We start from the raw sequence: 56,620 nt of genomic DNA, 5'->3' as shown, positions 1-56,620 counted from the left end.
TGCTGGATGTAGTCGGTGGTGCTCAGGTACATCACATCGGGCCGGCGGGTCTGCATCAGCTTCACGCCGGCCGCGAAGACAAACTCCGACAACTCGGCGCTGTAGACACTGGGCACCGGCATGCCCACCATGGCCAGCACGTCGGTGATGCCGTTGTCGGCGGCGGTCACCGCATCGGCCTTCTCCGACGAGAAGCAGATGCCCCGCATGCCGTGTCCCAGCAGCCGGCGCAGCTTGTCCTTGGCGGTGACCACGGCGCAGCGCTTGCCGGCATCGGACAGCGCCGCCAGGATGGTGGGCGCGCGCAGCCACTTCGGGTCGTTCATCATCACCTCGGTGCCCGAGGCGGTGTCGTAGAGGTAGTTGCCGCAGATGCCGTGCACGCTGGGCGGCGCGCCGGTGACGATGCTCAGGTTGTTGGGGTTGGTGAAGCTGGGCACCACGCAGTCGGCCACCAGGGCGGTGCCGCGCTCCAACGTGCGGGCCATCCACGGCATGCTGCCGGCAGCCACCCCTTGGGCGATGTACTCCGGCTCGCAGCCGTCGACGCACACCACCACGGTGGGGGCCTTGGGCAGTTGGTAGGTGCGTCCGTTGACGTCAAGCATGGCGGGCCTTTCGGGGGGCGGTGGCCGGCGCGGCTGGCATGTCGGCCGCCGGCGGGGTGTGGTTCTTCAACGTGCGCTCCTTGCTTTCCAGCACATGGGCGCGCAGCGCGCGGGCGGCACCGTCGGCATCACCGGCGGCAATGGCCTTGAGGATGGCGCGGTGCTCCTGCACCGACACGGGGATCTGCTGGCCATCGGCCAGGTTGGCGCGGCGGAACAGCGACAGTTCCTTCACCAGCCGGCGGTACAGGTCGATCAGCTTGCGGTTGCCGACGAAGTCAATGATGCAGTCATGGAAGGCCAGGTTCAGTGCATGGTAGTCGTCGCTGGCGCTGGTGTTGTGGCCGCCCTTCACCAGCCGCTCCATCTGCTCGACCATGGTGCGCAACTGCTTCAGCTGGTCGGGCGTGATGCGCTCGGCCAGTGCACGGCCGGCCGATTCATCGACCATGGCACGCAGGTCGTAGATCTCCATCGCCTCATCGAGCGGGATGCTGCGCACGAAGACACCGCGGTTCTTCTCCAGCCGCACCAGGCCGGCCTCTTCCAGGATGCGGAAGGCCTCGCGGATCGGCCCGCGGGAAACGCCCAGCCGCTCGGCCAGCATGGCCTCGGTGAGTTTGGCGCCGGGTGGCAGATCGCCGGCCAGGATGAGGCGCTCGATCTCGGCCTGCACTGCCGAGGTGAGCGAGTGCGACTGCAGCAGCGCGATGGTGCCGCTGGCCGCAGCCGGTGGCTCGGCCGCGGCTGGCACGGCTTTCGCATCCACCCGGGTGCGCGCTGCAGATGTCGATTGCACGGCAGCCACGGGAGCCAGGGTTTTCATGCCCCACATTGGACGCGCCAGACTGCAGATTGTCAACAATCTACGAAAGACATTGACACCACATCACCGACCGAGTCAAGATGAATCAGCGCGGGCGGCGTGGTCATCGTGGTGTCACGCTGGCCGGCACAAGCTCAGCGGTTTGTGTCCTTCCCCCTGACCACTGGAGAACCATCCATGCCCCTGCCGCGTCGCCTCGCCCTTGCCAGTGCTGCCCTGCTGGCCGTCCTGGCCGCCCCTGCCCTGGCGCAGAAGACCCAGCTGCTGGTCTACACCGCGCTGGAGACCGACCAGCTCAAGGCCTACCAGGAAGGCTTCAACAAGGTCCACCCCGACATCGACATCAAGTGGGTGCGCGACAGCACCGGCGTCATCACCGCCAAGCTGCTGGCCGAGAAGGCCAACCCGCAGGCCGATGCGGTGATGGGCGTGGCCGCCAGCAGCCTGGCGCTGCTGGACAAGAACAGCATGCTCGAGCCCTACAAGCCGATCAACCTGGACGCCATCATGTCGCAGTACCGCGACAAGAAGAACCCGCCGGCCTGGTTCGGCATGGACGTGTGGGGCGCCACCATCTGCTTCAACACGGTGGAAGCGGCCAAGAAGAACATCCCCAAGCCAGAGACCTGGAAGGACCTGCTCAAGCCCGCCTACAAGGGCCAGATCGTGATGCCCAACCCGGCCAGCTCGGGCACCGGCTACTTCGACGTGACCGCCTGGCTGACGCTGTTTGGCGACGACAACGGCAAGGGCGGTGGCTGGAAGTACATGGACGGGCTGCACGAGAACATCGGCCAGTACACCCACAGCGGCAGCAAGCCCTGCAACATGGCGGCCGCCGGCGAGTACGTGGTGGGCATCAGCTTCGAGTACCGCGCCAATGCCAACAAGGCCAAGGGCGCGCCGATCGATCTGGTGTTCCCGAAGGAAGGCCTGGGCTGGGACCTGGAGGCCTTCGCCATCCACAAGGGCACCAAGAAGCTCGACGCCGCGAGGAAGCTGGCCGACTGGGCCAGCAGCAAGGACGCGATGCTGCTGTACGGCAAGAACTTCGCCATCACCGCCCAGCCCGGCGTGGCCGCGCCGCTGGCCAACGTGCCCAAGGACTATGAATCGCGCCTGGTGAAGATGGACTTCTACGTGGCCGCCGAGAACCGCGAGCGGGTGCTGGCCGAGTGGACCAAGCGCTACAACGCGAAGAGCGAACCCAAGAAGTGAGCTGCCGCGCCTGACATGGACGCTCCCTATCTGCAGCTCGACGGCATCACCAAGGCGTTCGGCAGTTTCCAGGCGCTGAAGGGCATCGATCTGCAGATCCCCCAGGGCGAGTTCATCTGCTTCCTGGGGCCGTCGGGCTGCGGCAAGACCACGCTGCTGCGCATCATCGCGGGGCTGGAAGGGCAGACGGCGGGCCGCATCCGCCAGGGCGGGCGCGATGTGTCCACCCTGCCGCCGGCCCAGCGCGACTACGGCATCGTGTTCCAGTCCTACGCGCTGTTCCCCAACCTCAGCGTGGCCGACAACGTGGCCTACGGCCTGGTCAACCGCAAGGCACCCAAGGCCCAGATCCGCGCCCGGGTCAGCGAGTTGGTGGCCCTGGTGGGCCTGCCGGGCAGCGAGGGCAAGTACCCGGCCCAGCTCTCAGGCGGGCAGCAGCAGCGCATTGCGCTGGCGCGGGCGCTGGCCACGTCACCGGGGCTGCTGCTGCTGGACGAGCCGCTGTCGGCACTGGACGCCATCGTGCGGGTGCAGCTGCGCCAGGAGATCAAGCGCCTGCAGCGCCAGCTCGGCGTGACCACCATCATGGTCACCCACGACCAAGAGGAGGCGCTGAGCGTGGCCGACCGCATCGTGGTGATGAACCACGGCGTGATCGAGCAGGTGGGCACGCCGCTGCAGGTCTACCGCGAGCCGGCCAGCGCCTTCGTGGCCGATTTCGTCGGCCGGATCAATGCGTTGCCGGCGCGGGTGGGCGATGGCGGTGCGCTGCAGATCGGCCGGCACACCGTGCCCGGCATGCTGGCCGGCACCGCGGGCCGCGAAGTCACCGTCTACCTGCGGCCCGAGGATGTGCTGGCCCGGCCCATCACGCCCGGCGAGCCGCATGTGTTCAGCGCACAGATCCAGGCCATCGAATTCCTCGGCGCCTACTGCCTGGTGACGGTGCAGGCCGATGCGCTGGGCAGCCATCCACTGCAGGTGGTGCTGTCGCTGAACTTCCTGTCGGAGCAGGCGCTGGCGGTGGGCTCCACCCTGCCGCTGAAGCTGCTGCCCGAGCGGCTGCGGGTGTTTGCTTGAACAGCACCGCGCCCGACGCAGCGGGCGGGCCGAGCGCCGGGCCGCTCCCAAGCCGGCCCGCCATCCCCTCGGGGGATCGGCTGCCGTACCCGGCAGCCGAGGGGCCGACATGCCGCCAGCAGGTCGATCCCAGGTTGCGCGTGGCGCATGCCGGGCTGGCCCTGGTTCTGGTGCTGCTGCTCGCCTTCCTGGCCGCGCCGCTGCTGGCCATCCTGAAGCAGGCACTGGAAGACGCCAGCGGCCGCTTCGTCGGCCTGGCCAACTTCATCGCCTATGCCCGCACGCCGTCGCTGCTGGATTCGCTGACCAACAGCCTGTGGGTGTCGGCCCTGGTCACGGTCATCGTCATCCCGCTGGCCTTCGGTTTCGCCTATGCGCTGCAGCGCAGCCGCATGCGCTTCAAGCCGCTGTTCCGCGGCATCACCCTGCTGCCGCTGCTGGCGCCCAGCCTGCTGTCGGCCATCTCGCTGATCTACTGGTTCGGCAACCAGGGCGTGCTCAAGGGGACGATGCAGCGCCTGGGCATCGACCAGATCTACGGCGCGCCGGGCATCGTGGTGGCCGAGTGCTTCGCGGTGTTTCCGCATGCGCTGATGATCCTGATCACCGCGCTGGGCGCGGCCGACGGCCGGCTCTACGAGGCCGCCGCCGCCATGGGCACCCGGCCCTGGCGGCGCTTCTTCACCATCACCCTGCCGGGCGCCAAGTACGGGCTGATCTCGGCGGCGCTGGTCAGCTTCACCCTGGTGATCACCGACTTCGGCATCCCCAAGGTGATCGGCGGCAACTTCAATGTGCTGGCCACCGATGTGTTCAAGCTGGTGATCGGGCAGCAGGATTTTCAGAAGGGCGCGGTGGTGGCGCTGCTGCTGCTGGCGCCAGCGGTGTTCACCTTTGCGGTCGACCGCTGGGTGGCCGGGCGTCAGACTGCGCTGCTCACCGCCCGCGCCGTGCCCTACCGACCACGCCCGAAGGCCTGGCGCGACGGCCTGGCCACCGTCTACTGCGCACTCATCGCCGCGCTGGTGCTGGCGATGATGGGCATGGCGGTGTTCGCCTCGTTCGCCAGCTTCTGGCCCTACAACCTGGCGCCCACGCTGAACCACTACACCCTGGGGCTGGTGGATGCCGAGGTGGGCACGGCCTTCGTCAACAGCCTGACCATGGCCGCCGGTACCGCCGTGTTCGGCACCGCGCTGGTGTTTGCCGGCGCCTACCTGCTGGAGAAGACGCAAGGCGCCGGCGGCCTGCGCAGCGCCGTGCGCCTGCTGGCCATGCTGCCGATGGCCGTGCCCGGCCTGGTGCTGGGCCTGGGCTGCATCTTCTTCTTCAACGCGCCGGGCAACCCGCTGGGCGGGCTGTACCACACGATGGCGCTGCTCACCATCTGCACCATCGCCCACTTCTACACCACCGGCCACCTGACGGCGGTGACGGCGCTGAAGGCGCTGGACGCCGAGTTCGAGGCCGTGTCCGCCAGCCTGAAGGTGCCGTTCTGGGTGACGCTGCGGCGGGTGACGCTGCCGATCTGCACGCCGGCGCTGATCGACATCGCCCGCTACTTCTTCATCAATGCGATGACCACCATCTCGGCGGTGGTGTTCCTCTACTCGCCCGAGACCAAGGTGGCGGCCATCGCCATCCTGAACCTGGACGAGGCCGGCGAGATGGGCGCTGCCGCGGCCTGCGCGGTGCTGATCACCGTGGCCAGCAGCCTGGCGATGCTGGCGTTCAGCGCGCTGGCCTGGGCCGTCGATCGAAGAAACCAGGCATGGCGTGCCTGAACAAGACAAGGAGACCTGCACCATGGACCGCGACCGCATCCTGCTCACCCCGGGCCCGCTGACCACCACGCTGCGCACCAAGCTGGCAATGCTGCACGACTGGGGTTCATGGGACGCCGACTTCAATGCAGTGACGGCCGGCGTGCGCAGCCGCCTGCTGGACATCGTGCATGGCCACGGCACGCATGTGGTCGTGCCCCTGCAGGGCAGCGGCACCTTCAGCGTGGAGGCGGCGGTCGCCACCGTGGTGCCGCGCGACGGCCATGTGCTGGTGCTGGACAACGGCGCCTACTGCAAGCGCGCCGGCAAGCTCACCCAGATGATGGGCCGGCGCGTCAGCACCGTGGCCTTCGCCGAGGATGCGCCGGTGTCGCCCGCGGTGCTCGACGACCAACTGCGCACCGATGCCAGCATCACCCATGTGGTGCTGATCCACTGCGAGACCGGCGCCGGTGTCGAGAACCCGCTGGCCGACGTGGCGGCGGTGTGTGAACGCCATGGCAAGGGCCTGATCGTCGACGCGATGAGCAGCTTTGCCGCGCTGCCGATCGATGCCCGCACGGTGCGCTTCGACGCGCTGATCGCCGCCAGCGGCAAGTGCCTGGAGGGCGTGCCCGGCATGGGCTTCGTGTTCATCCGCCAGGCGGTGCTGGACGGCTGCGCCGGCAACAGCCAGAGCCTGGCGATGGACCTGCACGACCAGCACCAGTACATGGCCAAGACCGGCCAGTGGCGCTTCACCCCGCCCACCCATGTGGTGGTGGCGCTGGCCGAGGCCATCACCCAGTTCGTCGAGGAAGGCGGCCAGCCCGCACGGCTGGCGCGCTACACCGCCAACTGCGCCACGCTGATCGAGGGCATGGGCCAACTGGGGCTCCAGCCCTTCCTGAAGGCCGAACACCAGGCACCGATCATCGTCACCTTCCATGCGCCGGCGCATCCGGCCTATGACTTCCAGCGCTTCTACCAGGCGGCCAAGCGGCGCGGCTTCATGCTCTACCCGGGCAAGCTGACCACGGTGGACACCTTCCGCGTGGGCTGCATCGGCGCCATCGGCAGCCTGGAGATGCAGCAGGCCGTCAACGCCGTGGGCGAGGCGCTGCGCGAGATGGGCATTCCCACCGCGCCGGCCTGACACCTGCCTGATCACGCGGCACACTGCAGTCCATGTCCTACCGCGCCCGTCTCGGCAGCGAGACCTTCCACTTCGACAGCCTGGCCATGCTGCTGGCCAAGGCCACGCCTGCGCGCTCGGGCGATGAGCTGGCCGGCGTGGCCGCCGACAGTGCCGCCCAGCGCGTGGCCGCCCGCCTGGCCCTGGCCGATCTGCCGCTGGCCACGTTCCTGCAGGAGGCGGTGGTGCCCTACGAGGCCGACGAGGTCACCCGCCTGGTCATCGACAGCCACAGCGCCACGGCCTTCGCGCCGGTGGCCCACCTCACCGTCGGCGGCTTCCGGGATTGGTTGCTGAGCGACGCCGCCAGCACACCGGTGCTGGCCGCGCTGGCGCCGGGCCTCACGCCCGAGATGGTGGCCGCGGTGAGCAAGCTGATGCGCAACCAGGACCTGATCGCGGTGGCGCGCAAGGTCAACGTGGTCACACGGTTCCGCAACACCATCGGCCTGCCCGGCCACCTGGCAGTGCGGCTGCAACCCAACCACCCGGCCGACAGCCCGGCCGGCATCGCCGCCAGCATCCTCGATGGCCTGATGTACGGCGCCGGTGATGCGGTCATCGGCATCAACCCCGCCGCCGACAGCGTGCCGGCCCTGGTCGACCTGCTGCGCCTGCTGGACGGCCTGATCCACACCCACCAGGTGCCCACCCAGAGCTGCGTGCTGACCCATGTCACCAACACCTTGCAGGCGATGGACCAGGGCGCGCCGGTCGACCTGGTGTTCCAGAGCATCGGCGGCACCGAGGCCACCAACACCAGCTTCGGCCTGAACCTGGCGCTGCTGGACGAGGCCCATGCCGCCGCGCTGGCGCTGCGCCGCGGCCCGCTGGGTGACAACGTGATGTATTTCGAGACCGGCCAGGGCAGCGCGCTGTCGGCCAATGCCCACCACGGCGTCGACCAGCAGACGCTGGAGGCCCGCGCCTATGCGGTGGCCCGGCGCTACCGGCCGCTGCTGGTCAACACCGTGGTCGGCTTCATCGGGCCCGAGTACCTGTACGACGGCAAGCAGATCATCCGCGCCGGCCTGGAAGACCACTTCTGCGGCAAGCTGCTGGGCCTGCCGATGGGCTGCGACATCTGCTACACCAACCATGCCGAGGCCGACAGCGACGACATGGACAACCTGCTGGTGCTGCTGGCCACCGCGGGGCTGAACTTCATGATGGGCGTGCCGGGGGCCGACGACGTGATGCTGAACTACCAGAGCACCTCGTTCCATGATGCGCTGTTCGTGCGGCAGCTGCTGGGCCTGCAGCGGGCGCCCGAGTTCGAGGCCTGGCTGCAGCGCCGGGGCCTGACCGATGCGCAGGGCAGGCTGCTGCCCGCCGCCAGCCGGCCCGCGCTGGCCCAGGGTTTCAGCCCGCTGCTGGAAGCAGGCCGGGCATGAGCGCGCTGCCCACCACGCCGCAGCCGGCGGCCGACCCCTGGGCCGAGCTCCGCCGCCACACGCCAGCCCGCATCGCCCTGGGCCGCACCGGCGCCGCCCTGCCCACGCACGAGGTGCTGCGCTTCGCTGCCGCCCATGCCCAGGCGCGGGATGCGGTGCATGTGGCGCTGGACCTGCCGGCGCTGCAGGCCGACCTGTTGGCCGACGGCTGGACTGCCACGGTGGTGCACAGCCGCGCGGCCAACCGGGATGTCTACCTGCGCCGGCCCGACTTCGGCCGCCGCCTCGCACCCGACAGCGCCGATGCACTGCAGGCCGCGGCCAGCGGTCCGGTCGATCTCGCCATCGTGCTGGGCGACGGCCTGTCGGCGGTGGCGCTGCAGCGCCATGCGCTGCCGCTGCTGCAGGCCCTGCGCACCGCGCTGGACGGCCGGCTCTCGCTGGCGCCGCCGGTCATCGCCACCCAGGCCCGCGTGGCGCTGGGCGACGAGATCGGCGCGCTGCTGCAGGCCCGGCTGGTGCTGGTGCTGCTGGGCGAGCGGCCGGGCCTCAGCTCGCCCGACAGCCTGGGCGCCTACCTCACCCACGCGCCGCGGGTGGGCTGCCACGATGCCCAGCGCAACTGCGTCAGCAACATCCGGCCCGCCGGCCTTCCGCCCGCGGTGGCCGCGCAGCGCCTGGCCTGGCTGGCCACCGAGGCCCTGCGCCGCCGCCTCACCGGCGTGGGCCTGAAGGACGACAGCGCCACGGCATTGCTCGGCACCACCGGGGCGGCGCCATGACCGCCTCGCTCGCCATCTTCGACCTCGACAACACGCTGCTGACCGGCGACAGCGATGTGCTGTGGTGCGAGTTCCTGGTGGCCAACGGCCTGCTGCCGTCGGACCGGCTGGCGCTCAATGCCCGCATGGATGCCGACTACCGCAGCGGCACGGTGTCGCCGCTGGACTTCTCGCAGTTCTATGTCGGCACCCTGGGTGGCCGCACGCCCGCCTTCTGGGCGCCGTGGCGGTTGCGCTTCCTGCAGCAGGTGGTACTGCCGCGCATCCCGGCGGCATCGCGTGCGCTGGTGGCCCGCCACCGCGAGGCCGGCCACACCCTGGTGCTGAGCACCGCCACCAACCGGGTGATCACCGAACTGACGGCCGCTGCGCTGGACATCCCGCACCTGATCGCCACCGAAGCGGCGCTGGCCGATGGCCCGGCGGGACACGAAGGCACCTACACCGGCCGCACCACCGGCATGCTGAACATGCGCGAGGGCAAGGTGCAGCGCCTGCACGACTGGCTGGCCGCGCAGGGGCTGGCTGCCGCCGCCCGCGCCCAGGCCCTGGACAGCGCCCATTTCTACAGCGATTCCGCCAACGATCTGCCGCTGCTGCGGGCCGTCGGCCACCCCACGGTCGTCGACCCCGACGACCGCCTGCTGGCCGAGGCCCAGGCCCGCCGCTGGCCGGTGCTGCGGCTGGACCGCAGCACCTGAGACCCGAGAGATCACCGCCGCATGACCGCCCTGCCCCCGATCGAGTTGCAAGCCCCTGACATCCGCCTATTCGCTGCGGGCAACACCGGCGTGCCCTACGTGCACCGCATCGATTCGGGCCGCCCTGGCCCGGTGGTGATGGTGCAGGCGCTGACCCATGGCAACGAGCTGTGCGGCGCCATCGCGCTGCAATGGCTGTTCCAGCAACCGCTGGCACCGCTGCGCGGCAGCCTGGTGCTGGCCTTTGCCAATGTGGCCGCGTTCGAGCGTTTCGACCCCGCGGCGCCGCATGCGTCGCGCTGCGTCGACGAAGACCTGAACCGGGTGTGGGCCGACGAGGTGCTGTTCGGCCCGCGGGATTCGGTGGAGCTGCGGCGCGCGCGCGAACTGCAGCCCTTCGTCGATGCCGCCGACCTGCTGCTCGACATCCATTCGATGACCGAGCCCTGCCGGCCGCTGATGGTCTGCGGCACGCAGGACAAGCACGCCGCGTACGCGCGCCAATTGGGCACGCCGGCCGATCTGCTGATCGACACCGGCCACCCGGCCGGCCTGCGCATGGTGGAGCGCGGCGGTTTCGGCGACCCGGCCAGCCCGCGCAAGGCGCTGCTGGTGGAATGCGGCCAGCACTGGGAGCGCGCCGCCACCGATGTGGCCATCGACACGCTGGTGCGGTTCCTGCACCTGGCCGGCGTGGTGGATGCGGTGTGGGCCGCTGCCCGCACCCGCCTGCCGCTGCCGGCCGAACAGCGCCTGGTGCGGGTGACCGAGGCGGTGGTGGCGCGCAGCAGCAGCTTCCGCTTCCTGGTGCCCACCGCGGGCCTGGGCGTGGTGCCGCAGGCCGGCACGCCGATCGCCGAAGACAGCGGCCAGGTCTGGCGGAGCCCCTACGACGACTGCGTGCTGGTGATGCCGTCCACCGCCCATGCCAAGCCGGGCAACACCGTGGTGCGGCTGGGCCGGTTCGAATCGACTTAGTCCACCACCCAGCGGCAGCCGCGGAACCGGCTTCGCCGGGCCGCTGGGTGCGCCCCCCCTGGGGGGGTGCGCCGCAGGCGCTTCGGGGGGTTAGACCAGCACCCGCTCGATGCCGCCGGCGTTCGCCCGGCCGACGTAGTCTTCCATCCAGGTCTCACCCAGGATCTTGCGGGCCATCTCCACCACGATGTAGTCGGCCTCCAGCAGGCCGTTCTGCATGTCGTCCTGGTAGCGGCTCAGGCCCTGCAGGCAGCTGGGGCAGCTGGTCAGGATCTTCACGTTGGCATCGGGCTTCACTGATCCGGTGGCCCGCAGTGCCACCTCGTCCTTGCGCAGCTCTTCTTCCTTGCGGAAGCGCACCTGGGTGCTGATGTCGGGCCGGGTCACGCCCAGCGTGCCGCTCTCGCCGCAGCAGCGCTCGCTCTTCAGCACGTTCGGGCCCATCAGCGCCTTGACCGTCTTCATCGGCTCCTGCAGCTTCATCGGCGTGTGGCAGGGGTCGTGGTACAAGTAGCCGGCGCCGGCGGTGGGCAGGGTGATGCCCTTCTCCAGCAGGTACTCGTGGATGTCGATGATGCGGCAGCCGGGGAAGATCTTGTCGAACTGGTAGCCCTGCAGCTGGTCATAGCAGGTGCCGCAGCTGACCACCACCGTCTTGATGTCCAGGTAGTTCAGCGTGTTGGCCACGCGATGGAACAGCACCCGGTTGTCGGTGATGATCTGCTCGGCCTTGTCGAACTGGCCGCTGCCGCGCTGCGGGTAGCCGCAGCACAGGTAGCCCGGCGGCAGCACCGTCTGCACGCCGGCATGCCACAGCATGGCCTGGGTGGCCAGGCCCACCTGGCTGAACAGGCGCTCACTGCCGCAACCGGGGAAATAGAACACCGCCTCGGTCTCGGCCGTGGTGGCCACCGGGTTGCGGATGATGGGCACGTAGTCCCGGTCCTCGATGTCCAGCAGGGCGCGGGCGGTCTTCTTGGGCAGGCCGCCAGGCAGCTTCTTGTTGATGAAGTGGATCACCTGCTGCTTGATCGGCGCCGTGCCCAGCGTGGCAGGCGGCGCGCTGGTCTGCTTGCGGGCAGCAAGCTTGAGCACGTCGTTGGCCAGGCGCTGGGCCTTGAAGCCCACGCCCACCATGGCGCTGCGCACCAGCTTGATGGTCTGTGGGTTGGTCGCATTGAGCATCAGCATCGCCGCCGCATTGCCCGGCCGGAAGCTCTTCTGCCCCATCTTGCGCAGCAGGTTGCGCATGTTCATCGACACGTCGCCGAAGTCGATCTTCACCGGGCAGGGGCTCAGGCACTTGTGGCAGACGGTGCAGTGGTCGGCGACGTCCTCGAACTCTTCCCAGTGCTTGATGCTGACGCCGCGGCGGGTCTGCTCCTCATAGAGGAAGGCCTCCACCAGCAGGCTGGTGGCCAGGATCTTGTTGCGCGGGCTGTACAGCAGATTGGCGCGCGGCACATGGGTGGCGCACACCGGCTTGCACTTGCCGCAGCGCAGGCAGTCCTTGACGCTGTCGGCGATGGCGCCGATGTCGCTCTGCTGCATGATCAGCGACTCATGCCCCATCAGGCCGAAGCTGGGCGTGTAGGCATGGCTCAGGTCGGCGGCGTGCACATCGTCGCCCAGGGCCTTGAGGGCCGCGCCGCGCAGCAGCTTGCCCTTGTTGAAGCGGCCTTCGGGGTCGATGCGGGCCTTGTAGTCGGTGAAGGCCGCCATCTCGGCGTCGCTCAGGAATTCGAGCTTGGTGATGCCGATGCCATGCTCGCCGCTGATCACGCCGCCCAGGCTGCGCGCCAGCGCCATGATGCGGGCCACCGCCTCATGGGCCGTCTGCAGCATGGCGTAGTTGTCGCTGTTGACGGGGATGTTGGTGTGCACATTGCCGTCACCGGCATGCATGTGCAGCGCCACCCACACCCGGCCGCGCAGCACCTCGGCATGGATGCGCTTGAACTCGGCCACGATCGGCGCCAGCGCGGCGCCGGCAAACAGCGCCTCGCAGGGCTTCAGGATCTGCTGCTTCCAGCTGGCGCGCAGACTGTGGTCCTGCAACTGGTCGAAGTGGCTGCGGCCGCCTTCGCCGCCATCGGGCGCCGGCGTCACATCCAGGTTGTGGAGCCAGTGCAGCCACTGCGCGCGCACCTCGTGCAGCATGGCCAGGGCCTGCTGCACCCGGTCTTCCAGCAGCTCGGCGCTGGGGATCTCGCTGGCGTCGTCGGTCTGGCCCAGCGGCAGGCTGCCGGTGGACAGAAAGGCTTCCAGCCGGTCCACCAGCTCCAGCTTGTTGCGCAGGCTCAGCTCGATGTTGATGCGCTCGATGCCCAGGGTGTACTCGCCCATGCGCTCCAGCGGGATCACCACGTCCTCGTTCACCTTGAAGGCGTTGGTGTGGCGGGCGATGGCCGCGGTGCGCTTGCGGTCCAGCCAGAACTTCTTGCGCGCATCGGCGCTGACGGCCACGAAGCCTTCGCCGCTGCGGCTGTTGGCGATGCGCACCACCTCGCTGGTGGCACGGGCCACGGCGTTCTCGTCGTCGCCGACGATGTCGCCCACCAGCACCATCTTGGGCAGGCCACCGCGCTTGCTCTTGGTGGTGTAGCCCACCGCCTTCAGGTAGCGGTCGTCCAGGTGTTCCAGGCCGGCCAGGATGGCGCCGCCGGGCTTCTTCGCTTCCTCGAACAGGTAGTTCTTGATCTCGACGATCGACGGCACCGAGACGATCGGGTTGCCGAAGAATTCGAGGCACACCGTGCGCACATGCGGCGGCATCTTGTGCACCACCCAACGGGCGCTGGTGATCAGGCCGTCGCAGCCTTCCTTCTGGATGCCGGGCAGGCCGGCCAGGAACTTGTCGGTGACGTCCTTGCCCAGGCCTTCCTTGCGGAACACCGCCCCGGGGATGTCCAGCTGCTCGGTCTTCTCCAGCACCTTGCCGGTGGCGTCGAACCAGCGCAGCTCGAAGCTGGCCATCGGCGCATCGTGGATCTTGCCCAGGTTGTGGTTCAGGCGGATCACCTCCAGCCACTTGGCCTGGGGCGTCACCATCTTCCAGCTGGCCAGGTTGTCCAGCGCGGTGCCCCACAGCACGGCTTTCTTGCCGCCGGCATTCATCGCGATGTTGCCGCCGATGCAGCTGGCCTCGGCGCTGGTGGGGTCGACCGCGAACACATGGCCGGCACGCTCGGCCGCGTCGGCCACGCGCTGGGTGACGACGCCGGCGCCGGTCGACACCGTGGCCACCTTGGCGGCCACGCCGGGCAGGTCGATGAACTCGACCTCGGTCATCTGCTCGAGCTTCTCGGTGTTGATCACCGCGCTCTTCCAGGTCAGCGGCACGGCGCCGCCGGTGTAGCCGGTGCCACCCCCACGCGGGATGATGGTCAGCCCCAGCTCCACACAGCCGGCCACCAGGGCCGCCATCTCCGCCTCGGTGTCGGGTGTCAGCACCACGAACGGATACTCGACCCGCCAGTCGGTGGCGTCGGTCACATGCGACACCCGCGACAGGCCGTCGAACTTGATGTTGTCCTTGGCGGTGGCGCGCCCCAGCACCTTGCGGCTGCGCGTGCGCAACTGGGCCACGGTGTCGAAGTGGGCGGCGAAGCGCTGCACCGCGGCGCGGGCCATCTGCAGAAGTTCACCCACATGGCCGTCGCGCACCGCATCGGCGTCGGGCGTGCGGCGCTGGGCCACCTCGTTCAGACGGTGGTTCAGCGCATCGATCAGCAGCTGCCGGCGCTTGGGGTTGTCCAGCAGGTCGTCTTCCAGGTACGGGTTGCGCTGCACCACCCAGATGTCGCCCAGCACCTCGTACAGCATGCGGGCCGAGCGGCCGGTGCGGCGCTCGTCGCGCAGCAGGTCCAGCAGCTCCCAGGCGCGGGAACCCAGCAGCCGCACCACGATCTCCCGGTCGGAGAACGAGGTGTAGTTGTACGGGATCTCGCGCAGGCGCGGCGCCGCGGTGGCGGCATCAGCAGGCTGCTGGGCCAGCTGGGTCAGGTCGATCGGAGCATTCATGGGTGGGCAGGCGCCGGGTTCAGGGTGGACGGAACAGGACGCCCTGGCAGGCACCGTGGAACCCCTGATTATCGCAGCGCAGCATGCCGTGACGGCGGTCGCAGCCTGGCGGCCCGCACAGGTCGGCGGGTTAATCCCGTTGCGATGCGGGGGGCGTCATGACAGAAACGGGACTGTCATGATTTGCCCACACAATGCGGCGCTTTTGTGACCTGACGCCTTCACGGAGATGACATGAATCTGAAACTTCAAGCTGCCGCCTGGGCCGCTGCAGCCGCGCTCTGCGCCCCCGCGCAGGCCCAGACCGAGATCCAGTGGTGGCATTCCATGGGCGGCGCCCTGGGCGAGTGGGTCAACGACCAGGCCAACGACTTCAACGCCAGCCAGAAGAACTACAAGGTGGTGCCCACCTTCAAGGGCAGCTATGACCAGAGCATGACAGCCGCCATCGCCGCCTTCCGGGCCGGCAATGCGCCGCACATCCTGCAGGTGTTCGAGGTGGGCACGGCCACGATGATGGCCAGCAAGAACGCCATCGTGCCGGTGGCCAAGGTGATGGCCGACGCCGGCTACAAGTTCGATCCCAAGGTCTATGTGGGCGCGGTGGCGGGCTACTACACCGCCCCCAACGGCCAGATGCTGAGCTTCCCGTTCAACAGCTCGACGCCGGTCTTCTACTACAACAAGGATGCCTTCAAGGCCGCCGGCCTCGACCCCGAGAAGGCGCCCGGCACCTGGCCCGAGGTGGCGCTCGCCGCCGCCAAGTTGAAGGCCAGCGGCCACAAGTGCCCGTTCACCACCAGCTGGCAGAGCTGGACCCAGCTCGAGAGCTTCTCGGCCTGGCACAACGTGCTGTTCGCCACCAAGAACAACGGCTTCGGTGGCCTGGACACCCGCCTGGCGATCAACACCCCGCTGCATGTGCGCCACATCGAGAACCTGGCCAACATGAGCAAGCAGGGCCTGTTCGTCTACAAGGGCCGGGCCAACGTGCCGGACGCCACCTTCCCCTCGGGTGAGTGCGCGATGTACACCGGCTCGTCGGCGCTGTACTCCAGCGTGTCGAAGAATGCCAAGTTCGCCTACGGCATGAGCACCCTGCCCTACTACCCCGATGTGCCGGGCGCGCCGCAGAACACGGTGATCGGCGGCGCCAGCCTGTGGGTGATGGCCGGCAAGAAGCCCGAGGAGTACAAGGCCGCTGCGGCGTTCTTCAACTTCCTGTCCAGCGCCGAGGTGCAGGCCAAGAGCCACCAGCGCACCGGCTACCTGCCGATCACCACCGCAGCCTTCGAGCTGACCGACAAGAGCGGCTTCTACAAGAAGAACCCCGGCACCGACGTGGCGGTGAACCAGATGATCCGCAAGACCACCGACAAGTCGCGCGGCATCCGCCTGGGCAACATGGTGCAGATCCGCACCGTGATCGACGAGGAGATGGAGCAGGTCTGGTCCGGCAAGAAGGGCGCCAAGGAGGCGCTGGACTCGGCCGTCACCCGTGGCAACGAGTTGCTCGAACGCTTTGAAAAAGCCAACAAGGGCTGATCGGTATCTCGCAGCATGGCAGCTGAAAAGCGCGTTCTCTTCCAGTCGTCCTGGCTGCCCTGGCTGCTGCTGGCGCCGCAGCTGATCGTCATCGCGGTGTTCTTCTTCTGGCCTGCGGGCCAGGCGCTGGTGCAGTCGCTGCAGCAGCAGGACGCCTTCGGCACCAGCGTCGAATGGGTGGGGCTGGAAAACTTCCAGCGGCTGTTTTCCGACCCCACCTACTTCGACAGCTTCAAGACCACGCTGGTGTTCTCGGTGCTGGTGGCGGGGCTGGGCTTGGGCATCAGCCTGCTGCTGGCGGTGATGGCCGACCGCATCGTGCGCGGCAGCACGGTCTACAAGACCCTGCTGATCTGGCCCTATGCGGTGGCACCGGCGGTGGCCGGCGTGCTGTGGCTGTTCATGTTCGCGCCCAGCATCGGCGTGGTGGCCTGGTACCTGCGGGCCCACGGCTTCGAGTGGAACCACCTGCTCAACGGCAACCATGCCATGGGCCTGATCGTGATGGCCGCGGTGTGGAAGCAGCTGAGCTACAACTTCCTGTTCTTCCTGGCCGGGCTGCAGAGCATCCCCAAGAGCCTGATCGAGGCCGCCGCCATCGACGGTGCCCGCCCCTGGCGGCGCTTCTGGACCATCATCTTCCCGCTGCTGTCGCCCACCAGCTTCTTCCTGCTGGTGGTCAACGTGGTCTATGTGTTCCTCGACACCTTCGCCATCGTCGATGCGTCCACCCACGGCGGCCCGGGCAAGGAGACCGAGATCCTGGTCTACAAGCTGTACTACGACGGCTTCAAGGGCATGGACATCGGCTCGTCGGCGGCGCAGTCGGTGGTGCTGATGGTGATCGTGGTGCTGCTGACCATCGTGCAGTTCAAGTACGTGGAACGCCGCGTCAACTATTGATGGAACCGACCCGTGGTTGAACGCCGCCCCTGGCTGAACCTGCTGTCCCACGCCGTGCTGCTGCTGGGCGTGGCGGTGGTGGCCTTTCCGGTCTACCTGACCTTCGTGGCCGCCAGCCACACCACCGAAGCCATCGTGCAGGCGCCGATGCCGCTGCTGCCCGGCGGGCACTTCTGGGACAGCATCGTCAAGGCGCTGACCGGCCAGATCAGCGGCCCCGGCAGCAAGGCGCCAGTGGCGCAGATGATGCAGGTCAGCCTGATCAGCGCGCTGATCATCGCCATCGCCAAGATCGCCATCTCGCTGCTGTCGGCATTCGCGATCGTCTACTTCCGCTTCCCGTTCAAGATGTTCTTCTTCTGGGCCATCTTCGTGACGCTGATGCTGCCGGTGGAAGTGCGCATCTCGCCCACCTACAAGGTGGTGAGTGACCTGGGCATGCTCAACAGCTATGCCGGCCTGACCATTCCGCTGATCGCCAGCGCCACCGCCACCTTCCTGTTCCGCCAGTTCTTCCTGACGGTGCCCGATGAACTGGTGGAGGCCGCCCGCATCGACGGCGCCGGGCCAATGCGCTTCTTCAAGGACGTGCTGGTGCCGCTGTCCTCCACCAGCATCGCCGCGCTGTTCGTGATCCAGTTCATCTACGGCTGGAACCAGTACCTGTGGCCGCTGCTGGTGACCACCGACGAGAAGATGTACCCGATCGTGCTGGGCATCCAGCGCATGATCTCCGGCGGCGATGCCGCCAATGAATGGAACCTGGTGATGGCCACCGCCCTGCTGGCCATGCTGCCACCGGCGCTGGTGGTCATCGGCATGCAGAAGTGGTTCGTCAAGGGCCTCGTGGACAGCGAAAAATAGACCGGACAACACAAGAGAACATGGGCGCCATCCGCATCCACAACGTCGTCAAGCGCTACGGCAAGGGCCCGAAGGCCAACCAGGTGATCCACGGCGTGTCGGCCGACATCACCGACGGCGAATTCATCGTCATCGTCGGCCCCAGCGGCTGCGGCAAGAGCACGCTGCTGCGCATGGTGGCCGGGCTGGAAGAGATCAGCGAGGGCGAGATCAGCATCGGCGGCCGCGTGGTCAACGATGTCGAACCGGCCGACCGCGACATCGCGATGGTCTTCCAGAACTACGCGCTCTACCCGCACATGAGCGTCTACGACAACATGGCCTACGGCCTGAAGATCGCCAAGGTGCCCAAGGCCGAGATCGAGGCCCGGGTGCAGAAGGCGGCCAAGATCCTGGAGATCGGGCCCTTCCTGCAACGCACGCCCAGGCAGCTGTCCGGCGGCCAGCGCCAGCGGGTGGCCATGGGCCGCGCCATCGTGCGCCAGCCGGCTGCCTTCCTGTTCGACGAGCCGCTTTCCAACCTGGACGCCAAGCTGCGCGCCCAGACCCGGCTGGAGATCCAGAAGCTGCACCGCGAGCTGGGCGTCACCAGCCTGTTCGTCACCCATGACCAGGTCGAGGCGATGACGCTGGCCCAGCGCATGATCGTGATGAACGCCGGCCGCATGGAACAGATCGGCACGCCCGAGCAGGTGTACGGCAAGCCGGCCAGCAGCTTCGTGGCCAGCTTCATCGGCTCACCGCCGATGAACCTGCTCACCGGCCAGGCCGACGGCACCCGCTTTGCCGCCGGCAGCGGCGCCGACGCCACCACCCTGCTGCTGCCCGCCGCCGCGCCACGTGCCGGCGCCCTGGTGCTGGGCCTGCGGCCCGAGCATGTGGAAATCGCCGACGACGGCCTCTGGCCGCTGCAGGTCGAGACGCTGGAGATGCTGGGCGCTGAGCGCCTGGTGCATGGCCGCCTGGGCGGTGCGCTGTTCACCGTGCGCATGGACGCCACGCTGGCTCCGCCGCAGGTCGGCCAGGCGGTGCGGCTGCGCCCGGCACCGGGCCGGCTGCACTGGTTCGACGCCGGCACCGGCCTGCGGGTGGGCGACTGATGGCTGCACCGGCTTGGCCTTGCCCGCGCTGGATCGCCCACCGCGGCGCCGGCAAGCTGGCGCCCGAGAACACGCTGGCGGCCTTCCGCCTGGGCGCCGCCCACGGCTACCGGGCCTTTGAATGCGACGTGAAGCTGTCGGCCGACGGCGTGCCCTTCCTGCTGCACGATGCCACGCTCGAGCGCACCACCAGCGGCCAGGGCACTGCGGGTGATCTGTCCTGGAGTGCGCTGTCGCAGCTGGATGCCGGCAGCTGGCACAGCCGCGGCCATGCCGGTGAGCCGCTGCCCACGCTGGCTGCGCTGGCCCGCTTCATCCTGGCCAACCAGCTGCAGTTGAACATCGAGATCAAGCCGACGCCCGGGCAGGAAGTCATCACTGGTCGGGTGGTGGGCGAGCAGACCGCGCGGCTGTGGGCCGGCCAGGCCGTGCCGCCGCTGTTCAGCTCCTTCCGGCCCGAGGCGCTGCAGGGCGCGCGCGAGACCGCACCCCACCTGCCCCGCGCCCTGCTGCTCGACAGCCTGTGGTCGGGCTGCCTGGACGTGGCTGCCGAACTGGGCTGCGTGGCCATCGTCACCCACCACCGGCTGATGGACGCCGCCTTGCTGCAGCAGGCCCGCCAGGCCGGCTGGCTGGCGATGGTCTACACCGTCAACGAGCCCGCCGATGCGCAGCGCCTGCTGGCCCTGGGCGTCGACGGCCTGATCACCGACGCGGTCGACCGCTTCGCGCCGGCGGCGGGCTGAACCGCAGGCCGCTCAGGTCGTCTGCGCCGGCCCGGGGCCGGGTCCAGGCAGCGGCGGCGCGGCATGCAGATCGGCCGGTGAAGGCAGCACCCGCACCGCGGGAATCACCCCGCCGCGCCAGGCCAGCAACGCCAGCAGCACGGCCGCACCGCCGGCTGCGCCCAGCGCCTGCACCAGGCCGAAGCGCTCGCCGATCCAGCCGCCCAGCAGGGCACCGGGAATCGCCGGCAGCAGGATCAGCCAACGCATCGTCGCCGTCATCCGGCCCAGCAGCTGCACGGGCGTCACCGCCTGCCGCATCGCCAGAAAGTTGATGAAGATCAGCACACCGCCGGTGCCGGCGAGCAGCAGCATCGCGACAAAGGCCGCCACGCCGGCTGCGCCCGTCGGCCACAGCCAGGGCAGCAGCCAACCCAACCCGCACAACACGAAGCCCAGCACCAGCGACGGCCCCGGGCCGATGCGGTCGCTCAGCCGGTTGCCGTACAGGCTGGCCGAAATGGTGCCGACGCCCAACGCGGCATAGCACAGGCCGATGGCCTGCTCGGACAAGCCCAGGCCCCGGCTGGCGTGCAGGATCTGCACCACCAGCACCGCGTTGTGGCAGGCCTGCCAGCCGCCCACGGCCAGGGCCAGGGCGACCAGCAGTCGCTGACTGCGCACGAACTGCAGCCCGGCCTGCAGTTCCTGCTGGAAGCCATGGCCGGGTCGGCGCGCCTGCAGCACCTCGGTCACCCGGATGCCTCGCAGGATGGCCGCCGACAGGGCCAGCAGCAGCGCATCCAGCAGCAGGGCAACCGGCGCACCCAGCCACTTGACCAGCACGCCCGCCAGGCCGGGCCCGGCCACTTCGGCACCGGAGCTGGCCAGCGCATTGCGGGCATGGGCCTCCACCAGCCGTTCACGCGGCACCACCTGGGTCAGCACGATCTGCGACGCACTGCCGGCCACCACGTTGACTGAACCGATCGCAAAACCGACCAGGTACAGCCAGTCCATGCCCAACCAGCCCAGCCACCAGGCCACCGGCACGGTGAGCACGGCCAGTGCGATCGTCAGCTCGCCAGCCAGGTACACCGGCAGCTTGCGCACCCGGTCCAGCCACACCCCCGCGGGCAGCGAGAACAGCGCAAACGGCAGCACCTCGGCAGCCACCAGCAGCCCCATCTGCGTGGGCGTGGCCTGCAGCAGCAGCGCTGCGGTCAGCGGCAGCGCGAGCAGCGTGACCTGGTTGCCGACCGCGCTGAGCAGGATCGACAACCACAGCCGGCGGTACACCCTGTCATGCAACAGATCATCGGGGGCCAGGCCCCAACGCCGCGGGGCGCCGACGCCCCGGTCCTCATCCAATCCAGCCAAGCCATCTCCCCGGTGCGGGTTTCCCGTAGGTACCCGTCATGGTGGCCGATTGTCGCCTGCCGGGACGGGCTTGGCCGCGCCGGCGGTCTCAGCTGCGGTAGTCGGCGTTGATGCTGACGTAGTCGTGCGACAGGTCGCAGGTCCACACCGTGGCCTGTGCTGCACCGCGGTGCAGCAGCACCCGCACCGTGATTTCGCTCTGGCGCATCACCCGCTGGCCATCGGCCTCGCTGTAGCCAGGGTGTCGGCCGCCCTGGGTGGCGACATGCACATCGTCGAGGTAGAGGTCGATCAGGCCCTGGTCCAGGTCGTCGATGCCGGCATAGCCCACCGCCGCCAGGATGCGGCCCAGGTTCGGATCGCTGGCGAAGAATGCGGTCTTCACCAGGGGCGAATGGGCAATGGCATAGGCCACCAGCTTGCACTCGGCCTCGGTGCGGCCGCCCTCGACCTGCACGGTGATGAACTTGGTCGCCCCTTCGCCGTCGCGCACGATCGCCTGGGCCAACTGCTGGGCCACTGCGGTGATGGCAGCGCGCAGGGCCTGGCCGTCGGCCGAATCCAGCGCGGTGATCTCCGCATGCCCGGCCTGCCGGGTGGCGATCAGCACGAAGGAGTCGTTGGTCGAGGTGTCGCCGTCGATGGTGATGCGGTTGAAGCTGGCATCGGCCGCCTCGGTCACCAGGGCCTGCAGCAGCGCCGGGGCGATCACCGCGTCGGTGGCCATGAAGCCCAGCATCGTGGCCATGTTCGGCCGGATCATGCCGGCGCCCTTGCTGACGCCGGTGATGGTGACGGTGCGGCCGCCGATCTGAAGCTGGCGGGACGCGGCCTTGGGCAGGGTGTCGGTGGTCATGATGCCTTGGGCGGCAGCCGCCCAGTTGTCCGGCCGCAGGTCGGCCAGCGCGGCGGGCAGGCCGGCCTCGATGCGGTCGACCGGCAGCGTCTCCATGATCACACCCGTGGAGAACGGCAGCACCTGCTGCGGCGCGAGGCCCATCAGCCCCGCCAGCGCGGCACAGGTCTGCTGCGCCCGCGCCAGGCCGTCGGCACCGGTGCCGGCATTGGCGTTGCCGGTGTTGACCAACACCGCCCGGATGCCCTGCCCGGCCGCCAGGTGCGCGCGGCAGACCTGCACCGGTGCGGCGCAGAAGCGGTTCTGGGTGAACACCCCGGCCACGGCGGCGCCATCGTCCAGGGCCAGCACCACCAGATCCGCCCGGTTCGGCTTGCGGATGCCCGCCTTCGCCACGCCCAGGCGCACCCCGGGCACGGCATGCAGGGCAGCAGGATCCAGGGGCGGCAGATTCACGGGCATGGAGAGACCTCGGTCAGCGGTTCGGAGAGCGGCGGATTGTAGGAGCCGGCTGGCGAAGTCCTGCTGCCTGCCGGACCCGCTGTGCAGCCATGCAAAAGGGCGGCCACAGCCGCCCATGAAAAAAGCGGCCGAAGCCGCTTTCGCCTTGCAAACCGGGCGAAGCCCGTCGGCAATCAGCCTTGACGGCGGCGGGCCAGGAAGCCCAGCGCGGCCAGACCGGCCAGCATCATGGCGTAGGTCTCGGGTTCCGGCACCGGCGTCACGTTGACCGACACGCCGTACATGCCGCCGCTGGCCTGGCCCTTGCCGGTCACGACGACGGCGTAGTCACCAGCGCCCAGCGTCAGGGACGCCAGAGAAGCCGGGATGGTGGTCAGGCTGTAGGTGCCAGCCATCAGGTTGTCCATGGAGTCGACGATCGACCAGGCCGAACCCGAGCGGATGCCACCGAAGGAGACCGCCGTCGCGTTCACCACCGACTCCGTCGTCAGCGAGAAGCTGAAGGTGTCAAAGAAGTTGACGTTGCCGCCGACGGCCATCACGCTGAAGCTGTCGGGATCAGCGCCCAGGTTCACATCGGCTGCGTTGGCGGCGAGGCCGCTCAGCGCCAGGGCCACGCCCAAAGTCACTTGTTTCAGTTTCATGCATCACTCCTTGAAGTCTTGGAATCGTTCAAACCAGGCAAGACCAGCGGACTGGCGCTGACCTTGGAGAAACCCTATGCAGGGTATTTCCCCGGACTGTAGCGACTCAACGCGGCCGCCACACCCCCCAAGCAAGGGATCATCCGGGTATCAGTTTGCAACTGGATTTGTCAAGCGGAAGCCGGTGGCGTGACGCGCGACTTCCGCACGTGGACGGCCACTGGCTGCCGTTTCATGCCAGCTGCCCGTGGCAGTTCTTGTATTTCTTGCCACTGCCGCAGGGGCAAGGGTCGTTGCGGCCGACCCGGGGCACCTCGTCGCCTGCGGTGGCGGCTTCGCGTTCCTGGCTGACGCTGCCGTCCTCGTTCGGGTGGGTGTAGGTGACATTACCGACCTGGCTGGCCTGGGCCTCGATCGCCTCGGCGGCCTGCGCCACCTGTTCCTGGCTCTGGATGCGCACCGTCAGCAGCAGGCGCGTCACTTCCATCTTCACCACGTCCAGCAGCTGGCTGAACAGCTCGAAGGCCTCGCGCTTGTATTCCTGCTTCGGGTTCTTCTGGGCGTAGCCGCGCAGGTGGATGCCCTGGCGCAGGTAGTCCAGCGCGGCCAGGTGCTCACGCCAGTGGCTGTCGATGCTCTGCAGCAGCACCATCCGCATGAACGGGTTGAACTGCTCGGAGCCCACCACCGCCAGCTTGCCCTCGAACACCTGGTCGGCCGCTGCCACCACCTTGTCGACGATGTCCTCGTCGGTGATGCTCTCGCTCTTCTCCACGTCGGCTGCCAGCGCCACCGGCAACTGCCATTCCTCGGCCAGCGCCTTCTCCAGCGCCGGGATGTCCCACTGCTCTTCCACGCTTTCGGCCGGCACCCAGGTGCGCACCACATCGGTCATCGCGCTCTTGCGCAGGTTGGTCACCTGCGCCAGCACCGATTCGGAGGCCAGGATCTCGTTGCGCTGCTGGTAGATCACCTTGCGCTGGTCGTTGCTGACGTCGTCGTACTCCAGCAATTGCTTGCGGATGTCGAAGTTGCGCGCCTCCACCTTGCGTTGCGCGCCTTCGATGCTGCGGCTGACGATGCCGGCCTCGATGGCCTCGCCCTCGGGCATCTTCAGCTTGTCCATGATGGCGCGCACCCGGTCGCCGGCGAAGATGCGCATCAGCGGATCTTCCAGGCTCAGGTAGAACCGGCTCTGGCCCGGGTCGCCTTGGCGGCCCGCGCGGCCACGCAGCTGGTTGTCGATGCGGCGGCTCTCATGCCGCTCTGTGGCGATGATGCGCAGGCCGCCAGCGGCCTTGACCTGTTCGTGCAGGCCCTGCCACTCGTCCTTCAGCTGCTGGATGCGGCGGTTGCGCTCGGCATCGGGAATGCCGGCGTCGGCCTCCAGCATCTGCACCTGCTTCTCGACATTGCCGCCCAGCACGATGTCGGTGCCGCGGCCGGCCATGTTGGTCGCGATGGTGATCACGCCGGGCCGGCCGGCCTGGGCCACGATCTCGGCCTCCTTGGCGTGCTGCTTGGCGTTGAGCACCTGGTGCGGCAGTTTCGCCTTGGTCAGGAGCTGGCTGATCAGTTCGCTGTTCTCGATCGACGTGGTGCCCACCAGCACCGGCTGGCCGCGCTGGTGGCAGCTGCGGATGTCCTCGATCACCGCGTTGTACTTCTCGCTGGCGGTCTTGTAGATCAGGTCCAGTTCATCCTTGCGGGCGGTGGGCCGGTTCGGCGGGATCACCACGGTCTCCAGGCCGTAGATCTCCTGGAATTCATAGGCCTCGGTGTCGGCGGTGCCGGTCATGCCGCCGAGCTTGGCATACATGCGGAAGTAGTTCTGGAAGGTGATCGAGGCGAGCGTCTGGTTCTCGCTCTGGATCTGCACGCCTTCCTTGGCCTCCACCGCCTGGTGCAGGCCATCGCTCCAGCGCCGGCCGGTCATCAGACGGCCGGTGAACTCGTCGACGATGATGATCTCGCCGTTCTGGACCACGTAGTGCTGGTCCTTGTGGTAGATGTGGTTGGCCCGCAGCGCCGCGTACACATGGTGCATCAGCGAGATGTTGGCGGCGTCGTACAGACTGGCGCCCTCGGCCAGCAGCCCCGCCTGGGAGAGCAGGCGCTCGGCGTTCTCGTGGCCGTCCTCGGTCAGGAAGACCTGGTGGCTCTTCTCGTCCACCGTGAAGTCGCCCGGCTCGATCACGCCTTCGCCGGTGCGCGGGTCGGCCTCGCCGATCTGCTTCTTCAGCGCCGGGATGACGCTGTTGATGCGCACGTACATCTCGGTGTGGTCTTCGGCCTGGCCGCTGATGATCAGCGGCGTGCGGGCCTCGTCGATCAGGATCGAGTCCACCTCGTCGACGATGGCGAAGTTCAGGCCGCGCTGCACCCGGTCGCGCAGCTCGTAGACCATGTTGTCGCGCAGGTAGTCGAAGCCGAACTCGTTGTTGGTGCCGTAGGTGACGTCGGCGGCGTAGGCGGCCTGCTTCTCCTCGCGCGACATGCCGGGCACGTTGACCCCCACCGTCAGTCCGAGGAAGTTGTAGAGCTGACCCATCCACTCGGCATCGCGCCGGGCCAGGTACTCGTTGACGGTGACCAGGTGCACACCCTTGCCCGACAACGCGTTCAGGTAGACCGGCAAGGTGGCCATCAGCGTCTTGCCTTCGCCGGTGCGCATTTCGGCGATCTTGCCGCTGTGCAGCGTCATGCCGCCGATCAGCTGCACGTCGAAGTGGCGCATCTTCAGGCTGCGCTTGCCAGCCTCGCGCACCGCGGCAAAGGCCTCGGGCAACAGGTCGTCCAGTGTGGCGCCCTGGGCCACGCGCTGGCGGAAGTCGTCGGTCTTGGCCCGCAGCGCGGCGTCGTCCAGCGCCTCGAACTGCGGCTCCAGCGCGTTGATCTTGTCGACCACACGGCGGTTCTGTTTCAGCAGGCGGTCATTGCGACTGCCGAAAATCGAGGTGAGGAGCTTGGGCAACATGCGGCGTCAGGTGGCTGTGCGCCTGGGTCCCGGGTGGACCGGCGCCTGACAGGCCCGCGGAACCACGCACGAAAGGACCCCGGCTGGTGTGTCTGGGGCGCCGGCAAGCCGGCTGGATCGGTGCAGGTGCCCTCCCAGATGGGGCCGCATCGGCGGCCTGCAAGGCGGGCGGAGGTCACCGGCCATTCCTGGGCTGGCGACCACCCGACGTAACCGCGGAGTCTACCATCGGGGTATTCTCGGCCGATGGCTTCTGCTCCCCGCCGCCCCGGCGCTCCGCCCCTTCCCAGCAGCACCCTGGCCATCGGCCAGGCGCTGGCCGGAAGCGAACCGCTGGCCCTGCTGGCCCGCCGCATGCGCGAATCGCAGGACCGGCTGGCCGCCATCACCCCGCTGCTGCCGCCGGCCATGCGCAGTTCGGTGCGCGCGGGACCGATCGACGACACAGGCTGGAGTCTGCTGGCCAGCAGCAATGCGGTGGCTGCCAAGCTGCGGCAGATGCTGCCGGCGCTGGAAGCCCATCTGCGCACCCGTGGCTGGGACGGCCCGCCGCTGCGGGTGAAACTGCTGGGCCCTGGCTGAGTGCGCTGGCGCCCGATCACGGGGCAGACCGGCGGGCAAGGCCGGCTCGGGTCGGTGGTGCCGGCTATCCGAATCGAACGGATGACCTACCGCTTACAAGGCGGTTGCTCTACCAACTGAGCTAAGCCGGCACGGCTTTTTCAAATTCTAGGGCGCGCGGCCGACAGGCAGCCGCAGCCCATCACTTCACCCGCTTGAGCGCCGGCCGGCCACCGCCCGGAGCCGGCGGCTCGGGTGGCGGGCTGTCGTCGGCGGTGGTGACAGCCGTGACAGACGCCGCCGTTTCCACCTCGTCATCGGCCGAGCGGGCCAGCCGCAGGCCTGTCTTGGCGGGATCGGCCGCAGGGCCGCTGGCCGCGGCATCGGTGGGCACCGGGAAGGCCATGCCCTGGCCGTTCTCGCGGGCGTAGATCGCCACCACATGGTCGACCGGCACCACGATCTCGCGCGAGACGCCGCCAAAGCGCGCCTTGAACTCGATGAACTCATTGCCCAGCTGCAGACCGCTGGTGGCCTCGAAGCCGACGTTGAGCACGATCTCGTTGTTCTTGACGTACTCCATCGGCACCTGCACGCCGGCCGTCACATACACCGCCAGGTAGGGGGTGAAACCGTTGTCGGTGCACCAGTCGTGCAGCGCGCGGATCAGGTAGGGCCGGGTGGAACTGCCCTGTTCGTCCGGTGCGGGCGGTTTGGTCATGCGGCCGCCTCTTACTTGCGCATCACCTTCTCGGACGGCGTCAGCGCCTCGATGTAGGCCGGACGCGAGAAGATGCGCTCGGCGTACTTCAGCAGCGGGGCGGCATTCTTCGACAGGTCGATGCCGTAGTAGTCCAGGCGCCACAGCAGCGGTGCGATGGCCACGTCCAGCATGCTGAAGTCGTCACCCAGCATGTACTTGTTCTTCAGGAAGATCGGGGCCAGCTGGGTCAGCCGCTCGCGGATCTGGCTGCGCGCCTTCTCCAGCTGCTTGTCGTTGGCCTTGACGCCGCCGCGCGCTTCCAGCAGGTTGACGTGGGCGAACAGCTCCTTCTCGAAGTTGAAGAGGAACAGGCGCACGCGCGCACGGGCCACCGGATCGCCGGGCATCAGCTGCGGATGCGGGAAACGCTCGTCGATGTACTCGTTGATGATGTGGCTCTCGTACAGGATGAGGTCGCGCTCCACCAGGATGGGCACCTCGTTGTACGGGTTCATCAGCGCGATGTCTTCGGGCTTGGCGAACAGGTCGACGTCGCGGATCTCGAAGTCCATGCCCTTCTCGAACAGCACGAAGCGGCAACGGTGCGAGTAGGGGCAGGTGGTTCCGGAGTAAAGCACCATCATGGCAGCGGGTTCCCAGTGAAGCAGTGGCTCAAAAAACAATGCGCGCAGGGCGCCCGAAGGTCAGCCGCTGCGCGCCAGGCCCGGGCTTGGCAGCCGGGCCCGCAGGACGAGGATTACTTGACGTCTTTCCAGAATGCGGCGTTCAGACGCCAGGCGATCAGGGTGAACACCGCGAGGAACAGCAGCACCCACACACCCATGCGCACGCGCTGGGTCTGTGCCGGCTCGCCCATCCATTGCAGGTAGGCCACCAGGTCGGCCACGGCCAGGTCGTAGTCGGCCTTGCTCATCGTGCCCGGCTTGCTCTGCTCGAAACCCTTGAAGACATGCACCGTCTTGGCGGGATCGTGCGGATCCTTTTCGTCGACGAACTTCGCGCGCTGCTCGCCCTGCATTTCCCACAGCACATGGGGCATGCCCACCGCCGGGAAGTACAGGTTGTTCCAGCCGGTGGGCCGGGTCTCGTCGCGGTAGAAGCCGCGCATGTAGGAATACAGGTAGTCGGCACCCGTGCCCTTGCCCGCAGCCGAGCGCGACCGTGCGATCACCGTCAGATCGGGCGGCTGGGCGCCGAACCAATCCTTGGCATCCTTGGCGCTCAGCGAGACCGTCATCAGATCGCCGACCTTGTCGGTGGTGAACAGCAGGTTCTTCTTGATCTGTTCGTCGGTCAGGCCGATGTCCTTCAGGCGGTTGAAGCGCATGAAGGCGGCGGCATGGCAGTTCAGGCAGTGGTTGACGAACAGCTTGGCGCCGTTCTGCAGCGCGGCCATGTCGGTGACACGCTCCTTCGGGAACTTGTCCCAGGGCGGCGTGTCGCCACCGGCAGCCAGCACGGGCGAGCAGAAGGCCAGGGCGGCCAGCAGGCTTGCGATGAGTCTTTTCATGTTGTGTGTGCTCCTGCCTCAGTGCCCGGCGAAGACGATGCGGTCAGGCACCGGCTTGAAGGTGCCGATGGTGCTCCACCAGGGCATCAGCAGGAAGAAGCCGAAGTAGAACAGCGTGCCGATCTGCGACACCAGCGTGCCGATGTCCGACGGCGGCTGGATGCCCAGGTAGCCGAGCACCACGAAGAACACCAGGAAGACGCCGTACAGGGCCTTGTGCCAGGTGGGACGGTAGCGGATCGACTTGGCCGGCGAGTTGTCCAGCCAGGGCAGGAAGAACAGGATCACGACCGCGCCGCCCATCACCACCACGCCCCAGAACTTGGCGTCGAAGGTCTTGAGCAGGGCGATGCCGATGATCGCGCCCACCGCGATGGCGATGCGCGACTTGCCCTTGACCGACAGCAGTGCCACCACGCCGGCGATGCCGATGATGCCGCACAGCACGTTGACCATCGGGTCGGTGGTCGCACGCAGCATCGAGTAGTACGGCGTGAAGTACCACACCGGGGCGATGTGCGCGGGCGTCTTCAGCGGGTCGGCCGGAATGAAGTTGTTGTACTCCAGGAAGTAGCCGCCCAGCTCGGGGCCGAAGAAGATGATGGCGCAGAACACCATCAGGAACATGCCCACGCCGAACACGTCGTGCACCGTGTAGAACGGGTGGAACGGAATGCCGTCGGCCGGCTTGCCGTTGGCATCCTTCGGCGCCTTCGGGCCCTTGATCTCGACGCCGTCGGGATTGTTGGAGCCCACATCGTGCAGCGCCAGCAGGTGGGCCACCACCAGGCCCAGCAGCACCAGCGGCACGGCGATGACGTGGAAGCTGAAAAAGCGGTTCAGCGTGGCATCGCCCACCACGTAGTCGCCACGGATCAGCAGGGCCAGATCGGGGCCGACAAAGGGCACGGCGGCGAACAGGTTCACGATCACCTGGGCGCCCCAGTAGGACATCTGGCCCCAGGGCAGCAGGTAGCCCATGAAGGCCTCGGCCATCAGGCAGAGGAAGATCGCGCAGCCGAAGATCCACACCAGTTCACGCGGCTTGCGGTAGCTGCCGTAGATCAGCCCGCGCCACATGTGCATGTACACCACCACGAAGAACATCGACGCGCCGGTGGAGTGCATGTAGCGGATCAGCCAGCCCCAGGGCACGTCGCGCATGATGTACTCGACCGAGGCGAACGCCAGGGCCGCATCCGGCTTGTAGTGCATGACCAGGAAGATGCCGGTGACGATCTGGATCACCAGCACCAACAGTGCCAGCGAGCCGAAGAAGTACCACATGTTGAAGTTCTTCGGAGCGTAGTACTCCGACATGTGCACCTTGTAGGCGTCGAACGCGGTCGGGAACCGGTTCTCCAGCCAGTTGGTGACCTTGGCCGCCACCGGTGCATCGGCGGGGATTTCCTTGAAAGTTGCCATCGTCTGCCCTAGTCCAGGAATTCAGTGAGCGTGCGGGCGCTCAGCCCTTCTTGTCCTCGCCGATCAGCAGGCGCGTGTCGGACAGAAACATGTGCGGCGGCACCTCGAGGTTGTCGGGCGCGGGCTTGTTCTTGAACACCCGGCCAGCCATGTCGAAGGTGGAGCCATGGCAGGGGCAGAGGAAACCACCCTGCCAGTCGTCAGGCAGCGAGGGCTGCGCGCCGGTCGCGAACTTGTCCGACGGCGAGCAACCCAGGTGCGAGCAGATGCCCACGGCCACCAGGAACTCGGGCTTGATCGAGCGCGCAGTGTTGCGTGCGTACTCGGGGGTCAGCTCGGCCGGGTTGCGCTTGCTGTCGGGATCGGCCAGCTGCGGGTCGAGCTTCTTCAACGCCGCCACCTGCTCGGGCGTGCGGCGCACGATCCACACCGGCTTGCCGCGCCACTCGACGGTCATCTTCTCGCCGGGGTTCAGCGCGCTGATGTCAGCCTCGACCGCTGCGCCGGCGGCCTTCGCGCGCTCGGACGGGGCGAATGTGCTGACGAAGGGCACGGCAACCGCGGCAGCGCCAACGGCACCGGCACCGGCCGTGATCGCCACCCAGGTGCGGCGACTCTGGTCGACGCGGTCAGTGGGGATGTCGCTCATGGGAATCCTCTTGTGGTTGGCCCGGTGGTTGCCGCAGCGTGCTTGCCGGGTTGTTCAAGCGTGCTGGCACTGAGGTGGGCCGCAATGGTCTCAGGGTCAACCCGGCATTCTAGCGGACCCGCCGCACACGCCCCTCTCGGGTGGGGTGCGATTGACTTCAATGCGTGGACACCGATACTGCCCCGGGCGTCACGGGAGACGCCTTTTTTAGCAGTTGCAGTCAACACGAGGGGTACCCATGAGTTTTACCAGCGAGTTCAAGGAATTTGCCCTGAAGGGCAATGTGATGGACCTGGCGGTCGGCGTGATCATCGGCGGTGCGTTCGGCAAGATCGTCGATTCCATGGTCAAGGACCTGATCATGCCGCTGGTGAACCTGATCACCGGCGGACAGATCGATTTCTCCAACAAGTACGTGGTGCTGTCCGGCACGGTGCCGGCTGGCGCCACCCTGGCCGAGGCGCAGAAGGTCGGCAACGTCTTCGCCTACGGCAGCTTCCTGACGATCGCGATCAACTTCATCATCCTGGCCTTCGTGATCTTCATGATGGTCAAGCAGATGAACCGCATGAAGCGCGCCGAGCCGCCGGCGCCGCCCGCGCCGCCGGCACCCACGCCTGAGGACGTGCTGCTGCTGCGCGAAATCCGCGACGCGCTGCGCAAGTGAGCACCGTGCCGGGTCGCCCCGGCACGTAACAGGGTGTAGTCGGCAGGCACCGCGGGGCCTGGCAGGTATCAAGTCACGCCACAGGCCGCCGATATCCCGGGGGTGAAGAGGCCCAGCATGGCCGCACGGCACCCCATTCCGGGGCAGCTGGCGGCCTGAGACGTCAGCCTGCCCCATGGACCAGACCCTGCCACCCCGCCTGCCTGCCAACCTGGAAAGCGCCGTCCAGCGTGTGCGCATGGCTGCCCGGTCGGCGGCCGAGCACACGGTCGACAGCCTGGGGCTGGCAGCGCTGGCCACCAACAGCGTGGTGCAGCGGGACGCGCTGCTGGGCGCCCAGTACGAACTCAACCGCAAGCTGGCGATCTTCGCCCTCACCTTCAACGAGGCGCTGGACACCGATGTCGCACGCCAGGCCGGCACGCTGGTGGCCACGCCCGGCCCCGCGGTGACGCCCGATGGCCTGGTGGCCAGCTGGGAATCGCTGACCCTGGTGGATGACCACGAGGTCGAGATCCACATCTCGGCCGACCGCTTCGCGCTGGAGATCTCGCATGCCTGCGAGTGGGAGATCCGCGAGCTCGACGCCTACATGGGCACGCTGCTGCACCTGGGCGCGGCCGACCATGACCGCAATCCGCTGCGCGCCGAGGTGGTGGGCCAGGCGATGATCCGCGCCATCGAGGCGGTGGCCGACCGGCCCGAGGTGCGCAAGGTGCTGGGCACCGAGATCGGCCGCTCGCTGGCCCATGCGATGCGCCAGACCTACGGCGACATCGTGGCCGACCTGCGCCATGCCGGCGTGCGGCCGGTGGGCATGGCGGTGCGGGCCACCGGCACCCGCACGCCCACGTCGATGCACGGCGGGCTGGGCGGCGGTGCCGATGCCCGCGGCCCGGTCAGCGCCCACGGAGCCATGGATGCCGGCGGCGACAGCGGCCATGCGCTCAGCAGCAGCGGCCGCCTGTCGACACGCGGTGGCCCGGCACCGGCGCGCAGCGGCTTCGCGCCGTCAGGCCGCGGCAGCCTGGCGCCGACGCTGGGCCGGGTGGACGGCGAGATGATGGCGCTGATCCGCCGGCTGGCGCACAGCCCGTCGCTGCAGGCACAGGACGAGGTTGGCCACCACGGCGGCCACCATGGCGTTCACACCGGCCAACACCACGGCGACGGCGGCGGCTGGTCCGATGGCGGCGACGGCGCGGCCATGGTGGCGCCCAACCTGATCCTGGCCCACCGCGACGAGCTGCGCCAGGCGGCCACCGGCGCGCTGGACCACATGGTGATCGACGTGATCGCCAGCCTGTTCGACCAGATCCTGTCGGACGCCAAGGTGCCACCGCAGATGGCCCGCCAGATCGCCCGGCTGCAGCTGCCGGTGCTGCGGGCGGCGCTGGGCGACAACAGCTTCTTCTCGTCGCGCCGGCATCCGGTGCGGCGCTTCATCAACCGCATCGCCTCGCTGGGCACGGCGGTGGACGACTTCGACGGCGCCGCCGGTCGCGCGCTGCTGGCGCAGGTGGCCGCGCTGGTGCAGGAGGTGGTGGACGGCGAGTTCGACCAGATCGCCGTCTATGAACAGAAGCTGCAGGCGCTGGAGGGCTTCATCAGCGCCCAGGCCCAGGCCGAGGTGCGGGCGCTAGGCGCGGCCGACACCGTGCTGGCCCGCAAGGAACAGCAGCTGCGCATCCAGCAGCGCTATGCGCAGGAGCTGGAGGGTGCGCTCAAGGGCCTGCCGGTGCCCGACTACCTGCGCCAGTTCCTGGCCGAGACATGGAGCCAGGTGATCGCCAGCGTGGCCGCCGAGGACGACCCCGACGGCGCGCTGGCGCAGCGGCTGCGCACCGCCGGCCGCGACCTGGTGATGAGCGTGCAGCCCAAGGGCACGCCGGTGCAGCGGCAGCTGTTCCTGCGTCAGCTGCCGCAGCTGATGAAGGACCTGAACGCCGGGCTGGACCGCATCCGCTGCCCGGAGCCCACCCGGCGCGACTTCTTCTCCCAGCTGCTGCCCGCGCATGCCGAGTCGTTGAAAGGCCAGGCGCTGTCGACGCTGGAGCACAACCTGCTGGCCCGCCAGGTGGATGGCGCGCTGGCCACGCCGGTGCCACGCGCCGCCGACCTGCCGCCGCTGGGCGCCGCTTCCTCGGTGGCGGCGTTGCAGGCGATCGCCTCGCCGACGGCGTTCACCCCGGCCGAGGCCCGGGCGGTGGGCCTGGTGGACGAGGCCTCGGTGGACTGGAACCGGGCAGTCGACATCGACCTCGGCGCCGAGCCCGAGATCACCGCCGGCGACCTCGCCATCACCGGCCTGCCGGCGCCCGAGCCGGTGGAGCCGACCAGCGGCGCATCGCTGGCCGACCATGTGCAGATCGGCTTCGCCTACCAGATGCAACTGCAGGGCGAATGGCAGAAGGTGCGGCTGGCGCATGTCAGCCCGGGCCGCAGCTTCTTCGTCTTCACCCATGGTGCCAAGCAGCGCGAGACGGTGTCGATGACCCACCGCATGCTGGTCAAGCTGTGCGAGGCGGGCCGCTTCCGCGCCATGGAGAACGCCTACCTGCTGGAACGCGCCACCGCCCGTGCACGCCGCCAGCTGAACGCACTGGCCACCCCCCGTGCCGGCGCCGATGCGCCGGCCAAGCCGGCGGTCGAGACGCCACCACGGCGGCCGCTGTCCGGCTTCTTCAACCGCTGGAGCTGAGCGCTCAGGCCGCCGCCAGCCGGCGCGCCATGCGGACGGCGGCCACCAGGCTGGCCGCATCGGCCCGGCCGCTGCCGGCGATGTCGAAGGCCGTGCCGTGGTCCGGGCTGGTGCGCACGAAGGGCAGGCCCAGCGTCACGTTCACGCCCTGCTCCACCCCCAGGTACTTCACCGGGATCAGGCCATGGTCATGCGTCATGGCCACCACCAGGTCGAACTCGCCCGGATGGTCCGGCGCATGGCGGGCGCGCATGAACACGGTGTCGGGCGCAAACGGGCCGCGGGCGTCGATGCCTTCGGCCCGCGCGGCGGCCACCGCGGGGGCGATGAAGCGGACTTCCTCGTCACCGAACAGCCCGCCCTCGCCGGCATGCGGGTTCAGCCCGGCCACGGCGATGCGCGGCGCCGCCTGCCCCCAGGCCGCCGCGCTGCGGTGGGCGATGCGCAGGGTCGACAGCACGGCGTCGAAATCGAGCATGTCGATGGCCCGCCGCAGCGACACATGGATGGTGACCAGCACCACCCGCAGTTCGTCGTTGGCCAGCATCATGCGCACCGGCGCGCCGCCGGCGGCAGCCTGCAGCATCTCGGTGTGGCCGGGAAAGTGCACGCCGGCGGCCGACAGCGCCTCCTTGTGGATGGGCGCGGTGACGATGGCCGCCACGGCGCCGCGCAGGGCCAGCGCCGCAGCGGCATCGATGCAGATGGCCGCAGCCTGGCCGGCAGCGGCCTGAACCTGGCCCATCGGCAGATCGGCCAGGCCGGCCGGCAGCCCGGGCGGCTGCCAGACGGCGATGCAGCCCGGCGGCGCCTGCAGCGCATCGCCCGGCGTCTGCACCGGCGCCACCGGCAGCAGCAGGCCGCACTGGCGCACTGCGCGGCGCAGCACCGCGACATCGCCCACCACCACCGCCGGGCCGGTGGCGCGGGCGGCCACCGCTTTCGCGATGGTCTCGGGGCCGATGCCGCAGGGGTCGCCCTGGGTGATGGCGATCAGACTGGTGGTCGCTGCGGTCATGCCGGGTTGGGAATGTCGATGAAGCGGTGTTCCAGGCCGAACTGCTGCGCCAGGTGCGCGCCCACCGCCGGCGCGCCGTAGCGCTCGGTCGCATGGTGGCCGCAGGCCAGGAAGGCCACGCCGGTCTCGCGGGCGATGTGGGCCTGCGGCTCGGACAGCTCGCCGGTGATGAAGGCATCGGCGCCGGCGGCGATCGCGGCCTCGAAATAGCCCTGGGCGCCGCCGGTGCACCAGGCCACCCGCCGCAGCGGCCGGCCGTCACCGGGCAGCAGCACCGGCATGCGGCCCAGCGCCAACTGCACCTGGGCGGCCAGGGCCGCAGCATCGTGGCCAGCAGCCGGGCCGATGCAGCCCAGGTCCTGCTCGCCGAAACGGGCATCGGCCTGCAGATCCAGCCGCAGACCCAGTTGGGCGTTGTTGCCCAGCGTCGGATGGGCATCCAGCGGCAGGTGGTAGGCGAACAGGTTGATGCCGTGTGCCAGCAGCGGCGCCAGGCGCTGGCGCATCCAGCCGGTGATGCAGCCGTTCTGGCCACGCCAGAACAGGCCGTGGTGCACCAGGATGGCATCGGCGCCGTCGGCCACCGCAGCCTCGATCAACGCCAGGCTGGCGGTCACGCCGCTGACCAGCCGCCGCACCTCGTCGCGGCCCTCGACCTGCAGACCGTTCGGCCCATAATCCTTGAAGCGATCCACCGACAGCAGGGCCGACAGGTGCGATGCGATTTCCGTGCGCTGGGCCATCCTGCCCGCCTTTCCTGATTGACTGTCCGTTGCCATGCGCAGACTCTGGCTGATTTTCTCCCAGGCCGCCACCGTGGGCATGGCCCTGCTGTTCGTGGTGGCCACGCTGAAGCCGCAGTGGCTCAGCGGCAGCGGCCAGCCCTTTGGCGCCGTGGTGGCCGAGGTGGTGTCGCTGCGCACCGCGCCGGCGGCATCGGCCCCGGCCGCCGGCAGCCTGGCCGAAGCCGCGCGCCTGGCCGCGCCGGCGGTGGTCAGCGTGGTCACCAGCAAGGCACGCAGCCGCAATCCGCACAGCGAGGACCCCGCCTTCGGCTTCTTCTACGGCGACCGCGACCCCGGCCAGCAGGGCGTGGGTTCGGGCGTGATCGTCTCGCCCGAGGGCGTGCTGCTGACCAACAACCATGTGGTGGAGGACGCCGGCGAGATCGACGTGCAGCTGTCCGACGGCCGTGAGGTGCGCGCCCAGGTGGTGGGCACCGACCCCGAGACCGACCTGGCGGTGCTGCGCATCCCGCTGGACAAGCTGCCGGCCATCACCCTGGGCCGCTCGCAGGACCTGCACATCGGCGACCCGCTGCTGGCCATCGGCAACCCGTTCAACGTCGGCCAGACGGTGACCGCCGGCATCGTCAGTGCACTGGGCCGCAACGGCCTGGGTCTGTCGACCTTCGAAAGCTTCATCCAGACCGATGCGGCCATCAACCCGGGCAACTCGGGCGGTGCACTGGTCAATGCCCAGGGCCACCTGGTGGGCATCAACACCGCCATCTACTCCAAGAGCGGCGGCAGCCAGGGCATCGGCTTCGCGATTCCCACCGACGTGGCGATGCGGGTGATGCAGAGCCTGCTGAAGGACGGCGTGGTGCGCCGCGGCTGGATCGGCGTGGAGCCGCAGAACCTGACGCCGGAGATCGCCGAGAGCCTGCAGATCGGCAACCGCAGCGGCGTGCTGATCACCGGCGTGCTGCAGGACGGCCCGGCCAGCAAGGGCGGCCTGCGGCCGGGCGATGTGGTGGTGGCGGTGGCCGGCCGGCCGGTGGCCAGCGTGTCGCAGCTGCTCGATGCCGTCGCAGCGCTCGAGCCCGGAAAACCGGCCGAGGTGCTGGCGCTGCGCGGCAAGAAGGAGCTGACGCTGAGCCTGGACATCGTGCAACGCAAGCGCCAGCTGGCCGTGCCGGGGCGCTGACGCCGCCAACACCGTCGTTCAGGTGCTGGTCGGCTCGGTGGTGTCGGCGTCGGGCGCCTTGGTGTGCTTGATGAAGATCTGCGCCGCCCAGATGCCCACCTCGTAGAGCAGGCACATCGGGATCGCCAGCGACAGCTGCGAGACCACATCGGGCGGCGTGATGATGGCCGCGATGACGAAGGCCAGCACGATGAAGTAGCCGCGCCACTCCTTGAGCTTGGCCACGGTGACGATGCCCATGCGGGCCAGCACCACCACCGCCACCGGCACCTCGAAGGCGGCCCCGAAGGCGATGAACATCGACAGCACGAAGCTGAGGTACGCCTCGATGTCAGGCGCCGCGGTGATGCTCTTGGGCGCGAAGCTCTGGATGAAGGCGAAGACCTGGCCGAAGACGAAGAAGTAGCAGAACGCCACGCCGGCGATGAACAGCAGCGTGCTGCTGACCACCAGCGGCAGCACCAGCTTCTTCTCGTGGCTGTAGAGGCCGGGCGCCACGAAGGCCCAGACCTGGTACAGCACGATCGGCAACGAGATCAGGAAGGCTGCCATCAGCGTGATCTTCAGCGGCACGATGAACGGCGAGATCACGTTGGTGGCGATCAGCGTGGTGCCCTTGGGCAGGTTGGCCACCAGCGGCGCGGCCAGCAGGTCGTACAGCCCGGCGGGGCCGGGCCACAGGCACAGGGCGCCAAAGACCAGACCCACCGCGATCAGCGCGCGCATCAGGCGGTCGCGCAGCTCGATCAGGTGGGAGACAAAGGGTTGCTCGGTGCCGGCGAGCTCGTCCTGCGGTTCAGCAGCCATACAGCAGGATGCCCATCATTTCATGCCCGGAGGGCGGAAGCGCGCCACGCGGGCGGCGCCCGACTGGACATGGCCGCGCACGCCGGCGCGCTGCTTGTACCAGCGCGGCACGGCAGACCGCTTGAGGCGCCAGCGCTTGTTGGGACGCTTGTACTCGGGCGACGGAGTGGACAGGGTGTTGCCGATGCTGCCGAAGCCATCCGCACCGCTGCCGTCCAGCCCGGCCTGCAGGTCATTGACCTGCTGGTTGAAGGCCTGGTTGGCCGACTGCATCTCGGTGTGCACCGTCTGCTCGACATCGCGGGCGGCAGTCTCGAACTGCGACTTCATCTTCTGCAGTTCTTCCAGCTCGATGGTGCGGTTGACCTCGGCCTTGACATCGGCCACGTAGCGCCGCGCCTTGCCCATCAAGGCACCGACGGTGCGGGCCACGCGCGGCAGTTTCTCGGGCCCGATGACGATCAGCGCCACGGCGCCGATGAGCGCGATCTTGTCGAAACCGAAGTCGATCATGGAAAGCTGCCGTCGGGCCGGCCGGCCGGCCCCGGCGTCGTCATGACTTGGTCTTGGCCTCGACGTCGACGGTGTTGGCGTCGTTCGCCTTGTGGGTGGTGACCTGCTGCGGTGCTGCGGCAGCGGCGGCGTCGGCCGACGTGGTGCCGTCCTTCACGCCGTCCTTCACGCCGTCCTTGAAGCCCTTGACGGCGGCGCCCAGGTCGCTGCCCACGTTCTTGAGCTTCTTGGTGCCGAAGATCAGCACCACCACCGCCAGCACGATGAGCCAGTGCCAGATGCTGAAGGATCCCATGTCGAACCTCTGAGGAAGGGTTGAAAGACGAAACCGGTGATTCTAGGTGAGCAGGGAGGGCAGCCCGGTGACAACGGCTGCCATCACCCCTTGAGCCAGGGCCGCGGGCCACCCATCACATGCAGGTGCAGGTGCATCACCTCCTGGTGACCATCGCGACCGGTGTTGATGACATGCCGGAAACCGTTGGTCACGCCCAGGTCCCGCATCAGCCGCGGCGACAGGGCCATCATCCGGCCCAGCACGCCGGCATGGTCGTCGGTGACGTCGGCCATGCTGACGATGTGCTGCTTGGGAATGATGAGGATGTGCACCGGCGCCCACGGATGGATGTCGTGGAAGGCCAGAAGTTCATCGTCCTCGTGCACCTTCTTCGACGGAATCTGGCCGGCGACGATCTTGCAGAAGATGCAGTGGGGGTCAGCAGACATGGGCGCAGCGGGAAAGTGGGGGTTGGACGGGGTTCAGACCGGCATCGGCCGGCGGTCGTTCAGGGCCAGCCAGCCGCGCAGCACGCGGTAGAGGAACCACAGCGAGATCACGCCCCAGGCCACCCAGCCCGGCGCGATCAGCAGCAACCACAGCGGCGCGGTGACGGTGTAGGCGATGGCGCTGAACACCACGCTGCGGATGCGCCAGCGGAAGTGGCTCTCCTGCCACGAGCCCTGGGCATCGCCGCGCTTGTACAGGTCGAGGAAGAAGGCCACCAGCAGCAGCAGCACGCTGCCCTGGGCGCCGGGCAGCACCGCGCCCACCGCCACGATGGCGTGCAGCGCATAGCTGATGTGGCCGACGGTGCGCAGCGAGGCCTCGGTCTCGCCGCTGAGCACCACCGCGTTGTCTGTCTGTGCCATCAGGATCCATCCTTCTCGCGTTGCACGACCTTGCGCAGGGCGAACTCCTCCAGCCCCGACAGCCCTTCGCGCCGGGCCAGTTCGGCCAGCACATCGGCCGGCTGCAGGCCGAAGTGCGCCAGCGCGATCATCGAATGGAACCAGAGATCGGCCACCTCGTAGACGATCTTCTGGCGGTCGCCATCCTTGCCGGCCATGACCGTCTCGGTGGCTTCCTCGCCCACCTTCTTCAAGATGGCGTCGGTGCCCTTGGAAAACAAGCGGGCGGTGTAGCTTTTCTCCGGGTCGCCGCCGTGGGCGGGCAGGCGGCTCTCGATCACGCTGTGCAGGCGGGCCAGCATGTCCTGCGAGGTGGCGTCGGTCATGGCTTGTTGTAGATGGTGGCCGGATCCTGTAGCACCGGCGTGGTGGTGACCCACTGGCCGCCTTGCAGCACCTGGAAGAAGCAGCTGTGGCGGCCGGTGTGGCAGGCAATGCCAGGATCGTGCCCGAGTTGGGTGACGGTGAGCAGCACCACGTCGGCGTCGCAGTCGACCCGGATGCTGTGCACCCGCTGGAAGTGGCCGCTCTCCTCGCCCTTGTGCCACAGGCGCTTCCGGCTGCGGCTCCAGTACACCGCCTGGCCGCGCTCGGCGGTCAAGGCCAGGGCCTCGCGGTTCATCCAGGCGAACATCAGCACATCGCCGCTGCCAGCCTCCTGCGCGATGACGGGTACCAGGCCCTGGGCATCCCAGGCGATCGAATCCAACCAGTCCATCGCCGGCAGTGTAGCGAGGCCTCAGCGCGGGCCCGGCGTGGGCACCCAGTTGCCATGGAAGCCGGCCGGCACCTGGTGCGGCAGCGTCACCACCGCCTGCGGCGGGCCGGTGAAGCGGCTGGCGTCGAGGAGGACGAAGTCGGTGGTCTGGGTGTCGGCATGCACCGCCAGGCCCATCAGCCAGCCGTCGGTTTCGCCGGCGCCAGGGTGTCGGGGCTCGAACACGAACTCGCCGACATGGGCATCGGCACCAAAATCGTGCACATCGCGCGCACCGGTGTGCAGGTCATGGCGGATCAGCTGGCTGCCGCCGACGAATTCACCGGCGCCATCGCGCTGCAGGCTGGCGCTGTAGGCGTAGCGGTAGGGCTGGCCCAGCAGGCGTTCGTCGGGGCGCGGGAATTCCTGCGGGCTGGCGTCGATCACCCGGCGGGTCACGCTGCGCGCCGCCGGATCGATGGTCCAGCGCTCGAAGGCCGAGGCATCGGCGTTGGGGCCGTTCCTGCTGTGCGCGAACATCGTCGCGTGAGCCACCACGTCCAGCGTGATGCGGCCGTCGGGGGTCTCGAAGGCATTGCAGGGGTGGAACACATAGCAGGGGTCGACATCGCACCAGACGATGCTGCTGCCCGGCGCGTCCTTGCGCAGCACGCCCACCCGGGCGCGGTGGGCCGGGTTCCAGGTGTATGGGAAGGTGTAGCCGGCCACCAGCGTGGGCAGCGAGAAGGTGACCGGCAGGTCGAGCACCAGCACGTACTGTGCGGTGATCATGCAGTCGTGCACGCTGGGGCCGTGCTTGACGGCGATCGGCTCCTCGCGCCGCACCCGGCCGTCGGTGCCCACCACCACATGGCGGATGGTGTCGGGGTCGGTGGCCTCGTAGCAGATGCCGTGCAACTCGCCGGTGGCGGGGTCCTTGTGGGCATGGGCGGTGAAGCTGCCGCGCAGCGTGCCGTCGAAGTTGTTGTGCGCCACCGTCTGCAACTCGTCACCCAGCTCCACCGGGTAGCCGCCGGCTTCCACCAGCGCCCAGGTGCGCCCGGCATGGCCAAGCACATTGGTGTTGACGGTGTCGCTGAAGTGGCGCGGGCCGGGCGCCTCGGGTTCACCCAGCGCGCGGCTGACGGCACGCGAGCGGATCCAGCGGTTGCGGTACCACAGCGCCTGGCCGCCGGCGATGCGCAGGCCATGCACCATGCCATCGCCGACGAACCAGTGGTGGCTGGCGGCGGCCGGCGGCTTGATCGGGTTGGGGCCGATGCGCAGGTAGCGGCCATCCAGTTCAGACGGGATGCTGCCCTGCACCGGCAACTGCTCCAGCGTCAATTCCCGGTCCATCGGCGCGTTCAGGCCGGTGATGAACGGGTTGGGCCGTTCCGGCTCAGCCATCCGTCCGCGGTTGAAGTCGGCCAGCTTCATCACACCGGTGGTGATGGTCTTGCGGATGGCGTTCTCGATCGGGCTGGGCATGGTGTTCTCCGTTTCCACAGCATGGGCACAGACCGCGATCTTGCGCCATCTCGTCGGGATTCAGAGCGGTTCGGGCTCTTTGCGGACGTTTGGTTCTGCGCGATCGCGCCGGGCCGGAAGGGCCTGCTCTGCTCCATGTCCCCCGTCCTACACGCCGCAAGCGGCGCATAGGACTCCTCCTGCACTTCCGCAAAGCAGGCCCTCCCGGCCCGGCGCTCAGCCTCCACTGGGACCTTCGCCGCGCGCGGAAACGGTGGCTGGACGAGGGCGTCGGGTATCTGGCCGACGCAAGTATCAGGAGGAGGGCCGGAGGCCCGGGGGACATGGAGTCGGCCAGGTACCCGGCGGCCTCGGCCTCGCGCCAATCAAGGCATGTCCGCTTCGGGCCCGATGCGGAAGGCCGATCACACCCCGTCGTGCAGCGTCAACGGCCCGGTCAGCCCACGCTCGGCGGCGAACCAGCGCAACACCGGCAGGGTGCCGGGCAGCACCGGGGTGGATGCCACCGGCAGGTTGCTCCAGGCCATCTGCTGGGCCTCGCGCATCTCGAAGGTTCCAGTCCAGTCGTAGACCTTGCAGAAGTGCAGCCGCACCCGGGCATGGGGGTAGTCGAAGACCTCCTGGTGCCAGGGGTGCACCGCGCCGATGGTGATGCCCAGTTCTTCCTGCAGCTCGCGCCGCAGGGCCTGCTCCAGCGTCTCGCCTGGCTCGAATTTGCCACCCGGAAACTCCCAGTAGCCGGCGTACACCTTGCCTGCGGGCCGGCTGGTCAGCAGAAAGTCGCCTTCCTGCCCGGCTGCATCACGGCGGATGAGCACGCCCACGGCCACCTCGGTGACCGGGCGCTCGCCGCGGTCGATGCCGTCGACGGACGTGATCGGCTGGCCGTCAGACACGGTCCAGGCCGTCGGGCTCGGTGTCGTCGGCCACGGCAGCGGGCTGGGAGTCGGCGCTGTGGTCACGGCCGGCCCAGTCGCGGGCGAACTGGTAGGCCACGCGGCCCGAGCGGGAACCACGCTCCAGCGCCCACACCAGACTGGGCTGGCGGGCCTGGACGATGGCGCCTTCAGCCACGCCGAAGTGCCGCAACCACTGCGCCACGATGGCCAGGTACTCCGGCTGGCTGAACGGGTAGAAGCTGATCCACAGGCCGAAGCGCTCGGAGAGGCTGATCTTTTCCTCCACCACCTCGCCCGGATGCACCTCACCATCGTCGGTGTGGGTGTAGGTGAGGTTCTCCTTCATGTACTCGGGCAGCAGGTGGCGGCGGTTGCTGGTGGCATAGATCAGCAGGTTGTCGCTGGCCGCGGCGATGCTGCCGTCGAGGATGCTCTTGAGCGCCTTGTAGCCGGGCTCGCCCTCGTCGAAGCTCAGGTCGTCGCAGAACACGATGAAGCGCTCGGGCCGGTCGGCCACCAGGTCCACCAGGTCGGGCAGGTCGACCAGGTCGGCCTTGTCGACCTCGATCAGGCGCAGGCCCTTGGGCGCAAACTCGTTCAGGCAGGCCTTGATCAGGCTGCTCTTGCCGGTGCCGCGGGCACCGGTCAGCAGCACGTTGTTGGCCGGCACACCCGCCACGAACTGCGCGGTGTTGCGCACCAGGCGCTCCTTCTGGCCGTCCACTTCCCTCAGGTCGGCCAGGCCGATCGGCGCCACCTGGCGCACCGGCTGCAGCAGGCCGGAGGCACCACGCTTGCGGTAGCGGAAGGCGATGGACGCGTCCCAGTCGGGCGCGCTCAGCGCATGCGGCAGGATGCGCTCCAGCCGCTTGAGCAGCAGGTCGGCACGGGCGATCAGGGCTTCGAAGGAGGTGGACGACATGCCCGGCAGTTTACGGTGGGCCCCCTGCCCGCCCGCCGGCTGTGCCCGGCAGCGCCTGCACCACCTCGCCGGCCACCGCGTACTGCCGCACCCCGGCGTCGGCCGGCAGGATGTGCAGACCGGTGAACGGCCCGAAGGCCGGCAGCACGCCATGGGCCGGGCCGAAGTGGAAGCACGGCAGGCGCAGCCGGTCGCCACCGCGGCCGGTGAGCACCACGCCCGGGTGCACATGGCCGGCCAGCGCATAGGCGCCAGGCACGGCGGCCGGTTCATGCTGCAGCGCCCAGGGGCCCAACCGCAACGGGCCATCGACCACCTGCACGCCCAGGGCAGGCGGCGGGTCGCCGGCATGGGCATCGTGGTTGCCACGCACCAGGGTCAGTTCCAGCGCCGGATGGCGCGCGCGCCAGGCCGCCACCGTGGCCATGGTGCCGGCCGCATGGGCCCGCGCCGAGTGCAGCAGATCGCCCAGGAAGACGATGCCGCGCGCACCGGTGGCAACCAGCAGCGCATCCAGCCGGTCGAGCGCGGCGGCGGTGGTGGCCTCGGGCACCGGCACGCCCAGGCGGCGGAACGACACCGCCTTGCCGAGGTGCGCATCGGCCACCAGCAGCAGTCCCAGGTCGGGGTCGAAGGCGGCTTTTTGCGGCCACAGTTGCAAGCGGCCACCGCCGGGGGCGGTGAACCAGGCCGGCTGCACGCCGACCACGGCGGCGGCACTCACGCGGTCAGGCGCGCCAGCAGCATGTCCAGCTGCTCGGTGGGCTGGCGGCGGAAGCCCGAGCGGGCATAGCGCTGCAGCCGGCCCACCACCAGCGCGGTCAGGCCCGAGGCCAGGGCCTGGGCGTCCACCGTGGGCGTGGCCGAGCCGGCATCGCCGGCCGAGGCGCGCAGGCTCTGCCGCAGCTGACCTTCCACCCGGTCGAAGAACTGGTTCATGCGGGTGGTCAGGCGCTCATGCTCGAACACCAGCGCATCGCCCACCATCACCCGCACCATGCCCGGGTTCTTCTCGCCGAACTGCAGCAGCATCACCACGGTGCGCCTGGCCTGCTCGGCGCCATCGGGCTCGCGCTCGGTGATCTGGTTGACCAGGGTGAAGACGCTGGACTCGATGAACTCGATCAGCCCCTCGAACATCTGCGCCTTGCTGGCGAAATGCCGGTACAGCGCGGCCTCGCTGACTTGCAGGCGGGCGGCCAGCGCGGCGGTGGTGATGCGGTCGGCGCCGGGCTGCTCCAGCATGGCGGCGAGCGTCTGCAGGATCTGCACCCGGCGCTCGCCCGGCTTGGGACGCTTGCGGGTGGCCGCATCCCGGGCCGCGGCGTCGGCCACCACCCGCAGGGGCGGCGGCGCGGCCGGCCCATCGCTGGGCTGGTCGCTGGAGTCGGGCATCGCGGCGGGCAACATCGTGGACGGGCGGGTAGAAAATTCATTCTGGCACAGCGCCTGCGGCGCGCCGGCCGCGGCCACTCACTCGGGTGACAGCGCCTGCACCGCCGCCCACAGGCGGTGGATGTAGGGGTCGTCGATGCCCAGGCGCAGCAGTTGCGCATCGAGCTGGCGCAGGTAGTCGCGGTTGCGGCCCAGCTGGCCGGCGGCCCGGGCAATGATGGCGGCCGATTCGGCCAGCGGCAGCTCGCCGCAATGGCCCGGGTGCGCCGGGTTCGACAGGAACACCAGGGCCTGCGCCGGGCCCTGCGGCGTGTGCACCGGCAGCAACGTGGGCAGGTAGCCGCCGCGCACCATCTCGCGCCGCCACAGCGCGGTCGTTTCCTCCTGCAACTGCGCCGCCGCCACCCGGAACGCCAGGCCATGGCAGCTGCCGCAGGCGACGGCTTCCAGCGACAGCATCAGCGCCGGCTGCTCGGGCGTGCCGCGCCCCATCAGCGTGCGGTAGCAGAAGCGCCGGGCATGGCCGGGCAACTCGGCGCGGCGCAGCTCGGCGAAGTGGATCGCCGGGTCCCACATCAGCGAGCCGTAGCCGAACACCCACAGGTCCTGCCCGGCCGGCCAGGCGCCCAGCACGGCACTGCGCGAGGCCTCGATCTGCGCCTCGTTCCAGCGCCAGTCGGCGGGCAATCCGCGGGCCTGGGCCTGCAGATCCCAGGCGGCCAGCAGCTGCGGCGTGACCCGCAGCCCGGATTCAGCCGCCGGCGTCAGGCAGCCACGCAGTTGCGGCAGGTGCTGGTAGGGGTCGGCGTGCACGGCGGGCAGGGGCAGGGCTCGCCGGATGTTCGCACGCGCCGCATCAGCGCAGCAGCTGGCGCAGCGCCCGCACCCGGCGGTCGACATAGGCCGGCTGCATGGCCCAGCGCGGCGACGCCACATCGGGCATGGCCGCGCGGCGGGCGAAGCGCTGCATCCACACCGTGCCCATGCCCACCCGACGGGCCGACTGCTGGTGCACCAGCGTGTCCTCCACCAGCACGCAGCGGCCTGGCGGCACGCCCAGCCGCACGGCGATGCGGCGCAGCATGCGGGCATCGGGCTTGGGCCGCAGCTGGCCGAACATGGCCATGTCCTCGATGGCGAAGACGCCATCGAACAGGTGGCCGATGCCCAGCGCACCCAGCACCCGCAGCGCGTAGGCACGCGGCGCATTGGTCAGGATGAACTTGCGCCCCGGCAGCCGCGCCAGCGCGGAGAAATCATGCCGGTGGCCGCGCACCGTGGGCTCCAATCCGGGCAGGCGGTGGGTCTCGTGCAGGAAGTGCGCCGCGTCCACGCCGTGGTGGCGCATCAGCCCCAGCAGGGTGGCGCCGTAGCGGTGCCAGTACGTCAGGTTCAGTCGCTGGGCCTCGGCCGCATCCACCTGCAGCTGCTGCTGGATGTAGCCGCGCATCGACAGCTTCAAGGCCGGAAAGACGAAGCTGCCAGCGTCGTGCAGGGTGTTGTCGAGGTCGAACAGCCAGACGGTGCCGGCCCGGCCGGCGGTGGCACGCACAGCGTCAGAAGCTGCGGATCATGGTGCCGTAGGCCTGGTCGGTCAGGATCTCCAGCAGCATGGCGTGTGGCACGCGGCCGTCGACCACATGCACCGCATTGACGCCGCTCTTGGCCGCGTCGATGGCGCCGGCCAGCTTGGGCAGCATGCCGCCTGAGATGGTGCCGTCGTCGATCAGCTCGTCGATGCGGCGCGGCGTCAGCTCGGTGATCAGGTTGCCGGCCTTGTCGAGCACGCCGCGGATGTTGGTCAGCATCAGCAGCTTCTCGGCCTTCAGCACCGCGGCCAGCTTGGCGGCCACCACGTCGGCGTTGATGTTGTAGCTCTCGTTGTCCTCGCCGAAGCCGATCGGGCTGATCACCGGGATGAAGGCGTCGTCCTGCAGCGCCTTCACCACGCTGGGGTCGATGCTGACGATCTCGCCCACATGGCCGACGTCGAGTTCCTTCGTCGGGTCGTCGCGGTCCAGCATCTTCAGCTTGCGGGCGCGGATCATCGCGCCGTCGCGGCCGGTCAGGCCCACGGCCTTGCCGCCGGCGGCGTTGATCAGGCCGACGATGTCCTGCTGCACCTCGCCGCCCAGCACCCACTCCACCACTTCCATGGTTTCTTCGTCGGTGACGCGCATGCCCTGGATGAAGGTGCCCTTCTTGCCGATCTTGGCCAGCGCCTCGTCGATCTGCGGGCCGCCGCCATGCACCACGATCGGGTTCATGCCCACCAGCTTCAGCAGCACCACGTCCTCGGCAAAGTCCTGCTGCAGCGCCGGGTCGGTCATCGCATTGCCGCCGTACTTGATGACCAGCGTCTTGCCATGGAACCTGCGGATGTAGGGCAGCGCCTGCGCCAGGATCTCGGCCTGGTCGCGCGGCGTGATGTGGGTCAGGTCGTGGTCGGTGGACGTGGGCATGGTCGGTCCTCGGTCAGCAGGGATGGTGCGTTGCAGCAAAGCCCGGATTGTAGGAACACGTCCCGCACCCTCAGGGCCGCTGCGCCAGCCAGGCCTCCAGCTCGGCCGCCGGCAGTGCCGGCGCGAACAGCCAGCCCTGCCCTTCCTGGCAGCCCATGGCCAGCAGCGCATCCCGCTGCACCGTGGTCTCCACGCCCTCGGCGATCACCCGCATGCCCAGGCCGCGGCCCAGCTCCACCACCATGCGGGCCACGCTGCCGGGCTGCGGATCGGGCCCGACATCGTTGACGAAGGCGCGGTCGATCTTCAGCTTGTCCACCCGCAGCTGGCGCAGCACGCTCAGCGACGAGAAACCGGTGCCAAAGTCGTCGATCGCGACGCCCACGCCGGTGTGGCGGATGGCCTGCAGCAGCGCCAGCACCGTGCCCAGGTCGTCGGCAGCCATCGATTCGGTGATCTCCAGCTCCACCTGATGCGGGTTGACGCCGCTGTCGGCCAGCGCCTGCTCCAGCGTGCCGACGAAGCCCGGCGCGCGGAACTGGGCCTGCGACACGTTGACCGCCATGCGCAGCCCGGTGTGGCCCATGCCGTGCAGGCGCTGCAGCTGGTGGCAGGCGGTGCGCAGCACGAATTCACCGATGGCCACGATCAGGCCCGACTGCTCGGCCAGCGGGATGAAGCGGTCGGGCGGCACCATCTTGCCGTCCTCGGTGCGCCAGCGCAGCAGCGCCTCGGCGCCCAGCACCCGGCCGTCGGCCAAATCGACCTGCGGCTGGTAGGTGACGAACAGCTGCTGCTCCTCGAAGGCCTGGCGCAGGCCGCGCAGCAGGCGCATGCGCTCGCGCGCGCCGGTGCCCATGGCCTCGGAGAAATACTCGGCCGCACCGCGCTGGCGGCCCTTGGCGCGCTTGAGCGCGATGTGCGCGTCCTTCAGCAGATCCACCCCACGTTGGCTGCCTTCATCCAGCCGCACCAGGCCGCTGGTGGCCGTGAGCCGCAGGTTCTCGCCCTGCACCTCGAACGGCAGCGCCATGGCCTGCGACAGCAGCGCCGGGTTGACCTGCGCGGCTTGCCCCAGCACGCCGAACAGGTCGCCCGCCACCCGTGCCACCACCGCGTCCGGGCCCAGCAGCGCCCCCAGCCGGCGCGCCACCGCGCGCAGCAGGTCGTCGCCGACCTGGTGGCCCAGCATCTGGTTGACGCCGGCGAAGTCGTCGACGTCGATCAGCGCCATCACGGCGCCAGCGGGCTGCCGGCGGCGCTCGTCGATCAGCGCGACGAAGCGGTTGCGGTTGGGGATGCCCAGCAGCGGGTCGAGGTAGGCCAGGTCGGCCAGCCGGGCCACCAGGCGCACGTTCTGGAAGCCCACCGCCATGCTGGCGGCGAACACCTCGAGCAGGTGCCGCTGCAGCGCGGTGCGCGGGGCGCCATCCACCGCCACGGCCAGGGCCTGGCCGTCGGCGCTGGGCAGGTAGAGCGTGACCAGCGGCGCATGGCCGGCCACCCGGCTGCTGCGGGCCTGCAGCAGGCCCTGCTGCAGCGGCGATGCCGGCAGGCTGGCCAGCGGCTGGCCGACCAGGCCCTCCAGCCCGGCGCCCAGCGCCGCCACCACCGCGGCCTCGGGGCCGTCGCACAGCGCCACCAGGCCGCGCACCGGACTGTCGATCAGGCGGCACAGCTGGCCAACCAGGCCGGCCGCGAAATCGGCCAGGCCATGCTGCTGGCTGAGCTGGGTGCTGGCATGCACCACCAGCTCCATGCCCTTGCGGGCCTCTTCCAGCGCCACCAGCTGGCCGTAGTTGCGCAGCGCGCCGGTCAGCGTGGTGTACAGCCGCACCTGGGTCAGCTCGGCCTTGCTGCGGTAGTCGTTGATGTCGCAGTCGCGGATGGTCTCGATCTCGGGCGCGTAACCGGGCTGGCCGGTGCGCAGGATCACCCGCAGGGCATCGCGCTGCAGTTCCTCGCGCAGCTGGCGCACCAGGCGCAGGCCGGCGTCGGGCGTCTCCATCACCACGTCGAGGAAGGCCACCGCAATGTCGGGGTCGGCCGCCAGCAGCTCGCGCGCCTCGGCGGCGCTGTAGGCATGCAGGAAGGCCAGCCGGCGGCCGTCGACCTGCATGTCCTGCAATGCCAGCGTGGTGGCCTGGTGCACGTCCACATCGTCGTCGACGATCAGCACCTTCCAGTGCGTCGGGCCGGTGTCCGGCGCGCCGCCGGGCGGGGCGGCATCGCCGTCGTCGATCAGGTCGATCAGATCCGGGTCGCGGTCGTCACTGGTTGTCATGGTACTGCGGGCTGCGTGGCCAGGGTGTTGTCGGCGGGTGCCACCAGGGGCAGGCTGATGTCGAAGCGGGTGCCACCGCCGTCGACCGGGCTGTGCGCCGTGATGCGCCCGCCCAGCAGCCCGGTGACCAGCGTGTAGACGATGTGCAGCCCCAGACCGGAGCCGCCCTGGCCAAGACGGGTGGTGAAGAACGGATCGAACACGCGGTCGAGATTCTCCGGTGCAATGCCGCGGCCGTCATCCTGCACCGCCAGCCGCAGCCAGCCGTCATGCACGCCCAGCGTGACGATTGACACGGTGCCGGGCGCGCCGGAGGGGAACGCATGCACCACCGCGTTGTTCACCAGGTTCAGCAGCACCTGGCCCAGCGGGCCGGGAAAGCTGTCGAGCTGCACCGCGGGGTCGCTGCGGTCGACCAGCCGCACATTGGCGTGGCGCAGCGTGGGGCTGATCGCCAGCGCGATCTCCTGCACCACTTCGCTGAAGTGGAAGCTGCGCCGGTGGTAGCTGGTCTGGTCGACCGCCAGCTGCTTGAAGCTGCCGACCAGCGACGCCGCCCGCTGCAGGTTGCGGTCGAGCACCTCGGAGACCTCGCGCAACCCGGACAGGAAGGCCTGCAGGGCCGAACGCCGCAGGCCGTCGGCCATGCCCTGCTCGAAGGCCTGCTGCCGGCCCGCCAGGGTGCTGGCCATCAGCGCCGCATTGCCCAGCGGCGTGTTCAGTTCGTGGGCCACGCCAGCCACCAGCGCGCCCAACGAGGCCAGCTTCTCGGTCCGCACCAGTTCGCCCTGGGCCCGGCGCAGGTCGTCCAGCGCGGCCTGCAGCTCGGCGGTGCGCTGGCGCACCCGCTCTTCCAGCGTGGTGTTCAGGTCCTGCAGCTCGGCCTCGATGCGGCGGCGGTCGGTCACGTCGATGGCACTGATGATCTGGCCCTGGTCGAGGCGCGCACCGCCCAGCATCAGCACCCGCGACACGCCGTCCTTGCAGGCCACCAGGCACTCGGCGGCCGGCAGCGGCCGGCCGCCGTCGGCGGCCAGCCAGTCCGGCCCCGGGTTGGCGCGCGCCAGCGCCCACCAGTCGGTCAGCGTGGCCATGTCGCCCAGGCCATGGCCGATGAGCTGCGCCCAGTGCTGGTTCACCGCGATCAGGCGGCCCGAGCGGTCGGCGAACAGCATGGCCACCGGCGACTGCTCGAACAATTGCCGGAAGCGCAGCTCGCTGTCCGCCATGGCCCGCTCGGCGACCAACCGCTCGGTGATGTCGTGGGTGACCCAGACACCGATGCGCCGGCCCTCGATCTCCATCAGCCGCGCCGACACCTCCCACTCCAGCATGCCGCCGTCGCGCCGCGGCACGCTGACCAGCTGCGGCCGCACGCGGCCGGTGGTCAGCAGCTCCTGCCGCATCGCCATGGCCTGGCGGCGGTCGCCCATCAGGCCCAGACCCAGCACGTCGCGGCCGATCACCTCGGCGCGCTTGAGGCCCACCTGCTCCTCCCAGCGCTGGTTGACCTGGACATAGACGCCATCGTCGGCACCGATCACGGCCAGCGGCTCGGGCACCAGATTGAACACCCGCATCAGCATGCGCTGGTTGGCGCGCAGCCGGGCGCGGGCGCGGCGCACCGCGGTGATCTCGCTGGCCACGGCCAGGGCCATCGGCTTGCCGTCCAGGGTGACCAGCCGGACGCTGTAGGCCCACCACCGCTCGCTGCCGTCCGGCGCCCGCGATGCCGCAGTCAGGCCATCGAGCCGGCCGGTCGGCTGCAGCGCGGCAAACAGCCGCTGCATGGCCGCGGCATCGGGCGCCAGGCGCAGCTCCACCATGTTGCGGCCGATGATCTGCGCGCGCGGCAGGCCGGCCGCCTCGGCGAACGCCGGGTTCAGGTCGACATAGCGCTGGCTGTCCAGGTCGGTCAGCGAGACCGGCATCGGCAGCGACTCGAACATCATCCGGAAGCGCTGGTCGGACGACTGCAGCGCGTCGACCATGCGGTTGAACGAGCTGGCGAGGTCGGCCAGTTCGTCGCCGCCACCGGTGTCCAGGCGCACCGACAGGTCGCCATGCTGCAGGCGGGCCTGGCCATCGAGCAGCAGGCGCACACGCTGGCCGACGACGCGGTGCACGCCCCAGCCGCCCAGCAGCACCAGACCGGCCGTGGTGGCCAGCAACAGCCAGCCGCGCTGGCGGGCGGCCTGCACCGGTGCCAGCAGTTCATCCTGCGGCTGCGCCAGCAGCAGTTGCAGCGGCTGGCCGTCGACCGGCGCCTGCAGCACCCGCCAGGCCCGGCCGGCGGCCTGCACCTGCTGGTCGGGCCCGCCGGCGGGACGCCAGGCTGCCAGCAAGGCATGGGTCAACGGCGACGTGCCGGGATCGGGCACCTGCAGCAAGGGCAGTGCGCCGTCCAGGCCGCCGGCGAGGCGGCGGCCTTCGCCGTCCAGCAGCAGCAGTTGGGCGCGCCCGGGCGCCGGGGTACCGCTGCCGGGCGTGAGCCGGGTGAACAGGCCGCCCAGCGGCGTGCCCGCGCCCAGGCCGCCGAGCAGGCGACCCCGGTCGTCCAGCACCGGCACCACATGCACCAGCAGCGCCTGACCATCCACGCGGCTGGCCAGTGGCACGGAGCGCACCGCCTGCCCGACCAGCACCTGCTGCACGTAGGGCCGGTCGCGCAGGTCCACCGTCCGGCCTTCGCCGGAGATGGCGATGCCGTCCGTCCCCAGGAAATAGACGCCCTGGAAGCCCAGCGAGGCCGCCGACCAGGCCCGCAGGTCGACCCGCGCCCGGTCCAGCGGCCCGCGCAGCGATGGCGCGGAGGCCAGCAGCTGCAGGGTGGCGTACTGCTCGCCGAGCTGGCGGCTCAGCGCCGCTGCGCGCACCTGCAGCCCCTCGCGGGCCTGCTGCAGCAGCACCGCCTCACCCTGCTGCCACTGCTGCCGCAGCAGCCAGGCGGCCACCACGCCGCCCACCACCACGGGCAGCAGCACGGCCAGGGCCATCTTCGGCAGCAGTTTCATCGCAGGCGGCGTCCCCCGGCCGCGGCCGGCGGCAGGAACCGCTCAGGTCAGAAGTGGATGCCGCGCATCATCTGCTGCATGGCGATGGCCTCGGGCGAGAGCTTGGCCTTCTCGCCCTTGGCGCCCTTGGCGGCGTCGCTGTCGGGGAACATGCGGAAGGTGGTGTTCATCACGATCTGCGCCACGCGCGGCACCAGCGCGTGCAGGGTCTGGCCGAAGATGCCCAGCCGGGTGGCGATGCGCACCGGCTTGTAGACGCAGGCCTGGGCGATCATGTCGGCGGCCTCTTCCGGCGCCAGCGTGGGCACGTTGTTGTAGATCTTGGTGGGCGCGATCATCGGCGTGCGCACCAGCGGCATGTTGATGGTGGTGAAGCTGATGCCCTGGTCGGCGAACTCGCTGCTGGCGCAGCGGGTCCAGGCGTCCAGCGCCGACTTGCTGGCCACGTAGGCGCTGAAGCGCGGCGCGTTGGTCAGCACGCCGATCGAACTGATGTTGACCACATGGCCCTTGCGCTTCTTCACCATGCCCGGCAGCAGGCCCATGGTGACGCGCAGGCAGCCGAAGTAGTTCAGGTCCATCGTGCGCTGGAAGTCGTGGAAGCGGTCGTAGCTGTTCTCGATGGCACGGCGGATCGACCGGCCGGCGTTGTTGATCAGAAAATCGACGCCGCCGTGCTTGTCCTCCAGCGTCTGCACGAAGGCGGCGCAGCCGGCCTCGTCGGCGATGTCGACCGAGTAGCTGAACACCTGGGCGTCCTTGCCACCCTTGGCCTTGACATGGGCGTGGATCTCGTCGACCGCCTCCTTCAGCTTGTCTTCGCCGCGGGCGCAGATGATGGTGATGGCGCCGGCCTCGGCAAACTTGCAGGCCGCTGCCAGGCCGATGCCCGACGAGCCGCCGGTGACCAGCACCACCTTGCCGCCCACGCTGCCCTTGAGGCTGCGGTCGATGAAGAGGTCGGGGTCGAGGTGGCGCTCCCAGTAGTCCCACAGCCGCCAGGCGTAGTCATGCAGGTTGGGGCATTCGATGCCGCTGCCCTTCAGCGCGGCCTGCATCTCGCGGCAGTCGTAGCGGGTGGGGAAGTTGATGAAGGTGAACATGTCCTCGGGCAGGCCCAGGTCCTTCATCACCGCGTTGTAGACGCGCCGCACCGGCGCCAGCGCCATCAGCCCCTTCTTGACGCTCTTGGGGATGAAGCCCAGCAGCGCCGCGTTGACGAACACGTTCATCTTGGGCGCATGCGCGGCCTTGGCGAAGATGTCGAGCACGTCGCCCACGCGGTAGCCCTGCGGGTCCACCAGGTGGAAGCACTTGCCGCTGAGCACATGCTTGCTGTGGCTGATGTGGTCCAGTGCCTTGACGACGAAATCCACCGGCACGATGTTGATGCGCCCACCTTCCAGGCCCACCGACGGCATCCACGGCGGCAGGAACTGCCGCATGCGCTGGATCAGCTTGAAGAAGTAGTACGGGCCGTCGATCTTGTCCATCTCGCCGGTGGTGCTGTCGCCCACCACCAGGGCCGGGCGGTACACCGTCCAGGGCACCTTGCACTCCTTGCGCACGATCTTCTCGCTCTCGTGCTTGGTCATGAAGTACGGGTGGTCCAGGCCCTCGGCCTCGTCGAACATGTCCTCGCGGAACACACCCTCGTACAGGCCGGCCGCAGCGATGCTGCTGACATGGTGCACATGCCCGGCATCGATGGCCTTGGCAAACTCGACCATGTTGCGGGTGCCCTCGATGTTCACCTGCACCTGGCTGTCTTCGTCGGCCGACAGGTCATAGACCGCTGCCAGGTGGTAGACCGCGCCGATCTGGCCCTTCAGGGCCTTCAGCGTCTCGGCGGCCACGCCCAGCTTCTTGGCCGTCAGGTCGCCGGTGACCGGCACGGCGCGGGACTTGGACACGCCCCAGTAGCTGTAGAGGTCTGCCAGCTTGCCTTCGCTGCCCGGGCGCACCAGGAAGTGCACCGTGGTGCCGCGCCGCGCCAGCAGCGACTTGACGAGGCGCTTGCCGATGAAGCCGGTGGCGCCGGTGACGAAGTAATGCATGCGGGATCTCCTCGGAGGCTTGGATCGCGGATTCTTGTCGATGGCCGGCGCCTGCCCCTTGCGCGCTAACCCCAAGCCCGGCCGCCCCCGGTTTGTGGGGGTTGCCGCCGCGGCGGTGTATCAGGCCGGCGGCGGCGCGCTCTGTCTGGCGCCAACCCGCAGGAGACACCCCCCCATGAACCACCGCTTCACCCCCTTGGCCAAGGCCCCCGTCCTGGCCGCCCTGGCCGCGCTGGCCCTGCCGGCATCGGCCGTCAGCGTCATCGGCAACCTCGCCAACTTCGACGCGGTGAACAACACCGGCCACTCGGCCTACGGCTTCGAGATCGAGCTGGAAGACCCCGACCTGTGGGACGACTCCAGCAACGCCAGCCTGCACCACAGCAGCAAGTACGTCTACAGCGTGTTCGGCCTGGACCGGAACTTCGGCCCCATCCTGGGCTACCAAGTGACGCGCTTCAGCCAGGTGGCGGTGACCAACTACAACAACGACCTCGGCCACCATGCCGGCGTGCGCATCACCTACGGCCTGGCCAGCGGCGCCACGCCGGGCGCCGGCGCGGTGTTCACCCAGGCGGCCGGCCCCGGCGGCTTCAGCACCCCGGGCGAGAGCTGCTGGCCCGGCGCCAACCGCAACTGGACGGCCAACCCCTGCGACCACTTCGGCGTCAGCACCACCGGCAACGTGCTCACCACCCGCTACAGCTGGGTGGTGCAGGCCACGCCGGGCGGCGCGCTGGAGAGCCAGCTGGCGGCCATCCCGGCAGTGGTCTACCAGGTGCCCGCAGCGGCCCCGGGCCAGCCGGCACAACCGGTGGTGGCACGCATCGAGGCGGTGGAAGTGGAGCCGGCACGCATCGACCGCAACTGGGGCACCGCGGTGTGGGTCAAGACCTTCACCACCATCACCAAGAACCACGACATCGACCTGGGCAACCTGCTGGTCGGCGAGAACGGTGACCCCGACCTGAACGCCAACATCAAGAAGGTGGAGATCGAGTGGAACCTGCTGCAGAACCGGCCGAAGTCGCCCGACGGCGACGAGCCGGATGGCGTGGATGCCGACGAGGCGCAGGAAGACGCCCTGAAGCTGGACGACAACACCAAGTCCTTCATCCGCCGCTACGAGTTCTATGAATACACCGGCGGCTACGACGCGGACAAGAAGAACCGCGCGTTCTGCAACAACGACAGCAAGTGCCTGAAGGACCCGACGGGCGCCGGCGCGGTCGGCCATTTCCTGGGCCGCCAGATCGCCGGCTACAACGCGCTGGAGGTGGCCGCCCCGGTGCCCGAGCCGCAGACCTGGGCGATGCTCGCCGCCGGCCTGCTGGCGCTGGGCGGCCTGCGCCGCCGCAGCCGGCAAGACTGAGGCGCCACGGCGGCTACAGCGGCAGCTCGATGCGCTGGCCCTGCCAGCGCAGCAGCACCGACTTGGGCCGGATCTGCAGCAGCTGCAGGCCGGCGGCCAGTTGCTCACCCTCACGAGCGACCTGGCCGTTGACCACCACCAGACGCTGGTCGGCCCGCTCGGCATAGACCACGCCCGACCAGGCCAGCGGCGGCAGCGCGGCGCGCTGGGCCTCCGGCAGGCTGGCCCAGCTGCGCACCGGGTCGCTGGCCGCATCGGCCGGGGCGCTGGCCGCCGCTACCGTTGGCGGCGTGGCGGCCGGCCGGGCCGGC

General features: G+C 69.2%; 50 protein-coding genes, 1 tRNA gene and 2 pseudogenes (1 of these 53 cut by a window edge). 18 read left to right on the top strand and 35 right to left on the bottom strand.

Annotated elements, in window-relative coordinates; translation table 11 throughout:
- Both phnA and FFT10_RS07255 read right to left on the bottom strand, forming a co-directional pair.
- Positions 1–608, bottom strand: the 5' portion of a protein-coding gene (gene phnA, locus FFT10_RS07260) for a phosphonoacetate hydrolase (RefSeq protein WP_137732137.1). The gene continues 604 nt to the left of window position 1, outside the view; the window shows 608 of its 1,212 coding nt (coding positions 1–608); it begins with the start codon at positions 606–608; the stop codon falls past the left edge of the window.
- The gene (locus FFT10_RS07255; protein WP_137732136.1) at positions 601–1,434 is read right to left on the bottom strand and encodes a phosphonate utilization associated transcriptional regulator; all 834 of its coding nucleotides are present in this window, start codon (positions 1,432–1,434) and stop codon (positions 601–603) included. The genes phnA and FFT10_RS07255 overlap by 8 nt, the downstream gene beginning before the upstream one ends.
- A 177-nt stretch (positions 1,435–1,611) precedes the next feature.
- Between FFT10_RS07255 and FFT10_RS07250 the strand changes: the two genes are divergently transcribed.
- The 8 genes from FFT10_RS07250 to FFT10_RS07215 all read left to right on the top strand — a co-directional run bounded on the left by FFT10_RS07250 (position 1,612) and on the right by FFT10_RS07215 (position 10,545).
- Positions 1,612–2,652, top strand: coding sequence for a putative 2-aminoethylphosphonate ABC transporter substrate-binding protein (locus FFT10_RS07250; RefSeq protein WP_137732135.1), 1,041 nt, complete (start codon positions 1,612–1,614; stop codon positions 2,650–2,652).
- A 15-nt stretch (positions 2,653–2,667) separates the two neighbouring features.
- Entirely contained in the window at positions 2,668–3,732 is a 1,065-nt protein-coding gene (locus FFT10_RS07245) for a putative 2-aminoethylphosphonate ABC transporter ATP-binding protein (RefSeq protein WP_137732134.1), read from the top strand.
- 134 nt (positions 3,733–3,866) lie between these two features.
- Entirely contained in the window at positions 3,867–5,516 is a 1,650-nt protein-coding gene (locus FFT10_RS07240) for a putative 2-aminoethylphosphonate ABC transporter permease subunit (protein WP_373282474.1), read from the top strand.
- Between the two features lie 22 nt (positions 5,517–5,538).
- Positions 5,539–6,651, top strand: coding sequence for a 2-aminoethylphosphonate--pyruvate transaminase (locus tag FFT10_RS07235; protein WP_137732133.1), 1,113 nt, complete (start codon positions 5,539–5,541; stop codon positions 6,649–6,651).
- A gap of 32 nt (positions 6,652–6,683) precedes the next feature.
- A complete protein-coding gene (locus FFT10_RS07230) occupies positions 6,684–8,084 on the top strand; it encodes an ethanolamine ammonia-lyase subunit EutB (RefSeq protein ID WP_137732132.1) in 1,401 nt (466 codons plus the stop codon).
- Positions 8,081–8,866: an ethanolamine ammonia-lyase subunit EutC gene (eutC, locus tag FFT10_RS07225; RefSeq protein ID WP_137732131.1), complete on the top strand. Its 786-nt coding sequence runs from the start codon at positions 8,081–8,083 to the stop codon at positions 8,864–8,866. The genes FFT10_RS07230 and eutC overlap by 4 nt, the downstream gene beginning before the upstream one ends.
- On the top strand, positions 8,863–9,567 hold the full coding sequence (locus tag FFT10_RS07220; RefSeq protein WP_137732130.1) for an HAD family hydrolase: 705 nt from the start codon (positions 8,863–8,865) through the stop codon (positions 9,565–9,567). Before eutC ends, FFT10_RS07220 begins: the two co-directional genes overlap by 4 nt.
- 21 nt (positions 9,568–9,588) lie before the next feature.
- Positions 9,589–10,545 (top strand): M14 family metallopeptidase, encoded by a 957-nt coding sequence (locus FFT10_RS07215; RefSeq protein ID WP_137732129.1) that lies wholly within the window; start codon positions 9,589–9,591, stop codon positions 10,543–10,545.
- A gap of 90 nt (positions 10,546–10,635) precedes the next feature.
- Here the strand turns inward: FFT10_RS07215 and FFT10_RS07210 are convergent, their stop codons facing one another.
- Positions 10,636–14,568: a DUF3683 domain-containing protein gene (locus FFT10_RS07210; protein ID WP_137732128.1), complete on the bottom strand. Its 3,933-nt coding sequence runs from the start codon at positions 14,566–14,568 to the stop codon at positions 10,636–10,638.
- A 234-nt stretch (positions 14,569–14,802) separates the two neighbouring features.
- Here FFT10_RS07210 and ugpB point away from each other — a divergent pair, with 234 nt between their 5' ends.
- The 5 genes from ugpB to ugpQ are packed head-to-tail and all read left to right on the top strand — an operon-like array spanning position 14,803 to position 19,726.
- Entirely contained in the window at positions 14,803–16,113 is a 1,311-nt protein-coding gene (gene ugpB, locus FFT10_RS07205; RefSeq protein ID WP_137732127.1) for a sn-glycerol-3-phosphate ABC transporter substrate-binding protein UgpB, read from the top strand.
- 15 nt (positions 16,114–16,128) lie between these two features.
- Positions 16,129–17,016 (top strand): sn-glycerol-3-phosphate ABC transporter permease UgpA, encoded by an 888-nt coding sequence (gene ugpA / locus FFT10_RS07200; protein WP_137732126.1) that lies wholly within the window; start codon positions 16,129–16,131, stop codon positions 17,014–17,016.
- A 12-nt stretch (positions 17,017–17,028) separates the two neighbouring features.
- A complete protein-coding gene (gene ugpE, locus FFT10_RS07195; RefSeq protein WP_137732125.1) occupies positions 17,029–17,880 on the top strand; it encodes a sn-glycerol-3-phosphate ABC transporter permease UgpE in 852 nt (283 codons plus the stop codon).
- A gap of 20 nt (positions 17,881–17,900) precedes the next feature.
- The gene (locus tag FFT10_RS07190) at positions 17,901–18,980 is read left to right on the top strand and encodes a sn-glycerol-3-phosphate import ATP-binding protein UgpC (protein ID WP_137732124.1); all 1,080 of its coding nucleotides are present in this window, start codon (positions 17,901–17,903) and stop codon (positions 18,978–18,980) included.
- Positions 18,980–19,726, top strand: a complete 747-nt coding sequence (gene ugpQ, locus FFT10_RS07185) for a glycerophosphodiester phosphodiesterase (protein WP_137732123.1) — start codon at positions 18,980–18,982, stop codon at positions 19,724–19,726. The genes FFT10_RS07190 and ugpQ overlap by 1 nt, the downstream gene beginning before the upstream one ends.
- Before the next feature lie 12 nt (positions 19,727–19,738).
- On the opposite strand, the gene FFT10_RS07180 is transcribed toward ugpQ, so the two are convergent.
- The 4 genes from FFT10_RS07180 to secA form a co-directional block, all read right to left on the bottom strand.
- On the bottom strand, positions 19,739–21,016 hold the full coding sequence (locus FFT10_RS07180) for an MFS transporter (protein ID WP_228026995.1): 1,278 nt from the start codon (positions 21,014–21,016) through the stop codon (positions 19,739–19,741).
- A 157-nt stretch (positions 21,017–21,173) separates the two neighbouring features.
- Positions 21,174–22,403, bottom strand: coding sequence for a bifunctional glutamate N-acetyltransferase/amino-acid acetyltransferase ArgJ (gene argJ / locus FFT10_RS07175; RefSeq protein ID WP_137732122.1), 1,230 nt, complete (start codon positions 22,401–22,403; stop codon positions 21,174–21,176).
- Positions 22,404–22,576: 173 nt separating this feature from the next.
- The gene (locus FFT10_RS07170; RefSeq protein WP_137732121.1) at positions 22,577–23,047 is read right to left on the bottom strand and encodes an FxDxF family PEP-CTERM protein; all 471 of its coding nucleotides are present in this window, start codon (positions 23,045–23,047) and stop codon (positions 22,577–22,579) included.
- A gap of 232 nt (positions 23,048–23,279) precedes the next feature.
- Positions 23,280–26,024 (bottom strand): preprotein translocase subunit SecA, encoded by a 2,745-nt coding sequence (gene secA / locus FFT10_RS07165; protein ID WP_137732120.1) that lies wholly within the window; start codon positions 26,022–26,024, stop codon positions 23,280–23,282.
- Between the two features lie 246 nt (positions 26,025–26,270).
- On the opposite strand from secA, the gene FFT10_RS07160 reads away from it, so the two are divergent.
- Positions 26,271–26,606 carry a hypothetical protein gene (locus tag FFT10_RS07160; RefSeq protein ID WP_137732119.1) on the top strand — a complete coding sequence of 112 codons (336 nt, stop codon included), beginning with the start codon at positions 26,271–26,273 and terminating at the stop codon, positions 26,604–26,606.
- 55 nt (positions 26,607–26,661) lie between these two features.
- On the opposite strand, the gene FFT10_RS07155 is transcribed toward FFT10_RS07160, so the two are convergent.
- The 6 genes from FFT10_RS07155 to petA form a co-directional block, all read right to left on the bottom strand.
- Positions 26,662–26,737, bottom strand: a tRNA-Thr gene (locus tag FFT10_RS07155).
- A gap of 50 nt (positions 26,738–26,787) precedes the next feature.
- Positions 26,788–27,306: a ClpXP protease specificity-enhancing factor gene (locus tag FFT10_RS07150; protein WP_137732118.1), complete on the bottom strand. Its 519-nt coding sequence runs from the start codon at positions 27,304–27,306 to the stop codon at positions 26,788–26,790.
- A gap of 11 nt (positions 27,307–27,317) precedes the next feature.
- Positions 27,318–27,932 carry a glutathione S-transferase N-terminal domain-containing protein gene (locus tag FFT10_RS07145; RefSeq protein WP_137732117.1) on the bottom strand — a complete coding sequence of 205 codons (615 nt, stop codon included), beginning with the start codon at positions 27,930–27,932 and terminating at the stop codon, positions 27,318–27,320.
- A 113-nt stretch (positions 27,933–28,045) separates the two neighbouring features.
- Positions 28,046–28,819, bottom strand: a complete 774-nt coding sequence (locus FFT10_RS07140; protein WP_137732116.1) for a cytochrome c1 — start codon at positions 28,817–28,819, stop codon at positions 28,046–28,048.
- A gap of 18 nt (positions 28,820–28,837) precedes the next feature.
- The gene (locus FFT10_RS07135) at positions 28,838–30,244 is read right to left on the bottom strand and encodes a cytochrome b (RefSeq protein ID WP_137732115.1); all 1,407 of its coding nucleotides are present in this window, start codon (positions 30,242–30,244) and stop codon (positions 28,838–28,840) included.
- A gap of 40 nt (positions 30,245–30,284) precedes the next feature.
- A complete protein-coding gene (petA, locus tag FFT10_RS07130) occupies positions 30,285–30,893 on the bottom strand; it encodes a ubiquinol-cytochrome c reductase iron-sulfur subunit (RefSeq protein ID WP_137732114.1) in 609 nt (202 codons plus the stop codon).
- Positions 30,894–31,131: 238 nt separating this feature from the next.
- Between petA and mscL the strand changes: the two genes are divergently transcribed.
- Together mscL and FFT10_RS07120 are read left to right on the top strand one after the other, a co-directional pair.
- The gene (mscL, locus tag FFT10_RS07125) at positions 31,132–31,560 is read left to right on the top strand and encodes a large conductance mechanosensitive channel protein MscL (protein WP_137732113.1); all 429 of its coding nucleotides are present in this window, start codon (positions 31,132–31,134) and stop codon (positions 31,558–31,560) included.
- A 175-nt stretch (positions 31,561–31,735) separates the two neighbouring features.
- Positions 31,736–34,261: a DUF1631 family protein gene (locus tag FFT10_RS07120; protein ID WP_137732112.1), complete on the top strand. Its 2,526-nt coding sequence runs from the start codon at positions 31,736–31,738 to the stop codon at positions 34,259–34,261.
- 4 nt (positions 34,262–34,265) lie between these two features.
- On the opposite strand, the gene pdxA is transcribed toward FFT10_RS07120, so the two are convergent.
- Positions 34,266–35,279: a 4-hydroxythreonine-4-phosphate dehydrogenase PdxA gene (gene pdxA, locus FFT10_RS07115; RefSeq protein ID WP_137732111.1), complete on the bottom strand. Its 1,014-nt coding sequence runs from the start codon at positions 35,277–35,279 to the stop codon at positions 34,266–34,268.
- Complete coding sequence (locus tag FFT10_RS07110) at positions 35,276–36,022, bottom strand: Nif3-like dinuclear metal center hexameric protein (RefSeq protein WP_137732110.1); 747 nt, start codon at positions 36,020–36,022, stop codon at positions 35,276–35,278. Before FFT10_RS07110 ends, pdxA begins: the two co-directional genes overlap by 4 nt.
- 34 nt (positions 36,023–36,056) lie before the next feature.
- On the opposite strand from FFT10_RS07110, the gene FFT10_RS07105 reads away from it, so the two are divergent.
- On the top strand, positions 36,057–37,208 hold the full coding sequence (locus tag FFT10_RS07105) for a S1C family serine protease (protein WP_137732109.1): 1,152 nt from the start codon (positions 36,057–36,059) through the stop codon (positions 37,206–37,208).
- 18 nt (positions 37,209–37,226) lie between these two features.
- Here FFT10_RS07105 and tatC read toward each other — a convergent pair whose 3' ends face one another.
- From tatC to FFT10_RS07015, 19 genes and pseudogenes are all read right to left on the bottom strand, one after another.
- A complete protein-coding gene (gene tatC / locus FFT10_RS07100; RefSeq protein WP_137732108.1) occupies positions 37,227–38,015 on the bottom strand; it encodes a twin-arginine translocase subunit TatC in 789 nt (262 codons plus the stop codon).
- A gap of 15 nt (positions 38,016–38,030) precedes the next feature.
- Positions 38,031–38,192: pseudogene (gene tatB / locus FFT10_RS28800) on the bottom strand (Sec-independent protein translocase protein TatB); the annotation flags it as partial.
- Between the two features lie 98 nt (positions 38,193–38,290).
- A pseudogene (gene tatB / locus FFT10_RS28795) lies at positions 38,291–38,528 on the bottom strand (Sec-independent protein translocase protein TatB); the annotation flags it as partial.
- A 40-nt stretch (positions 38,529–38,568) separates the two neighbouring features.
- Complete coding sequence (tatA, locus tag FFT10_RS07090) at positions 38,569–38,823, bottom strand: Sec-independent protein translocase subunit TatA (protein ID WP_137732106.1); 255 nt, start codon at positions 38,821–38,823, stop codon at positions 38,569–38,571.
- A gap of 83 nt (positions 38,824–38,906) precedes the next feature.
- The gene (locus FFT10_RS07085) at positions 38,907–39,254 is read right to left on the bottom strand and encodes a histidine triad nucleotide-binding protein (protein ID WP_137732105.1); all 348 of its coding nucleotides are present in this window, start codon (positions 39,252–39,254) and stop codon (positions 38,907–38,909) included.
- A gap of 33 nt (positions 39,255–39,287) precedes the next feature.
- Positions 39,288–39,677, bottom strand: coding sequence for a DUF4870 family protein (locus FFT10_RS07080; protein WP_137732104.1), 390 nt, complete (start codon positions 39,675–39,677; stop codon positions 39,288–39,290).
- Positions 39,677–40,042, bottom strand: a complete 366-nt coding sequence (locus tag FFT10_RS07075; RefSeq protein WP_137732103.1) for a phosphoribosyl-ATP diphosphatase — start codon at positions 40,040–40,042, stop codon at positions 39,677–39,679. Before FFT10_RS07075 ends, FFT10_RS07080 begins: the two co-directional genes overlap by 1 nt.
- A complete protein-coding gene (gene hisI, locus FFT10_RS07070; RefSeq protein ID WP_137732102.1) occupies positions 40,039–40,434 on the bottom strand; it encodes a phosphoribosyl-AMP cyclohydrolase in 396 nt (131 codons plus the stop codon). Before hisI ends, FFT10_RS07075 begins: the two co-directional genes overlap by 4 nt.
- A gap of 21 nt (positions 40,435–40,455) precedes the next feature.
- Positions 40,456–41,904, bottom strand: coding sequence for an 8'-apo-carotenoid 13,14-cleaving dioxygenase (locus tag FFT10_RS07065; protein ID WP_137732101.1), 1,449 nt, complete (start codon positions 41,902–41,904; stop codon positions 40,456–40,458).
- Between the two features lie 404 nt (positions 41,905–42,308).
- On the bottom strand, positions 42,309–42,800 hold the full coding sequence (locus FFT10_RS07060) for an NUDIX domain-containing protein (protein ID WP_137732100.1): 492 nt from the start codon (positions 42,798–42,800) through the stop codon (positions 42,309–42,311).
- Entirely contained in the window at positions 42,793–43,725 is a 933-nt protein-coding gene (locus FFT10_RS07055) for an ATP-binding protein (RefSeq protein WP_137732099.1), read from the bottom strand. The genes FFT10_RS07060 and FFT10_RS07055 overlap by 8 nt, the downstream gene beginning before the upstream one ends.
- 10 nt (positions 43,726–43,735) lie before the next feature.
- Positions 43,736–44,449 (bottom strand): ligase-associated DNA damage response endonuclease PdeM, encoded by a 714-nt coding sequence (gene pdeM / locus FFT10_RS07050; protein WP_137732098.1) that lies wholly within the window; start codon positions 44,447–44,449, stop codon positions 43,736–43,738.
- Positions 44,446–45,135 carry a nucleoid occlusion factor SlmA gene (slmA, locus tag FFT10_RS07045; RefSeq protein ID WP_228026994.1) on the bottom strand — a complete coding sequence of 230 codons (690 nt, stop codon included), beginning with the start codon at positions 45,133–45,135 and terminating at the stop codon, positions 44,446–44,448. Before slmA ends, pdeM begins: the two co-directional genes overlap by 4 nt.
- Before the next feature lie 63 nt (positions 45,136–45,198).
- Positions 45,199–45,933, bottom strand: a complete 735-nt coding sequence (locus FFT10_RS07040; protein ID WP_228026993.1) for a gamma-glutamylcyclotransferase — start codon at positions 45,931–45,933, stop codon at positions 45,199–45,201.
- Positions 45,934–45,976: 43 nt separating this feature from the next.
- A complete protein-coding gene (locus FFT10_RS07035; protein WP_137732095.1) occupies positions 45,977–46,672 on the bottom strand; it encodes a pyrimidine 5'-nucleotidase in 696 nt (231 codons plus the stop codon).
- A 4-nt stretch (positions 46,673–46,676) separates the two neighbouring features.
- Entirely contained in the window at positions 46,677–47,582 is a 906-nt protein-coding gene (gene argB / locus FFT10_RS07030; protein WP_137732094.1) for an acetylglutamate kinase, read from the bottom strand.
- 70 nt (positions 47,583–47,652) lie between these two features.
- Entirely contained in the window at positions 47,653–49,866 is a 2,214-nt protein-coding gene (locus FFT10_RS07025) for a putative bifunctional diguanylate cyclase/phosphodiesterase (protein ID WP_137732093.1), read from the bottom strand.
- Positions 49,863–52,880, bottom strand: a complete 3,018-nt coding sequence (locus tag FFT10_RS07020; RefSeq protein WP_137732092.1) for a PAS domain S-box protein — start codon at positions 52,878–52,880, stop codon at positions 49,863–49,865. Before FFT10_RS07020 ends, FFT10_RS07025 begins: the two co-directional genes overlap by 4 nt.
- Before the next feature lie 47 nt (positions 52,881–52,927).
- The gene (locus FFT10_RS07015) at positions 52,928–54,937 is read right to left on the bottom strand and encodes an SDR family oxidoreductase (protein WP_137732091.1); all 2,010 of its coding nucleotides are present in this window, start codon (positions 54,935–54,937) and stop codon (positions 52,928–52,930) included.
- Positions 54,938–55,112: 175 nt separating this feature from the next.
- Between FFT10_RS07015 and FFT10_RS07010 the strand changes: the two genes are divergently transcribed.
- A complete protein-coding gene (locus tag FFT10_RS07010; protein WP_137732090.1) occupies positions 55,113–56,309 on the top strand; it encodes a PEP-CTERM sorting domain-containing protein in 1,197 nt (398 codons plus the stop codon).
- Between the two features lie 13 nt (positions 56,310–56,322).
- Here FFT10_RS07010 and FFT10_RS07005 read toward each other — a convergent pair.
- Positions 56,323–56,620, bottom strand: a 298-nt coding sequence (locus tag FFT10_RS07005; protein WP_162520712.1) for a general secretion pathway protein GspB, incomplete at its 5' end; no start/stop codon positions are given.

Source organism: Pseudaquabacterium pictum, from assembly GCF_005403045.1.
Taxonomy (GTDB): Bacteria; Pseudomonadota; Gammaproteobacteria; order Burkholderiales; family Burkholderiaceae_C; genus Pseudaquabacterium; species Pseudaquabacterium pictum.
The sequence above is the reverse complement of the archived record's forward strand: the minus strand, read 5'-3'. Positions and strand labels throughout refer to the sequence as shown.

Bases quoted from the DNA above. Each gene is read 5' to 3' on its own strand.
- argJ (WP_137732122.1), bottom strand. From the start codon at position 22,403: ATGCCCGTGAATCTGCCGCCCCTGGATCCTGCTGCCCTGCATGCCGTG.
- FFT10_RS07025 (WP_137732093.1), bottom strand. From the start codon at position 49,866: ATGACAACCAGTGACGACCGCGACCCGGATCTGATCGACCTGATCGAC.
- FFT10_RS07105 (WP_137732109.1), top strand. From the start codon at position 36,057: ATGCGCAGACTCTGGCTGATTTTCTCCCAGGCCGCCACCGTGGGCATG.
- secA (WP_137732120.1), bottom strand. From the start codon at position 26,024: ATGTTGCCCAAGCTCCTCACCTCGATTTTCGGCAGTCGCAATGACCGC.
- hisI (WP_137732102.1), bottom strand. From the start codon at position 40,434: ATGGACTGGTTGGATTCGATCGCCTGGGATGCCCAGGGCCTGGTACCC.
- FFT10_RS07190 (WP_137732124.1), top strand. From the start codon at position 17,901: ATGGGCGCCATCCGCATCCACAACGTCGTCAAGCGCTACGGCAAGGGC.
- mscL (WP_137732113.1), top strand. From the start codon at position 31,132: ATGAGTTTTACCAGCGAGTTCAAGGAATTTGCCCTGAAGGGCAATGTG.
- FFT10_RS07220 (WP_137732130.1), top strand. From the start codon at position 8,863: ATGACCGCCTCGCTCGCCATCTTCGACCTCGACAACACGCTGCTGACC.
- FFT10_RS07235 (WP_137732133.1), top strand. From the start codon at position 5,539: ATGGACCGCGACCGCATCCTGCTCACCCCGGGCCCGCTGACCACCACG.
- FFT10_RS07215 (WP_137732129.1), top strand. From the start codon at position 9,589: ATGACCGCCCTGCCCCCGATCGAGTTGCAAGCCCCTGACATCCGCCTA.
- FFT10_RS07010 (WP_137732090.1), top strand. From the start codon at position 55,113: ATGAACCACCGCTTCACCCCCTTGGCCAAGGCCCCCGTCCTGGCCGCC.
- slmA (WP_228026994.1), bottom strand. From the start codon at position 45,135: ATGTTGCCCGCCGCGATGCCCGACTCCAGCGACCAGCCCAGCGATGGG.
- tatA (WP_137732106.1), bottom strand. From the start codon at position 38,823: ATGGGATCCTTCAGCATCTGGCACTGGCTCATCGTGCTGGCGGTGGTG.
- FFT10_RS07020 (WP_137732092.1), bottom strand. From the start codon at position 52,880: ATGAAACTGCTGCCGAAGATGGCCCTGGCCGTGCTGCTGCCCGTGGTG.
- FFT10_RS07075 (WP_137732103.1), bottom strand. From the start codon at position 40,042: ATGACCGACGCCACCTCGCAGGACATGCTGGCCCGCCTGCACAGCGTG.
- FFT10_RS07015 (WP_137732091.1), bottom strand. From the start codon at position 54,937: ATGCATTACTTCGTCACCGGCGCCACCGGCTTCATCGGCAAGCGCCTC.
- FFT10_RS07055 (WP_137732099.1), bottom strand. From the start codon at position 43,725: ATGTCGTCCACCTCCTTCGAAGCCCTGATCGCCCGTGCCGACCTGCTG.
- pdxA (WP_137732111.1), bottom strand. From the start codon at position 35,279: ATGACCGCAGCGACCACCAGTCTGATCGCCATCACCCAGGGCGACCCC.
- argB (WP_137732094.1), bottom strand. From the start codon at position 47,582: ATGCCCACGTCCACCGACCACGACCTGACCCACATCACGCCGCGCGAC.
- FFT10_RS07110 (WP_137732110.1), bottom strand. From the start codon at position 36,022: ATGGCCCAGCGCACGGAAATCGCATCGCACCTGTCGGCCCTGCTGTCG.
- FFT10_RS07150 (WP_137732118.1), bottom strand. From the start codon at position 27,306: ATGACCAAACCGCCCGCACCGGACGAACAGGGCAGTTCCACCCGGCCC.
- FFT10_RS07170 (WP_137732121.1), bottom strand. From the start codon at position 23,047: ATGAAACTGAAACAAGTGACTTTGGGCGTGGCCCTGGCGCTGAGCGGC.
- ugpB (WP_137732127.1), top strand. From the start codon at position 14,803: ATGAATCTGAAACTTCAAGCTGCCGCCTGGGCCGCTGCAGCCGCGCTC.
- petA (WP_137732114.1), bottom strand. From the start codon at position 30,893: ATGAGCGACATCCCCACTGACCGCGTCGACCAGAGTCGCCGCACCTGG.
- FFT10_RS07255 (WP_137732136.1), bottom strand. From the start codon at position 1,434: ATGAAAACCCTGGCTCCCGTGGCTGCCGTGCAATCGACATCTGCAGCG.
- FFT10_RS07080 (WP_137732104.1), bottom strand. From the start codon at position 39,677: ATGGCACAGACAGACAACGCGGTGGTGCTCAGCGGCGAGACCGAGGCC.
- FFT10_RS07230 (WP_137732132.1), top strand. From the start codon at position 6,684: ATGTCCTACCGCGCCCGTCTCGGCAGCGAGACCTTCCACTTCGACAGC.
- FFT10_RS07250 (WP_137732135.1), top strand. From the start codon at position 1,612: ATGCCCCTGCCGCGTCGCCTCGCCCTTGCCAGTGCTGCCCTGCTGGCC.
- FFT10_RS07145 (WP_137732117.1), bottom strand. From the start codon at position 27,932: ATGATGGTGCTTTACTCCGGAACCACCTGCCCCTACTCGCACCGTTGC.
- ugpA (WP_137732126.1), top strand. From the start codon at position 16,129: ATGGCAGCTGAAAAGCGCGTTCTCTTCCAGTCGTCCTGGCTGCCCTGG.
- FFT10_RS07065 (WP_137732101.1), bottom strand. From the start codon at position 41,904: ATGCCCAGCCCGATCGAGAACGCCATCCGCAAGACCATCACCACCGGT.
- FFT10_RS07210 (WP_137732128.1), bottom strand. From the start codon at position 14,568: ATGAATGCTCCGATCGACCTGACCCAGCTGGCCCAGCAGCCTGCTGAT.
- FFT10_RS07140 (WP_137732116.1), bottom strand. From the start codon at position 28,819: ATGAAAAGACTCATCGCAAGCCTGCTGGCCGCCCTGGCCTTCTGCTCG.
- ugpQ (WP_137732123.1), top strand. From the start codon at position 18,980: ATGGCTGCACCGGCTTGGCCTTGCCCGCGCTGGATCGCCCACCGCGGC.
- FFT10_RS07085 (WP_137732105.1), bottom strand. From the start codon at position 39,254: ATGTCTGCTGACCCCCACTGCATCTTCTGCAAGATCGTCGCCGGCCAG.
- FFT10_RS07135 (WP_137732115.1), bottom strand. From the start codon at position 30,244: ATGGCAACTTTCAAGGAAATCCCCGCCGATGCACCGGTGGCGGCCAAG.
- FFT10_RS07160 (WP_137732119.1), top strand. From the start codon at position 26,271: ATGGCTTCTGCTCCCCGCCGCCCCGGCGCTCCGCCCCTTCCCAGCAGC.
- FFT10_RS07245 (WP_137732134.1), top strand. From the start codon at position 2,668: ATGGACGCTCCCTATCTGCAGCTCGACGGCATCACCAAGGCGTTCGGC.
- tatC (WP_137732108.1), bottom strand. From the start codon at position 38,015: ATGGCTGCTGAACCGCAGGACGAGCTCGCCGGCACCGAGCAACCCTTT.
- FFT10_RS07120 (WP_137732112.1), top strand. From the start codon at position 31,736: ATGGACCAGACCCTGCCACCCCGCCTGCCTGCCAACCTGGAAAGCGCC.
- eutC (WP_137732131.1), top strand. From the start codon at position 8,081: ATGAGCGCGCTGCCCACCACGCCGCAGCCGGCGGCCGACCCCTGGGCC.